At 73.5% G+C, this 41783-nt stretch carries 42 protein-coding genes, 1 pseudogene and 1 riboswitch (1 of these 44 only partly in view); of the genes and pseudogenes, 26 read left to right on the forward strand and 17 right to left on the reverse strand.

Translation table 11 applies throughout. The annotated features are described in order from the left end of the window. The 3 genes from ACFYX3_RS23660 to ACFYX3_RS23670 form a co-directional block, all read right to left on the reverse strand. Window positions 1-43, reverse strand: partial view of a hypothetical protein gene (locus tag ACFYX3_RS23660; protein WP_376582023.1) — the beginning only. The gene continues 395 nt to the left of window position 1, outside the view; the window shows 43 of its 438 coding nt (coding positions 1-43); the start codon lies at window positions 41-43; the stop codon falls past the left edge of the window. A gap of 82 nt (window positions 44-125) precedes the next feature. Further along, window positions 126-536: a VOC family protein gene (locus ACFYX3_RS23665; RefSeq protein ID WP_376582025.1), complete on the reverse strand. Its 411-nt coding sequence runs from the start codon at window positions 534-536 to the stop codon at window positions 126-128. 63 nt (window positions 537-599) lie between these two features. After that, complete coding sequence (locus ACFYX3_RS23670; RefSeq protein ID WP_389016567.1) at window positions 600-1997, reverse strand: glutamate decarboxylase; 1398 nt, start codon at window positions 1995-1997, stop codon at window positions 600-602. 186 nt (window positions 1998-2183) lie between these two features. Between ACFYX3_RS23670 and ACFYX3_RS23675 the strand changes: the two genes are divergently transcribed. Then, window positions 2184-2963 carry a class I SAM-dependent methyltransferase gene (locus tag ACFYX3_RS23675; protein ID WP_389016570.1) on the forward strand — a complete coding sequence of 260 codons (780 nt, stop codon included), beginning with the start codon at window positions 2184-2186 and terminating at the stop codon, window positions 2961-2963. Window positions 2964-2972: 9 nt separating this feature from the next. Here the strand turns inward: ACFYX3_RS23675 and ACFYX3_RS23680 are convergent, their stop codons facing one another. Further along, window positions 2973-3332, reverse strand: a complete 360-nt coding sequence (locus tag ACFYX3_RS23680; protein WP_389016573.1) for a hypothetical protein — start codon at window positions 3330-3332, stop codon at window positions 2973-2975. 217 nt (window positions 3333-3549) lie between these two features. Here ACFYX3_RS23680 and ACFYX3_RS23685 point away from each other — a divergent pair, with 217 nt between their 5' ends. Genes ACFYX3_RS23685 through ACFYX3_RS23695 form a run of 3 tightly spaced genes read left to right on the forward strand, consistent with a single transcriptional unit; the run spans window position 3550 to window position 6745 of the window. Then, window positions 3550-5016, forward strand: a complete 1467-nt coding sequence (locus ACFYX3_RS23685) for an APC family permease (RefSeq protein WP_389016576.1) — start codon at window positions 3550-3552, stop codon at window positions 5014-5016. Further along, the gene (locus ACFYX3_RS23690) at window positions 5013-5450 is read left to right on the forward strand and encodes a hypothetical protein (protein WP_389016579.1); all 438 of its coding nucleotides are present in this window, start codon (window positions 5013-5015) and stop codon (window positions 5448-5450) included. The genes ACFYX3_RS23685 and ACFYX3_RS23690 overlap by 4 nt, the downstream gene beginning before the upstream one ends. Next, window positions 5447-6745: a threonine/serine exporter family protein gene (locus ACFYX3_RS23695; RefSeq protein ID WP_389016582.1), complete on the forward strand. Its 1299-nt coding sequence runs from the start codon at window positions 5447-5449 to the stop codon at window positions 6743-6745. Before ACFYX3_RS23690 ends, ACFYX3_RS23695 begins: the two co-directional genes overlap by 4 nt. Before the next feature lie 55 nt (window positions 6746-6800). On the opposite strand, the gene ACFYX3_RS23700 is transcribed toward ACFYX3_RS23695, so the two are convergent. Beyond that, entirely contained in the window at window positions 6801-8123 is a 1323-nt protein-coding gene (locus ACFYX3_RS23700) for a hypothetical protein (protein WP_389016585.1), read from the reverse strand. A gap of 117 nt (window positions 8124-8240) precedes the next feature. Between ACFYX3_RS23700 and ACFYX3_RS23705 the strand changes: the two genes are divergently transcribed. After that, the gene (locus ACFYX3_RS23705; RefSeq protein ID WP_389016588.1) at window positions 8241-9200 is read left to right on the forward strand and encodes a D-2-hydroxyacid dehydrogenase family protein; all 960 of its coding nucleotides are present in this window, start codon (window positions 8241-8243) and stop codon (window positions 9198-9200) included. A gap of 22 nt (window positions 9201-9222) precedes the next feature. Here ACFYX3_RS23705 and ACFYX3_RS23710 read toward each other — a convergent pair whose 3' ends face one another. The 4 genes from ACFYX3_RS23710 to ACFYX3_RS23725 form a co-directional block, all read right to left on the reverse strand. Then, on the reverse strand, window positions 9223-9579 hold the full coding sequence (locus ACFYX3_RS23710; protein WP_376582040.1) for a GntR family transcriptional regulator: 357 nt from the start codon (window positions 9577-9579) through the stop codon (window positions 9223-9225). Window positions 9580-9581: 2 nt separating this feature from the next. Then, window positions 9582-10541, reverse strand: a complete 960-nt coding sequence (locus ACFYX3_RS23715) for a DUF1648 domain-containing protein (protein ID WP_389016593.1) — start codon at window positions 10539-10541, stop codon at window positions 9582-9584. 119 nt (window positions 10542-10660) lie between these two features. Continuing rightward, complete coding sequence (locus ACFYX3_RS23720; RefSeq protein ID WP_389016596.1) at window positions 10661-11530, reverse strand: alpha/beta fold hydrolase; 870 nt, start codon at window positions 11528-11530, stop codon at window positions 10661-10663. Between the two features lie 152 nt (window positions 11531-11682). After that, window positions 11683-12123, reverse strand: coding sequence for a MarR family winged helix-turn-helix transcriptional regulator (locus tag ACFYX3_RS23725; protein WP_376582044.1), 441 nt, complete (start codon window positions 12121-12123; stop codon window positions 11683-11685). A gap of 95 nt (window positions 12124-12218) precedes the next feature. On the opposite strand from ACFYX3_RS23725, the gene ACFYX3_RS23730 reads away from it, so the two are divergent. Beyond that, window positions 12219-12566, forward strand: coding sequence for a DoxX family protein (locus ACFYX3_RS23730; protein WP_382656364.1), 348 nt, complete (start codon window positions 12219-12221; stop codon window positions 12564-12566). 119 nt (window positions 12567-12685) lie between these two features. Beyond that, window positions 12686-14308 carry a ribosomal protection-like ABC-F family protein gene (gene abc-f, locus ACFYX3_RS23735; RefSeq protein ID WP_389016601.1) on the forward strand — a complete coding sequence of 541 codons (1623 nt, stop codon included), beginning with the start codon at window positions 12686-12688 and terminating at the stop codon, window positions 14306-14308. Between the two features lie 170 nt (window positions 14309-14478). On the opposite strand, the gene cobN is transcribed toward abc-f, so the two are convergent. After that, window positions 14479-18081 carry a cobaltochelatase subunit CobN gene (gene cobN / locus ACFYX3_RS23740; RefSeq protein ID WP_389016604.1) on the reverse strand — a complete coding sequence of 1201 codons (3603 nt, stop codon included), beginning with the start codon at window positions 18079-18081 and terminating at the stop codon, window positions 14479-14481. Between the two features lie 37 nt (window positions 18082-18118). Then, a riboswitch (cobalamin riboswitch) is annotated at window positions 18119-18248 on the reverse strand. 115 nt (window positions 18249-18363) lie between these two features. Between cobN and ACFYX3_RS23745 the strand changes: the two genes are divergently transcribed. From ACFYX3_RS23745 to ACFYX3_RS23760, 4 genes are all read left to right on the forward strand, one after another. After that, a complete protein-coding gene (locus ACFYX3_RS23745) occupies window positions 18364-19593 on the forward strand; it encodes a cobalamin biosynthesis protein CobG (RefSeq protein WP_389016718.1) in 1230 nt (409 codons plus the stop codon). Between the two features lie 14 nt (window positions 19594-19607). Further along, window positions 19608-20243 (forward strand): precorrin-8X methylmutase, encoded by a 636-nt coding sequence (locus ACFYX3_RS23750; RefSeq protein ID WP_389016721.1) that lies wholly within the window; start codon window positions 19608-19610, stop codon window positions 20241-20243. Beyond that, a complete protein-coding gene (locus ACFYX3_RS23755; protein ID WP_389016607.1) occupies window positions 20240-21733 on the forward strand; it encodes a precorrin-2 C(20)-methyltransferase in 1494 nt (497 codons plus the stop codon). The genes ACFYX3_RS23750 and ACFYX3_RS23755 overlap by 4 nt, the downstream gene beginning before the upstream one ends. Before the next feature lie 135 nt (window positions 21734-21868). Further along, window positions 21869-23563 (forward strand): fibronectin type III domain-containing protein, encoded by a 1695-nt coding sequence (locus tag ACFYX3_RS23760; RefSeq protein ID WP_389016610.1) that lies wholly within the window; start codon window positions 21869-21871, stop codon window positions 23561-23563. Here the strand turns inward: ACFYX3_RS23760 and ACFYX3_RS23765 are convergent. Beyond that, window positions 23553-24278: a cobalt-precorrin-6A reductase gene (locus ACFYX3_RS23765; protein WP_389016613.1), complete on the reverse strand. Its 726-nt coding sequence runs from the start codon at window positions 24276-24278 to the stop codon at window positions 23553-23555. The two genes, ACFYX3_RS23760 and ACFYX3_RS23765, sit on opposite strands and share 11 nt — an antisense overlap. 12 nt (window positions 24279-24290) lie before the next feature. Between ACFYX3_RS23765 and ACFYX3_RS23770 the strand changes: the two genes are divergently transcribed. Together ACFYX3_RS23770 and ACFYX3_RS23775 are read left to right on the forward strand one after the other, a co-directional pair. Continuing rightward, window positions 24291-25409, forward strand: a complete 1119-nt coding sequence (locus tag ACFYX3_RS23770) for a cobalt-precorrin-5B (C(1))-methyltransferase (protein WP_376582054.1) — start codon at window positions 24291-24293, stop codon at window positions 25407-25409. A gap of 40 nt (window positions 25410-25449) precedes the next feature. Beyond that, window positions 25450-26016, forward strand: a complete 567-nt coding sequence (locus ACFYX3_RS23775) for a GNAT family N-acetyltransferase (RefSeq protein ID WP_389016618.1) — start codon at window positions 25450-25452, stop codon at window positions 26014-26016. Here ACFYX3_RS23775 and ACFYX3_RS23780 read toward each other — a convergent pair. Further along, window positions 26001-26678, reverse strand: coding sequence for a hypothetical protein (locus tag ACFYX3_RS23780; protein ID WP_389016621.1), 678 nt, complete (start codon window positions 26676-26678; stop codon window positions 26001-26003). The genes ACFYX3_RS23775 and ACFYX3_RS23780 overlap by 16 nt on opposite strands. Window positions 26679-26771: 93 nt before the next feature. Between ACFYX3_RS23780 and ACFYX3_RS23785 the strand changes: the two genes are divergently transcribed. Further along, window positions 26772-26846 carry a 50S ribosomal protein bL37 gene (locus tag ACFYX3_RS23785; RefSeq protein WP_099895366.1) on the forward strand — a complete coding sequence of 25 codons (75 nt, stop codon included), beginning with the start codon at window positions 26772-26774 and terminating at the stop codon, window positions 26844-26846. Between the two features lie 87 nt (window positions 26847-26933). Here ACFYX3_RS23785 and cobM read toward each other — a convergent pair whose 3' ends face one another. Genes cobM through ACFYX3_RS23800 form a run of 3 tightly spaced genes read right to left on the reverse strand, consistent with a single transcriptional unit; the run spans window position 26934 to window position 29088 of the window. Beyond that, window positions 26934-27683, reverse strand: a complete 750-nt coding sequence (gene cobM, locus ACFYX3_RS23790) for a precorrin-4 C(11)-methyltransferase (protein WP_389016624.1) — start codon at window positions 27681-27683, stop codon at window positions 26934-26936. Next, window positions 27680-28915 (reverse strand): precorrin-6y C5,15-methyltransferase (decarboxylating) subunit CbiE, encoded by a 1236-nt coding sequence (gene cbiE / locus ACFYX3_RS23795; RefSeq protein WP_389016627.1) that lies wholly within the window; start codon window positions 28913-28915, stop codon window positions 27680-27682. The genes cobM and cbiE overlap by 4 nt, the downstream gene beginning before the upstream one ends. A gap of 32 nt (window positions 28916-28947) precedes the next feature. Next, window positions 28948-29088, reverse strand: coding sequence for a DUF6126 family protein (locus ACFYX3_RS23800; RefSeq protein WP_352029168.1), 141 nt, complete (start codon window positions 29086-29088; stop codon window positions 28948-28950). Window positions 29089-29201: 113 nt separating this feature from the next. On the opposite strand from ACFYX3_RS23800, the gene ACFYX3_RS23805 reads away from it, so the two are divergent. From ACFYX3_RS23805 to ACFYX3_RS23820, 4 genes are read left to right on the forward strand one after another with little or no spacing between them, the layout of a single operon-like run. Beyond that, window positions 29202-30284, forward strand: coding sequence for an LLM class flavin-dependent oxidoreductase (locus tag ACFYX3_RS23805; protein ID WP_382656336.1), 1083 nt, complete (start codon window positions 29202-29204; stop codon window positions 30282-30284). 4 nt (window positions 30285-30288) lie between these two features. Continuing rightward, window positions 30289-30912: an FMN reductase gene (locus ACFYX3_RS23810; RefSeq protein WP_359517132.1), complete on the forward strand. Its 624-nt coding sequence runs from the start codon at window positions 30289-30291 to the stop codon at window positions 30910-30912. Window positions 30913-30962: 50 nt separating this feature from the next. Next, window positions 30963-31400, forward strand: coding sequence for a universal stress protein (locus ACFYX3_RS23815; protein ID WP_389016631.1), 438 nt, complete (start codon window positions 30963-30965; stop codon window positions 31398-31400). 2 nt (window positions 31401-31402) lie between these two features. Continuing rightward, window positions 31403-31777, forward strand: a complete 375-nt coding sequence (locus ACFYX3_RS23820) for a VOC family protein (protein WP_389016633.1) — start codon at window positions 31403-31405, stop codon at window positions 31775-31777. Between the two features lie 85 nt (window positions 31778-31862). Here the strand turns inward: ACFYX3_RS23820 and ACFYX3_RS23825 are convergent, their stop codons facing one another. Next, window positions 31863-32267 carry a hypothetical protein gene (locus tag ACFYX3_RS23825; RefSeq protein WP_389016636.1) on the reverse strand — a complete coding sequence of 135 codons (405 nt, stop codon included), beginning with the start codon at window positions 32265-32267 and terminating at the stop codon, window positions 31863-31865. An 87-nt stretch (window positions 32268-32354) separates the two neighbouring features. Continuing rightward, entirely contained in the window at window positions 32355-33686 is a 1332-nt protein-coding gene (locus tag ACFYX3_RS23830) for a PLP-dependent aminotransferase family protein (RefSeq protein WP_389016639.1), read from the reverse strand. 76 nt (window positions 33687-33762) lie between these two features. Between ACFYX3_RS23830 and ACFYX3_RS23835 the strand changes: the two genes are divergently transcribed. The 8 genes and pseudogenes from ACFYX3_RS23835 to ACFYX3_RS23870 form a co-directional block, all read left to right on the forward strand. After that, window positions 33763-34551, forward strand: a complete 789-nt coding sequence (locus ACFYX3_RS23835; protein ID WP_389016642.1) for an alpha/beta fold hydrolase — start codon at window positions 33763-33765, stop codon at window positions 34549-34551. 37 nt (window positions 34552-34588) lie between these two features. Further along, a complete protein-coding gene (locus ACFYX3_RS23840) occupies window positions 34589-35026 on the forward strand; it encodes a hypothetical protein (RefSeq protein ID WP_376583352.1) in 438 nt (145 codons plus the stop codon). Window positions 35027-35037: 11 nt separating this feature from the next. After that, window positions 35038-35466: a hypothetical protein gene (locus ACFYX3_RS23845; protein WP_389016647.1), complete on the forward strand. Its 429-nt coding sequence runs from the start codon at window positions 35038-35040 to the stop codon at window positions 35464-35466. Window positions 35467-35797: 331 nt separating this feature from the next. Next, window positions 35798-36040 (forward strand): DUF2630 family protein, encoded by a 243-nt coding sequence (locus ACFYX3_RS23850; RefSeq protein ID WP_376583356.1) that lies wholly within the window; start codon window positions 35798-35800, stop codon window positions 36038-36040. 28 nt (window positions 36041-36068) lie between these two features. Then, window positions 36069-38018, forward strand: a complete 1950-nt coding sequence (locus tag ACFYX3_RS23855; protein WP_389016650.1) for an FUSC family protein — start codon at window positions 36069-36071, stop codon at window positions 38016-38018. A 189-nt stretch (window positions 38019-38207) separates the two neighbouring features. Then, window positions 38208-39683 carry an APC family permease gene (locus ACFYX3_RS23860; protein WP_389016653.1) on the forward strand — a complete coding sequence of 492 codons (1476 nt, stop codon included), beginning with the start codon at window positions 38208-38210 and terminating at the stop codon, window positions 39681-39683. Window positions 39684-39754: 71 nt separating this feature from the next. Beyond that, on the forward strand, window positions 39755-40744 hold the full coding sequence (locus tag ACFYX3_RS23865) for a hypothetical protein (protein ID WP_389016656.1): 990 nt from the start codon (window positions 39755-39757) through the stop codon (window positions 40742-40744). A 175-nt stretch (window positions 40745-40919) separates the two neighbouring features. Then, window positions 40920-41783, forward strand: a pseudogene (locus tag ACFYX3_RS23870) (hypothetical protein); the annotation flags it as partial.

Consider the following 41783-nt stretch of genomic DNA (forward strand, 5'->3'; position numbering starts at 1 on the left):
CGTCCTCGGTGAAGCCGTCGTAGGACTTGTCGTTCGCGGTCATGGTGGTGCCCCTCTCGGTTCCGTTCGACTGGCGCTGCGCGGCGATGCGGGCCTTGGCCCATTCGGGGTGGCACATGGGGGCCCTACCGGAGTTCCTGGATGCGGATCAGGTTGCCCGCGGGATCGCGGAACGCGCAGTCGCGGATCCCGTACGGCTGCTCCGTCGGCTCCTGGACGACCTCGGCGTCGGCGGCGCGGACCTTCTCGAAGGTGGCGTCGAGGTTCCGGGTGGCCAGCAGGATCCAGCCGTACGTGCCCTTGGCCATCATCTCGAGGATCGTGCGGCGCTCGTCCTCGGTGATGCCGGGGTCGACGGCCGGCGGGGCCAGCAGGATGGACGTCTCCGGCTGTCCCACGGGGCCGACCGTGATCCACCGCATCCTGCCCTGGCCGACGTCGCTGCGGACCTCGAAGCCGAGGGCGTCCCGGTAGAACGCCAGGGAGGCGTCCGGGTCTTCGTGCGGGAGGGAGCTGGTGTGAATGCTGATGTCCATGGACTTCACGCTAGTGGCGGCCCCGGCTGCGGCGCTTCTCGAAAGCTGATCGGTGTGGGCACCTCAGTGGTGGAAGCCCGCGCGGTCGGCGTCCGACGGCACGCCCTTCGTCAGGCGCTCCAGGGCGCGGCCCATGTCCTGCGCGAGCAGGTCGACCTCGTCGCGGCCGATGCCGTGGCGGATCATGACGCGCTGGATGACGGTCTCCTGCCGGTCGGGGGGCAGCGGGTAGGAGGGGACCTGCCAGCCGCGCATCCGGAGCTCGTCGGAGAGGTCGTACAGGCTGAAGCCCGCGCCCTCGGGGTCGGCGAGCGTGTACGAGACCGCGGGCAGCGCGCCCTGCCCGTCGTAGAGCAGCGTGAACGGGCCCATCGCCTCGATCTTCCCGGCGAGGTACTGGGCGGTCAGCGCGCAGGCCTCCTGGACGCGCCGGTAGCCGGCCCGGCCCAGGCGCAGGAAGTTGTAGTACTGGGCGACGATCTCGCCGCCTGGACGGGAGAAGTTCAGGGCGAACGTCGGCATGTCGCCGCCCAGGTAGTTCACCCGGAAGACGAGGTCCTCCGGCAGGAGGTCGGCGGTGCGCCACACGGCCCAGCCCACGCCGAGGGGCGCGAGGCCGAACTTGTGGCCGGAGGCGTTGATGGAGGAGACCCTCGGCAGCCGGAAGTCCCAGACGAGGTCCCGGTGGAGGAAGGGCGCGATGAAGCCGCCGCTCGCCGCGTCGACGTGGATCGGGACGTCGAGGCCCGACTCCGCCTGGATCCGGTCGAGTTCGGCGGCGAGTTCGGCGACCGGCTCGTAGTCGCAGGTGTAGGTGACGCCGAGGATCGCGACGACGCCGATGGTGTTCTCGTCGACGTAGTCCTTCAGCTGGTGCGGGCGCAGGCCGGTGGCGCCCGGCTCCACCGGGACCTGGCGCAGCTCCACGTCGAAGTAGCGGGCGAACTTGTCCCAGCAGATCTGCACGGGGCCGCAGACGAGGTTGGGCCGGTCGGTCGACTTGCCCTCGGCACGGCGCTTCTCCCGCCACCGCCACTTCAGGGCGAGGCCGCCGAGCATGGCGGCCTCGCTGGAGCCGGTGGTGGAGCAGCCGAGCGCCGAGCCCTCGCCGGACGCGCTCCCGGGGGCGTTCCACAGATCGGCCAGGATGTTCACGCACCGCGCCTCGATCTCGGCGGTCTGCGGGTACTCGTCCTTGTCGATCATGTTCTTGTCGAGGCACTCGTTCATCAGCTTGCGGACCTCGTCGTCCGTCCACGTCGTGCAGAACGTCGCCAGGTTCTGCGACGCGTTGCCGTCGAGCAGCAGCTCGTTGTGGAGCATCGCGTAGACGACCGACGGGAGGTTCGACTCCTCCGGCATCCGGTGCTTCGGCAGCACTCGCTCACTGAGTGCGGAAGCGAACACATCGGTCGCCGCGTCGGCGACGCTCTTCGGGGCCTTCATCTCATGGAGCGCCACAGTTTCCCCTTCGATCAACGGACTCGTCGACAGTCCTCTCATCAACCCACGAGGCCGGGCAGGGCGCCCGGCAGCGGCCGCCACCGTTGACCCACCCGGGTGAGCGGGGCACCCAGGCCCTGTCCCGCGGCTCCCCCGACCAGTACGTTCCGGACGAAGTGGATCATCACCGGAAGGCCCCACCTCATGACCTCTCGCACGATCAGCGGAACCGAGCAGCCGACCGCCGACGCCTTCTCCTCGAAGGCCGAAGCCCTCGACGCCGACGCCTTCGAGTCCTACGACGACCTCCCCGAGCGCCTCATCGGCTACCCGGCCGTCTTCCACGCCCTCGGCATCGGCTCCTGCGCCGTCCGTACGGTCCTGGACTACGGCTGCGGTCCCGGCAAGGTCGCCACCCGGGTCGTCGAGGCCTCCGACGCGCGCGTGGTGGCCGTCGACATCGCGCCCCGCATGCTGGAGATCGCCCGCGAGAAGCGCGCGCACCCGCGCATCGACTACCGGCTGAGCGAGGACGGCGGGCTCGGCTTCGTCGCCGACGGCTCCGTCGACGCCGCCATGGCCTGCTTCGTCTTCTCCACCACCGGAGACTTCGCCGACCTGCACGACATCGCCGCGGAGGCGCACCGGGTGCTGCGCCCCGGCGGCCGGTTCGCCGTCCTGGACCCCAACCCCCGCACCGCCGGCATCCGGTTCTCCACCTTCCGCAGCGGCGAGCCCGGCCGCGTCTACACCAAGGGCGAGCGGCGCCGCTCGCGCCGGGAGCGGCCGGGCGGCGGGGCTCCGCTGGAGCTGGTCGACCACCACTGGCCCTGCCAGGCGTACCTCGACGTGCTCGGCAAGGCCGGCTTCACCGATCTGGACGTCCACGAGCCCGTGCTCACCCACCGCTCGGCGCTGCTCGGCGCCGACCCGGCGGAGGCCGGCCACCCGCCGTTCCTGGTGGTCTCCGGAGTCAGGCAGTAAGCCTCGCCGTCAGCTGTCGGAGTAGCTGAAGTCCCCCACGGTCCAGGCGCTGACGTCCGCGATCGCGACGCGGTACATCCCTCCGGTCTCGGGCATGCCGACCGTCCCCTGGAGGATCCGGGCGAGGTGGAAGTGCAGGTGGGTGGGGGGCGTGTCCCTCCGTGCGGTGGGGGCGAAGACGCCGGAGAACTCGCCCAGCCGGGACGAGTCCGTCAGGACCTCCGACACGCGCTGTCTCCACAGGGCTTCCGGCGCGAGCCGCCCGGTGATGACCACTCCCCCCGCGACCACGGTGAGGGACATCTGGTTGCTCCGCCCGGACTCCACGGTGGCGGCGACGTCGACGAGCAGCTCGTCAGGGATCGACATGGAAGCCGATTCTAGGCACGCGGGCCCTCCTGGAGGCCGACGTCCGGAGGGCGTGCCCCCCGCACGCGTACCTCCGCTCCTTCGGCCGTACGCCCTGAGGCGCGTACTCCACTCCGACGAGTGGCCGAGGCCCGTCCCCCGTACGGCCGATCCCGGTTGCCGGGCCCCCCGGGCCGTTCAAGGCTGAACCGATCGTTCCCACGCTCGGGAGGGCCCCTTGAGCAGCATCGACACACCGGCCGAAGTCCCCAGGCCGCGGGCCGCGGTGCAGGCCGCCGCGCCCAGCACCATGACCTGGGTGACGCTCGCCCTGATGACGACCGCGTCGGTCGCCAGCCTGCGGGCCGCGCCGACGATGGCCATCTACGGTCTGGCCTGCGTGTTCCTCTACCTCGTCCCGGCGATCGTCTTCCTGCTGCCGACCGCCCTGGTCTCGGCGGAGCTGGCCTCCGGCTGGAACGGCGGCGTCTACCGCTGGGTCGCCGAGGGGCTGTCCAAGCCGCTCGGATTCCTCGCGGTCTGGTGCCAGTTCGCGATGACGATCTTCTACTACCCGAGCCTGCTGGCCTTCGTCGCCTCGACCATCGCGTACGTCATCGACCCGTCCCTCGCCTCGAACGGCGTCTACACCGCGATCGTCATCATGGTCCTGTACTGGACCGGCGTCTGGGTCTCCTCGCGCGGCACCAAGGCCCTTGCGGGTCTCTCCAGTTGGGGCCTCATCATCGGCACGCTCATCCCGGGCACGATCCTCGTCGTCCTCGGCATGGTCTTCCTCGGCCAGGGCAACCCGTCCGCCGCGCCGATGAACGCGAGCCACCTGCTGCCGGAGTGGACCGGACTCGCCAGCCTGGTCCTGATCGTCAACAACTTCCTGTCGTACTCCGGCATGGAGATGAACGCGGTCCACGTCTCCTCGCTGAAGGACCCGGCGAAGGAGTACCCGAAGTCGATGTTCCTGGCGATGGGCCTCGTCCTGCTGATCTTCATCCTGCCCGCCCTGGCCATCAGCTGGGTCGTGCCGGCCGACCAGCTCAGCCTCACCGCCGGCGTGATGCAGGCCTTCGACGCCTTCTTCTCGTACTTCGACATCGGCTGGATGACCCCGATCGCCGCCGTCATGCTGATCTCCGCCTCCCTGGCCGGCATGCTGACCTGGCTCGCCGGGCCGTCCAAGGGCCTCCTGGAGATCTCGCGCCAGGAGGGCTACCTGCCGCCGTTCCTGCAGAAGCTCAACAAGTTCGGGATCCAGCAGAACATCCTGGTCACCCAGGGCGTCGTGACCTCGGTCATCGCCCTGATGTACGCGCTCATCCCGAACGTGTCGAGCGTGTACTGGATCTTCTCCACGATCACCACGCAGGTGTACCTCATCGTGTACCTGCTGATGTTCGCCGCCGCGATGCGCCTGCGGAAGACACACCCCGACCACCCCCGCGGCTACCGGGTGCCCGCCCTGGGCCTGGTCTGCACGGTCGGCCTGCTCGCCTCCCTCGCGGCGCTCGCCATCGGATTCGTACCGCCCTCCCAGTTCGGCGGCGGAAGCGTCTGGTCGTACGTCCTCTTCATCGCCTGCGGCCTGCTCGTCCTCGGGTTCCTGATCCCGTGGCTCTTCCTGAAGTTCCGCAAGCCGAACTGGCGCACCGCCGCCGCCGGCGCACCGAGCGAGGGAGACCGGGCATGAGTCCCACCCGCTTCGCCTCCGAACACAGGTGGATCTACTGGGGCGCGATCGTCCTCCTCGTCGGCCTCGCCGTCACCGGCCTCATCCGGTACGAGGCCGTGAAGAGGAACAACGAGACGCGGGAGAAGGCCGAACAGCTCCAGACGGAACTGGTGAAGGCCGGCTACCCCTCCCCCGACGTCGACACCATCGAGCAGCTGCTCGGCACCGACGGCGGCGTGGTCTGCGAGCAGCCGGGCAACGCCCTGAAGGCGGCGCTCTGGAAGATCCAGCAGTCGAACGGCGCCGCGGGACCGGGCATGCGCCCCGTCATCTCCGACACCAAGGCGCTCGAGGTCGAGCGGATCGTCCTCCAGGTCTACTGCCCCGACAAGGTCGACGACTTCCAGGAGGAGCTGAACGACCTCAAGACCGACGACACCGTGCGCCGGTGAGGCGCGAACCGCGAGAAGAGCCCGGGCCCGACGCCGACACCGGCGTCGGGCCCGGTGCCGATCCCGACCCGCTCCACGACTTCCTCCGCGAACTGACGCGGTTCATGCCGACGTTCAGCGGAGAGGGTGCGGAGGGCGTCGACCGGGTCGTCCGCGGCCTCGCCCGGACGTACGGCGGGCGCGCCGAGACCGTGCTCGTCACGGGCGGCGCCGTGCTCTCCGTGACCGCCGGGGGCCGCACCCTCACCTCCACCGTCACCGCCTTCCCCGACGTCGCCCGGCTCGACCGGGCGGTCGCCCTCAAGGAGTTCGTCGAGCGCGTACGGGACACCCGGCCGCCCCTGCGCGAGGCGGCGGCCGGCCTGCGGCGGGTCGAGACCCTGCCCGCGACGGTGCCGCGCTGGGCCCGCGGGGTGGGCATCGTGCTGTTCTCCGTCGGGTTCGCGCCCGCCGTCCAGCCGACCTGGTACGAGATCGGCACCACCGCCCTCCTCGCCACCCTGGTCGCGGCCCTGACCGTCCTGTCGGACCGGCGGCCGCGCCTCGCGCGCGTGCTGCCGCTCCTCGCCGCCGTCCTGGTCTCCCTGGTGACCCTGGGCGTCCTCCAGCCGGGCCGGGGCCACGGCGGTCCGGTGCTGATCATGCTTCCGGCGCTGTTCTTCTTCGTGCCCGGCGACCTGCTCAGCGCGGCCACCGCCGAACTCGTCGGCGGGTTCCTGTCGACCGGCGCGGTCCGCCTCGTCTACGCCCTCGTACTGCTCCTCCAGCTGTACGTGGGCGTGCTCATCGGCGTGGCCGTGACCAGCACGCCGAGCAGTGCGCTCTTCGACAGCGCGCAGGACACCGACATGTCCTGGTGGGTGCTCGTCGCGAGCTGGGCCGTCTTCACCGTGGGCCTGATCCTCGCGTTCGGGGTGCCGTGGCGGGCCGCGGGCCGGCTGACCGGCCTCGTGTACCTGTCGCTCGGCGTCCAGGCGGCGGGCACGGCCCTGATCGGTGAGGTCGCCGGCACGTTCGTCGCCGCGACGGCCCTCGCCGTCGCGGCGGACCTGCTGTCCCGGCCGGCGGGGCGGCCGCCCCGGCTCGTCCTCTTCCTGGGCGGCTTCTTCACCCTCACCGTCGGCTCGCCGGGCCTGCGGGCGCCGACCTCCCTGGCGGGCGGTCACGTCCTGCACGGCTTCCGCGACCTCATGGACTTCGTCACGATCGTCACGACGATCGCGGTCGGGCTCCTCGTGGGGGCGGCGCTCGTACCGGGGCGGGTGGAGAAGGGGTTCCCGAAGCCTTCTGCGTGACGAAACCCCCGGGGCCGAGGGCCCCGGGGGTTTCGGTCTCGGCTGCTTCGGCCGCCTATGCCGGAGCGCTGGGGGGGCGCTCGGCCGGGGGCTGTGCGGCAGGGGGCGCTTCGGCCGGTTCCTCCGCCAGGAAGGCCACCACCGCGAGCACGAAGAGCAGGACGAGGGTGATGCCCACGATGACCCAGGCGGTGGGGTGGGGCCAGAAGACGACGGCGGCGGCCGCCCCGGCGACGAGGATCCAGGTGATCCAGGTGCGGTAGCGCCGGACGAACGGGCCCACCGGGCCGAGGCGCATGCCCGCGTGGTCGGCGGTGGCCCGGGTCGCGGTGATGCCGGAGTGCCAGAGGCCGCGGACGAGGACGGCGGGGCGGCTCGGGCCGGAGAGCCAGGCGGCGAGGGCGATCAGGATGCCGAGGGCCGCGTACACCCGAACCGAGGTGCGGAGGAAGCGGATCAGGGTGTCGTAGATGGAGCTCGCGGCGCCCGGGGAGACGTTGGCGGGCAGGGCGTTCAGATAGACCGTACGGAAGACGGTGAGCGCCACGCCGAGGACGATCGCGGCGAAGGCGACGCCGAGGGCCGCGGCGACCAGGGTGCGGCGGCGCTTCACGGCGAGCAGCACACCGCCGGCGACGAGCAGGATCGCGATCACCGGCAGCCACACGCCCATCGCCTGGAGCAGCGCGAAGCCGGTCTTCACCTTGCCGATGTCCTCGGACTTGACCACGGTGAAGTTGGTGTGGATCTCGGGGATCTTGGCCGCGACGTCGAGGCCGGACTCGACGAGCCGCTGCTTCACCCGGTCGATCACGGGCGCCAGGTCGATGGTGACCGTGTTCGTCTCGATCTTCACGGCCCCCTCGTCGCTGCCGGTCAGGGCGCGGTCGAGGGAGGTGTGGACGGCCCGGTTGGCGTCGGTCCAGATCGTCTCGAACGCCGGGGAGGCGACGACGTCCTGGGTCCGCTCGTGGACGAAGCTGGCGACCGCGCTCTGCAGGGAGCCGCCCAGCTTGCCGAGGGCCTTGGCCGCCAGCGGCCGCTGGTCGGGCGCGACGCCCTCCAGGAGGGAGGGCAGGTCGATGTGCTCCATGACGGCGTTCGTCACGCGGGTGGCGACGGCCGCCTGGATGTCCGGGTCCGAGGCGAGCGGCTTGACCGTCTGCACGTACCGGTCGGTGTCGCCGACGAGGTCCGCGGTCCAGGTGGAGACGATGCCGAGCGGGACGAGGACGCAGCCGATGACGATGAGCAGGGCGGAGAAGAAGGAGCGGACGCGGTGGTGGGGTGGCGGGGCGGCCGCCTTCTCCGCTTCGAGCGCGGCCACTCTGGCCCGGAGTGCGGAGAGTTCGTCGCCGCTGGCACCGGCAGCGTCCATGACACCAGTCCTTCCGAGGGGACAATTCTGGATAATTCTCCTTCCGGTCGCCGCCCCTGTCGCCCCGGGTGTGGCATACGTGCCGGGTCCGCGGCCCCGATCCGCGATCATGCGGTCATGAAGCTGCGCTGCGCCGTACTCGACGACCACCAGGGCGTCGCCCTCTCCTCCGCCGACTGGAGCCCGCTCGCGGACCGCGTGGACGTCCGCGTGCTGCGCGAACACCTCACGGACCGGGACGCGCTCGTCGCCGCCGTCGAGGACTGCGAGATCCTCGTGGTCATGCGGGAGCGGACCCCGGTCGACGCCGGGCTCCTCGCCCGCCTCCCCCGGCTGCGGCTCCTGATCACCTCGGGGATGCGCAACGCCTCGATCGACCTGGCGGCCTGCCGGGCGCGCGGCGTCACCGTCTGCGGCACCGCCAGCAGCTCCGAGCCGCCCACCGAACTGACCTGGGCGCTCCTCCTGGGCCTCGCCCGGCACGTACCGGCGGAGGCGCGGGCCCTGCGGGAGGGCGGGCCGTGGCAGTCGACCGTCGGCGCCGACCTCTCCGGCCGGACGCTCGGCCTCGTCGGCCTGGGCAAGATCGGCGCCCGGGTGGCCCGGATCGGTCTCGCCTTCGGCATGGACGTGACCGCCTGGAGCCCGAACCTGACGGAGGAGCGGGCCGCCGAGCACGGCGTCCGGCTCGCGGAGGACAAGCGGGACCTGCTCGCGGGCAGCGACTTCGTCTCGCTGCACATGGTGCTGTCCGACCGCACCCGTGGTCTGATCGGGGAGCCCGAACTGCGGGCGATGCGTCCGTCCGCGTACCTCGTCAACACCTCCCGGGCCGGGCTCGTCGAGGGCGGGGCGCTGCTGCGGGCGCTGCGCGAGGGGTGGATCGCCGGGGCCGGGCTCGACGTGTACGAGGTGGAGCCGCTGCCCGCGGACGACCCGCTGCGGGTGCTGCCGAACGTCCTGGCCCTCCCCCATCTGGGCTATGTGACGGAGGGGAACTACGCCCGCTACTTCGGCCAGGCGGTCGAGGACGTCGAGGCCTTCCTGGCGGGTGCGCCGGTCCGCGAACTGTCCTGAACCCCGGCTTTCCCGGCAGGGCCTACCCCAGGCTCGTACGCGCCAGGTCCAGGAACTCCTCGTCCGTCAGGCCCAGCTCACGTGCCTCCTCCGCCGCCTCCCGGAGCCGGGAGACGAGACGGGCGCGGTCGGGGGCCGTGGCGCCGGGGACGATCAGCGCCCCCCGCCCGCGGCGGAGTTCGATGAGGCCCTCCTCGCGGAGCCGCTGGTAGCCGCGGAGGACGGTGTGGACGTTGACGCCGAGGGAGTCGGCGAGCTCCCGGGCGGCGGGGAGGCGCTCGCCGGGCGCCGCGGAACCGTCGGCGAGGGCGCCCCGGACGCAGGCGGCGATCTGGTCGCCGAGGGGCACGGCGGAGGCCGGGTCGACACGGAAGAGCACGGTCAGACCTTCCCATGCCGCTCGGCGAGCGTGTTGAGAAGCGCGGCGGCGGTCCGCGCGTCGGGCACGGTGACGGCGAACTCGCGGCCGCTGCTCCGCCGTACGACGAGCGTCTCGCCGGCCCGGACGATCCAGCCGGTCCGGTGGGCGCGGACCCGGTAGCCCCAGCCGCCGAACTCGGCGAGGACGGCGGCCGTGTCGAGCTCCCGGACGCTCGCGCCGGCGACCTCGTCGAGCGGGATCCGGGCGCGGGGCCGGGGGGCCAGCGCGGACCGCACGGTGAGGCCGCGCCGGTCGACGGTGACCCTGACCCGGGCGAGGGCGAGCCCGGGAAGCCCGACGACCAGGCCGAGGAGGCCGAGCAGGGAGGCGGGCCGGGGCGCGAGGAGCAGGACGGCGGGGGTGGCGGCGAGGGCGAGCACCGCAAGGACGGTGAGCGGCCGGGAGGCGGTGGCGCGGGTCCAGCCGGCGACCTCGCCCGCGCCGAGCGGCAGCCGGGGGGTGTCGGGCAGGTCGGTTCCCGCGGCGGGTTCGTCGCGGGGGACGAGCCGGGTCATTCCCCAGCCGGCGAGGCCGAGGAGGGCGGCGGCCGCCGCCGCGAACAGGAGGTTGGCGAGGGGGAACTCGACCTGCGCCGGGTCGGTGGCGTCCAGGTTGTCCCGTACGAGAAGGACGAAGAGGGCACCGGTGAAGCCGGCGGTCGCCCAGGCGCCCCAGAGCGAGCCGCGGCGGACCAGGAAGGTCCAGCCGGCACCGAGGACGAGGAGCAGGCCGGTGCTGACGGCGGTGAAGGCGGTGCGGCCGGTGAAGCCGTCGGCGCGGACGCCGTCCGGGCCGAAGTGGGTGGCGAGCGTGTCGGGCAGCCGGTCGTACCGGAGGGCGAGGAGAACCAGGTAGACGGCGATGGTGACGACGAAGGGGAGCGCGGCGAGGGCGCGGAGACGGGGCGTGGAGCAGTGCATGAGACCTCCCTTGTTCGCATCACCATAGAACAAGTTGTTCGCACTTCGCTAGAACAACCCCGTCACCTATCGAGTGGTGGACGACCGCCGCCGCGCAGAAGGAGCCCCCTCCCGGCGGCTCAGCCCTCGGCCAGCACCGCCCGCAGCGCCTTGGCGAACTCCTCCGGGGCGCCCTGCTGCCCGAACTCGCCGCCCAGGAAGCCGCCGTGGTGGCTCGGGAAGACGGCGAGCGGGGTGCCGAGCGCCCCGGCGAGCGCGGCCGCCGCGCGGGCCGCGAGCTGACCCTCGGACTCCTCGCCCGCGGCCACCACGATCCGGGTCGGCGCGGCGCTCAGGGCGGGGACGTCGGGCCGATAGGAGGTGCAGCCGCGCATGTTCTGCCCGAGCAGCGGGTCGCCGCGCGAGCCGTCGTCCTCGGACGGGAAGCCGAAGGTCTCGGGCCCGGGGAACGGGCCGTCGGACCAGTCCGCCGGGAGGGGGCCCTGGTGGCCGGTCAGGGCGATGAACCTGACCATGCCCGCGCCCCAGCCGTCCCGCAGATAGGTCGCGTGGACGTCCTCGCAGGCCGCGAGGGCGGCCTCGCGGTCCTCGACGACCTGCGCGGTCGGCGGCTCGTGCGCGACGAGGGTGTGCACCAGGTCGCCGCGGCGGGCCACCAGCGCGAGGGAGTTGACGGCGCCCCCGCTGCTCGCGAAGACGTCCACGGGGCCGGCGCCGAGCGCCTCGATCAGCCGGGCCAGGTCGTCGGCGTGCTCCTCGGGGAGCGTCTCCGCCGCGCCGTCGGTGCGCTCACTGCGGCCCACCCCGCGCGGGTCGTACGTCACCACGGTCCGGTCGGCGAAGTGGGAGGCGAGCGTGGTGAAGCCGGTCGCGTCCATGGGCGAGCCGATCAGCAGCAGGGGACGCTCGTCGGTCCCGGTGCCGGGGCGCACGTCGTAGCGCAGGGTCGCGCCGACGGTGTCCAGGGTCCGGGTGTCGGTCTCGGCCATGGTTCTCTCCTCCAGGGTGGAACGGTCATGGAGGTAGACGGCCCGCGCCCCCGGAAGTCATCGCAGCCGGGCGAAGTCTTTCTCGGCGAGTCTTCCGCGACGAGTTCCTCCGCGACGAGTTCTTCCGCGCCGAGGCTCTCTCGCTCTGGCGACTACTCGCCACATTCGTGGACGGCCGGGTCCACGACGACACGGTCCAACAGTCCCCGCAGAAGGACCTGTTCGGCCTCGGTGAGGTCACCGAAGAGCTCCTTCTCGGCCTCGCGCACGGCCTCGTCGATGCGCTCCAGGGCGTCGGTGCCGGCCGGGGTGATCTCGACGATGTGACGGCGGCGGTCGGCCGGGTCCCGGCGGCGCTCGGCGAGCCCGGATGCCTCCAACTCGTTCAGGATCGCGACCAGTTGACTCGGGTCGAGCTCCATCGCGACGGCGAGCTCGCGCTGGCTCGTGGCCCCCGGGGCGAGCTGCATCAGCGTCATCGCGTTGCGCGGGTGCAGCCCGGCGACACCCAGGGCGGCGCGGATGCGCGCGCCGGTGAGCTCGCCGCGGAAGGAGAGGAGGAAGCCGAGGCGGTCGGTCGGGAGAGCTGCCATGCCGTCCACGGTAACAAGAACATCTCGATTATGGAGCGACGTAAATCGTTGTTACTCTTCAACGGTTGTCGCCCCCAGACCGTTGGAGTGCCTCCATGTTCATCGCCTATGCCGCCGTCGCGGCCCTGCTCGCCCTCGCCTCACTCGGCTCCGCCTTCATGACCTTCACCAAGAACCCGCAGGTCATCGGCAGCATGACCAAGGTGGGCGTGCCGGAGAGCGCGCTGCCGTGGCTCGCGACCGCGAAGGCGGCGGGCGCGATCGGCCTGCTCGTGGGCCTCTTCGTCCCGGCGCTCGGCGAGGCCGCGGCGGTGGGTCTGGTGCTCTACTTCGCGGGTGCGGTCATCTCCCACCTGCGGGTGAAGGACTACGAGCTGGCGCCGGCGGCGGTCCTGACGCTGATCGCGGCGGCGGCACTGGTCCTGCGCATAGCCTCCGCCTGACCCTCTCGTCGACGATACGAGACGTATCGTCTTGTCATACCTCCCCGGGTGCCGTACTGTCGCCACTCAGGCGAGACGTCTCGTCTCGTGTCCGTGTCCCCGACGGCAGGAGGTCGCCCTTGTTCCGTGCCCGATTCATCGACGTCACCAAGCGCTACGACGACCGGTACGTGCACGACCGGACCGTGCTCGACCGGGTCTCGTTCACCGTCCGCCCCGGCGAACGCCTCGGCATCGTCGGGGACAACGGCGCGGGGAAGTCCACCCTGCTCCGGCTCCTCGCCGGCCTGGAGACCGCCGACAACGGCACGGTGACCGTCGAGAGCCCCGGCGGGGTGGGCCACCTCGCCCAGACCCTGGACCTGCCCCCGACCGCGACCGTCGGCGACGCCGTCGACCACGCGCTCGCGGACATCCGGGACCTGGAGGAGACGATCCGCGGCGCCGAGGCGGAGCTGTCCACCACCGGCGACCTCGCCGGGTACGCGGAACTGCTCGCCGCGTACGAGGCGCGGGGCGGCGCCGGGGCCGACCGGCGCGTCGAGACCGTCCTGCGGCGGCTCGGCGAGCCCGCGCCGCTCGACCGGGACCGGCCGCTCGGCACCCTCTCCGGCGGGCAGCGCGCACGGCTCGCCCTCGCCGGCGTCCTCGCCGCCGACCCCGAACTGCTGCTGCTCGACGAGCCCACGAACGACCTCGACGACGAGGCCGTCGCCTGGCTGGAGGAGCGGCTGCGGGCCCACCGGGGCACGGTCGTCGCCGTCTCCCACGACCGGGTCTTCCTCGACCGCGTCACCACCGCCGTCCTGGAGGTGGACGAGGACCGCCACACCCTGCGGCGGTACGGCGACGGCTACCGCGGCTACCTCGCCGGACGCGCCGCCGAGCGGGCCCGCAGACAGCGGGAGTACGAGGAGTGGAAGGAGGAGCTCGCCCGGTACCGGGCGCTGGCCGACACCCACATCGACCGGTTCTCCGCGATCCCCCGCAAGGCCCCGGCCGCGTTCAGCGGGGCGGGCGCCTTCCGGGCCCGGTCACGGGCGCACGGCGCCATGAGCCGCGTCCGCGCCGCCCGCGAACGGCTCGCCCGGCTCACCGACGCGCCCGTCCCGCCGCCGCCGGAGCCGCTGCGCTTCCGCGCGGACCCGGTGGGCGAGGGCGCGGCGGTCTCCGTGACCGGCCTCCGGGTCGACGGCCGGCTCCACCTGGACGCGCTGCACCTGTCGCCGGGCGCGCGGCTCCTCGTGACCGGGCCCAACGGCGCCGGGAAGACCACCCTCCTCCGAGTCCTGGCGGGCGAACTCACCCCGGACGCGGGCACGGTGACCGCACCCGCCCGGGTCGGGCTGCTCCGCCAGGACACGACCTCACCCCTCGACCCCCGTACGGTGGGCGAGGCCTTCGGAGAGGGCCGCGAGGACGAACTGCTCGCCCTCGGGCTCTTCGCCGCCCGGGATCTGGCGACCCCGGTCCGGCTGCTTTCCACGGGACAGCGCCGGAAGCTGGAACTGGCCCGGTTGGTGACCTCGGCCGCCGATCTGCTGCTCCTCGACGAGCCGACGAACCATCTGGCGCCGGGGCTCGTGGAGGAGCTGGAGGCGGCGCTGGCTTCTTATCGGGGCACGGTGATCGTGGTGACCCACGACCGTCGCCTGCGCGCCGACTTCCGGGGCCACCGCCTGCACCTGACCCCGCCCGTTGCGGGCCCGCGCCCTGCCGGCGCCAGAGGCTCCCGCGCCTGAACCCGCACCGCGAGTGACGGCGCCCAAGGGTGCGGGTCAGGCGCGGAACGCGGAGGCGCCGCTGAAGGGCGCCGTCCCGTGTGCCCACCCGTCCCGCCCCAGCGGGACGATTGCCCACACGGGCAGGGCGCGGGCCCCACACGGCAGTAGGCACCACCCGGCAGGCAGGCCTACTCCTCGCCCTCCAAGTCCCCCTCCGTCTCCAGGAAGACCTGGCGGAGGGCCGCCAGGGTCTCCGGGTCCGGCTTCTCCCACATGCCGCGCGACTCCGCTTCCAGGAGGCGTTCCGCGATGCCGTGGAGGGCCCAGGGGTTGGCCTCCTTGAGGAAGGCCTGGTTCGTCTCGTCGAGGACGTACTCCTGCGTGAGCTTGTCGTACATCCAGTCGGCGACGACACCGGTCGTCGCGTCGTACCCGAAGAGGTAGTCGACGGTCGCCGCCAGCTCGAACGCGCCCTTGTACCCGTGGCGCCGCATCGCCTCGATCCAGCGCGGGTTGACCACGCGGGCGCGGAAGACCCGGGAGGTCTCCTCGACGAGCGTGCGGGTGCGGACGGTCTCGGGGCGGGTGGAGTCGCCGATGTACGCCTCGGGCGCCGTGCCCGTGAGCGCGCGGACGGTCGCGACCATGCCGCCGTGGTACTGGAAGTAGTCGTCGGAATCGGCGATGTCGTGCTCGCGCGTGTCCGTGTTCTTCGCGGCCACCGCGATCCGCTTGTACGCGGTCTCCATCTCCTCCCGGGCCGGCCGGCCTTCGAGACCACGGCCGTACGCGTACCCGCCCCACACCGTGTACACCTCGGCGAGGTCCGCGTCGGTGCGCCAGTCGCGCGAGTCGATCAGCTGGAGGATGCCCGCGCCGTACGTGCCCGGCCGCGAGCCGAAGATGCGGGTGGTGGCGCGCCGCTCGTCGCCGTGCTCGGCGAGGTCGGCCTGCGCGTGCGCACGGACGTAGTTGTCGGAGGCCGGTTCGTCGAGGCCCGCGACGAGCCGTACGGCGTCGTCCAGGAGCCCGATGACGTGCGGGAACGCGTCCCGGAAGAAGCCCGAGATGCGCAGCGTCACGTCCACGCGCGGGCGGCCGAGCTCGGCGAGCGGGATCGGCTCCAGGCCGTTCACGCGGCGCGAGGCCTCGTCCCACAGCGGGCGGACACCGAGGAGGGCGAGCGCCTCGGCGACGTCGTCGCCCGCGGTGCGCATCGCGCTCGTGCCCCAGAGGGAGAGACCGACGGAGGTCGGCCACTCGCCGTTGTCGGTGCGGTAGCGCTCCAGGAGGGAGTCGGCGAGCGCCTGGCCGGTCTCCCAGGCGAGCCGGGACGGCACGGCCTTCGGGTCGACGGAGTAGAAGTTGCGGCCGGTCGGCAGGACGTTGACCAGGCCCCGGAGGGGGGAGCCGGACGGGCCGGCCGGGACGAAGCCGCCGTTCAGGGCGTGCACGGCGTGGGCCAGCTCGTCGGTGGTGGCGGCGAGCCTCGGCACGACCTGGAGAGCGGCGAAGGACAGCACCTCGCGGACCTCGGGGCCGTACGCGGCGGCGACCGTCTCGATCGCGTCCACCGCCCAGCCGGCCGCCTCCATCGCCTCGACCAGTTCCCGCGCCTTCGCCTCCGCCTCGTCGGCGGTCGTGCGGGTCGCGGCCGACTCGTCCAGTCCGAGGGCCTCGCGCAGACCCGGCAGGGCCTGCGTGCCGCCCCAGATCTGGCGGGCGCGGAGGATGGAGAGGACCAGGTTGACGCGGGCCTCGCCGGTCGGCGCGCCGCCGAGGACGTGCAGGCCGTCGCGGATCTGGGCGTCCTTGACCTCGCAGAGCCAGCCGTCGACGTGCAGCAGGAAGTCGTCGAAGCCGTCGTCCTCCGGGCGCTCCTCCAGGCCGAGGTCGTGGTCGAGCTTCGCGGCCTGGATGAGGGTCCAGATCTGGGCGCGGATGGCCGGGAGCTTCGCCGGGTCCATCGAGCTGATCTGCGCGTACTCGTCGAGCAGCTGCTCCAGGCGCGCGATGTCGCCGTACGAGTCGGCGCGGGCCATCGGCGGCACGAGGTGGTCGACGAGGGTCGCGTGGACGCGGCGCTTGGCCTGGGTGCCCTCGCCCGGGTCGTTGACGAGGAACGGGTAGATCAGCGGGATGTCGCCGAGGGCCGCGTCGGGGCCGCAGGCGGCGGACAGGCCGGCGTTCTTGCCGGGCAGCCACTCCAGGTTGCCGTGCTTGCCGAGGTGGACCATGGCGTCGGCGCCGAAGCCGCCGTCCTCGGCGCGGGCGGCGATCCAGCGGTAGGCGGCCAGGTAGTGGTGGGACGGCGGGAGATCGGGGTCGTGGTAGATCGCGATCGGGTTCTCGCCGAAGCCGCGCGGCGGCTGGATGAGGACGAGGAGGTTCCCGCGGCGCAGGGCGGCGAGGACGATGTCGCCCTCCGGGTTCTGCGAGCGGTCGAGGAACATCTCGCCGGGCGCCGGGCCCCAGTGCTCCTCGACCTGCTCGCGGAGCTCGGCGGGCAGGGTGGCGTACCAGCGCTTGTAGTCGGCGGCCGGGATGCGGACCGGGTTCTTCGCGAGCTGCTCCTCGGTCAGCCAGTCCTGGTCGTGGCCGCCGGCCTCGATGAGGGCGTAGATCAGCTCGTCGCCGTCGCCGGAGACCAGGCCCGGGAGCTCGGCCTCGGGTCCGAAGTCGTAGCCCTCGGCGATCAGGCGGCGCAGCAGCGCGACGGCGGAGGCCGGGGTGTCGAGGCCGACGGCGTTGCCGATGCGGGAGTGCTTCGTCGGGTACGCGGAGAGGACGAGCGCCAGCCGCTTCTCGGCGTTCGGGATGTGGCGGAGCCGGGCGTGCCGGACGGCGATCCCGGCGACGCGGGCCGCGCGCTCGGCGTCGGCGACGTACGCGGGCAGGCCGTCCTCGTCGATCTCCTTGAAGGAGAAGGGGACGGTGATGAGCCGGCCGTCGAACTCGGGCACGGCGACCTGGCTGGCGGCGTCCAGCGGGGAGAGGCCCTCGTCGTTCTCCTCCCACGCGGACCGCGATCCGGTCAGGCACAGGGCCTGGAGGATCGGCACGTCGAGCGCGGCGAGCGCGCCCGCGTCCCAGGCCTCCTCGTCGCCGCCGGCCTGCGCCTCGGCGGGCTTGGTGCCGCCGGCGGCGAGGACGGTCGTGACGATCGCGTCGGCCCCGCGCAGGACGGAGATCAGCTCGGCCTCGGGGGCGCGCAGGGACGCCACGTACAGCGGGAGGGCGCGGGCGCCGGCGTGCTCGATGGCGCCGCACAGGGCGTCGACGAAGGCGGTGTTCCCGCTCATGTGGTGGGCGCGGTAATAGAGCACGGCGACGGTCGGGCCGGTCTCGGTGGCCTTGGCCGTCCGCTCCAGGGGGCCCCAGGTGGGGGCGGCGGCCGGGGCCTCGAAGCCGTGGCCGGTGAGCAGGACCGTGTCGGAGAGGAAGCGGGCCAGGTGCTCCAGGTTGGCCGGGCCGCCGTGCGCCAGGTAGGCGTGCGCCTCGGTGGCGACGCCGACGGGGACGGTGGAGGCCTCCATGAGCTGGGCGTCGGGGGCCTGTTCGCCACTGAGCACGACGACCGGCTTCCCGGCGGCGCGGATCGCGTCGAGGCCCTCCTGCCAGGAGCGGACGCCGCCGAGGAGCCGGACGACGACCAGGTCGGCGCCGTCGAGCAGCCCGGGGAGGTCGGCGAGCGGGAGGCGGGAGGGGTTGGCGAAGCGGTACTCCACCGGCCCCCCGGCCGCACGGGCGCTGAGCAGGTCGGTGTCGGAGTGCGACAGCAGCAGGAGCATGGCGAGCTCAGGCCCTTCCTCGGGGTTGTCCGCGCCCCGGGTGGTCGTATGGACGGCGGGAGTTCCTGACTCACCCGTGGGTTACGGGCTCACAGTGGCGGGACCGCGCCGGATTCTCACCGGGCTTCCTCCCCGGGGTCCTGGGACCCCATGCCGATCTGCATCCTAGAACGTGCCGCCGACCGGCCCCAGGGAGCGAGGGGGTCGGCCGGATCACACCGGCCGGAGAGAGCGGGAGAGTCGGCCGGATCACACCCGGTGGTCAGCCGGTTCCCCGTGGGTATGCTCGCCGCCATGCCGCCCACCCCACCCCCGACGCCCCGACCGGGCGAAGCTCGCATACGGGACCGTGGCGACGCCTGCCCCGGGGCGCTGCGCCTGCACTCCGCCGACGACGGTCGCCTGGCCCGACTGCGCCTGCCCGCAGGGCGATTGACGGCCCGTCAGGCCGAGGTCCTGGCCCGGGCCGCCGAGAGCCTGGGCGACGGGCGGATCAGCATCACCTCGCGCGGCAACGCGGAGCTGCGCGGCCTCGGCGAGGGCTGCGGGGCGGAACTGGCCGGCCTTCTGGCCGGGGCGGGCCTCCTGCCCTCGCCCACCCACGAGCGCGTCCGCAACATCGTGGCCTCGCCCGGCGCGGGACTCGACGGACTCGGCTACGCGGACGTGCAGTTGTGGGCGCGCGCACTGGACACGGCGCTCTGCGCGGAGCCCCGGGCCGCGTCCCTTTCGGGACGGTTCCTGTTCCTCCTCGACGACGGACGCGGCGACGTCGCCGGGCTCGGCGGCGATGTGAGCTTGATCGCAGGACCGGAGGGGTCGGCTCTGCTGCGGCTCGGTCCGCACGCGTTCCGGCTCGCCGCCGCCGACGCCGTCCGGGCCGCCCTCGCCGCCGCCCTCGCGTTCCTGGACGCCGCCGAGGCCGCCGGGAACGGGGCCTGGCGGCCCCGCGAACTGCCCGACACGCACGTGCCCGACTGGGCCGGGGCCCTCGCGCGGGCCGGGATCACGGCGGAGCCCGTACCCGTACCGCCGCTTCCCGCGTCCCCGCCGCCCGCACCCGGCCCGCTCGGCGCGCACGCCCTGCACGTCCTCGCCCCGCTCGGCCGCCTGACGGCCGCCCAGCTGCGGGCCCTGGCCGACGGGGCCGACGAGCTGCGGTTCACGCCCTGGCGTGGCGTGGTCGCCGTCGGTGCCGCCGCCGACCGGCTGCCCGGCCTGGAGACGTACGGCCTGGTCACCCGTCCCGACCTGCCCTCGGTCGGGGTCAGCGCCTGCACCGGGCGGCCCGGCTGCGCCAAGTCCCTCGCCGACGTACGGACGGACGCCGGCCTCGTCCACCGCGGGGGCCTGCCCGTCCACTACTCCGGGTGCGAGCGCCGCTGCGGCCACCCGCACGGCGCCTGGGTCGACGTCCTCGCCACCGGCGACGACACCTACCTGGTGGACGGCGTCCCCACCCCCCGTACCGCCCTGCCCGAAGCAGTGACCACGGCCCGCACGACGAGATGAGCGAGAGCACCAGGATGTTCGACTACGAGAAGGACGGGACGGAGATCTACCGCCGGTCCTTTGCCACGATCCGCGCCGAGGCGGACCTCGCGGGCCTGCCCGCCGACGTCGCCCAGGTGGCGGTCCGGATGATCCACGCCTGCGGCATGACCGACCTCGTGCAGGACATCGCGTACTCCCCCGGCGTCGTCGCGAGCGCCCGCGCCGCCCTCCAGGCCGGCGCGCCCATCCTCTGCGACGCGCAGATGGTCGCCAGCGGGGTCACCCGCAAGCGGCTGCCCGCCGACAACGAGGTCCTCTGCGCCCTCTCCGACCCGGCCGTCCCGGGCCTCGCCGCCGAGCTCGGCACCACCCGCTCGGCCGCCGCGCTCGAACTGTGGCGGGACCGCCTCGAAGGCTCCGTCGTCGCCATCGGCAACGCGCCGACCGCCCTCTTCCACCTCCTGGAGATGATCGCGAAGGGCGCCGGGAAGCCCGCCGCCGTCCTCGGCATCCCGGTCGGCTTCATCGGCGCCGCCGAGTCCAAGGACGCGCTGGCCGAGAACACCCTCGGCCTCGACTACCTGGTCGTACGGGGCCGGCGCGGCGGCAGCGCGATGACGGCCGCCGCGCTCAACGCCCTCGCCCACGAAGCGGAGATCCAGGCATGACCACCGTGACCGGCAAGCTGTACGGCGTGGGCCTCGGCCCCGGCGACCCGAACCTGATGACCGTCGCCGCCGTGAAGGCGATCGCGTCCGCCGACGTGATCGCGTACCACTCGGCCCGCCACGGCCGCTCCATAGCGCGCTCCATCGCCGCCGAGCACATCCGCGAGGACCACGTCGAGGAGCGGCTGATGTACCCGCTCACGGTGGAGACCACGGACCACCCGGGCGGCTACCGGGGCGCCCTGAACGACTTCTACGAGGAGGCCGCGGCCCGCCTCGCCGCCCACCTGGACGCCGGCCGCACCGTCGCCGTCCTCGCCGAGGGCGACCCGCTGTTCTACGGCTCGTACCAGCACATGCACAAGCGGCTGGCCGACCGCTACGACACGACCGTCATCCCCGGCGTCACCTCGGTGAGCGCCGCCGCCGCCCGGCTCGGCGAGCCGCTGTGCGAGGCGGAGGAGGTCCTCACGATCATCCCCGGCACCCTGCCGGAGGACGAGCTGACGGCCCGCCTCGCGGGCACCGACTCGGCGGTCGTGATGAAGCTCGGCCGCACGTTCCCGACGGTCAAGCGGGCCCTGGAGCGGGCGGGCCGGCTGGACGACGCGCGGTACGTGGAGCGGGCGTTCATGCGGGGCGAGCGCACGGAGAGGCTGACGGAGGTCGACCCCGAGTCGGTCCCGTACTTCTCGGTGGCGGTCCTCCCCTCCCGTATCGACCAGGAGCCCCCCGTACGGGAGACGGGCGAGGTCACCGTCGTCGGCACCGGCCCCGCCGGGGCACCCTGGCTCACCCCCGAGTCGCGCGGCGCGCTCGTCAACGCCGACGTCCTCGTCGGCTACACCACCTACCTCGACCGGGTCCCCGTCCTCCGCCCCGGCCAGATCCGGCACGGATCCGACAACAAGGTCGAGTCCGAGCGCGCCGAGTTCGCCCTCGACCTGGCCCGGCGCGGCCGGAAGGTCGCGGTCGTCTCCGGCGGCGACCCGGGCGTCTTCGCCATGGCGACGGCGGTCCTGGAGGTGGCCTGCGAGCCGGAGTACGCGGACGTGCCCGTACGGGTCCTCCCGGGGGTCACCGCGGCCAACGCGGCGGCGGCAGCGGCGGGCGCCCCGCTGGGCCACGACTACGCCACGATCTCCCTCTCCGACCGCCTCAAGCCCTGGGACGTCATCGAGGCCCGCCTCCGCGCGGCCGCCTCCGCCGACCTGGTCATCGCCCTCTACAACCCGGGCTCCAAGTCCCGCACCCACCAGGTCGCCGCGGCCCGCGACCTCCTCCTCGAACTCCGCGCCCCCGAGACCCCGGTGGTCGTCGCCCGCGACGTCGGCGGCCCGGAGCAGTCGGTCCGCGTCCTGACCCTGAAGACCCTGGACCCCTCGGAGGTCGACATGCGCACCCTCCTCCTGATCGGCTCCTCGCAGACGCGGGCGGTCGAACGGGGCGACGGCCGCACGATCACGTGGACGCCGCGGCGGTACGGCTGAGATCCGGGGCACGAGATCCGGGGCACGAGATCCGAGGTGGGGGCGGGCACAACCCTTCCCCCACCTCGGGAGTCACACAGGAGTTCCCCCGTTTCACATGCTTCACATAGGTCCGGAAAGGGCCCTCCCCCTGTGATGACTCGTACCCGGCTGAGCGCCCTGGCCGTCACGGCCGCCCTCGCCGCCTCCGGCGGTCTGCTCACCGCCACTCCTGCCGCCGCGGCCGTCACCTGCACGTCCCCGGTGTGGAAGGCGGAGTTCTTCGCCAACTCCACGTTCAGCGGCACCCCCGAGCTGACCTCCTGCGACAGCGCCATCGCCGAGAACTACGGCTACGGCGACCCGGCGGGCGGCAGGCTGCCGCGGGACGACTTCTCCGTCCGCTGGTCGGTGACCCGCGACTTCGGCTCCGGCGGTCCGTTCACCTTCACCGCCGCGGCCCAGGACGGCATCCGCGTCAACCTCGACGGCGTCCGCAAGATCGACCTGTGGCGGAACGTCTCCACCACCCAGTCGAAGACCCTCAACCTCACCGTTCCGGCCGGCCGCCACACCATCACCGTGTACTACGCGGCCTGGACCGGCGCCGCGAACGTCAAGTTCGGCTACACGCCGGTCACTTCGGCCACCGCCGACAAGGTCCGCCCGCTCGCCCCGACCGGCGCCACCGTCGCGTACGACAAGACCCTCGACAAGGTCACCCTGCGCTGGGCGGCGAACAAGGAGATGGACCTCGCCGGCTACCGCCTCTACCGGCGCCCGAGCACCTCCACCACGTGGACGAAGGTCAGCAGCGCCACCGCCCTGGTCACCGGCACCTCGTACGTGAACTACCCGCCCGCGACCGGCCAGACCTACCTGTACGAGCTCCGCGCCGTGGACAAGGCCGGCAACGAGTCCCCGGGCGGCGCCGACCTGACCGTCGTGTCCGTGGACAGGACCCCGACCGCCGCCCCGGCGGGCGTGGCCGCGTCCGACGGCTACACCGGCGTCGCCCTGGCGTGGCAGCCGGTCACGGGCGCGGCGACGTACACCGTCCACCGGCAGCGCACCGGCACCACCGACCCCGTCGCGCAGGTCGCGACCGGCGTCACGGCCACCACCTGGAGGGACACCACCGCCACCGAGCGGACCGGCTACACCTACTGGGTCTCGGCCGTCGACGCCGCCGGCAACACCTCGGCCCGCACCTCCGTCACCGCCACGCGCGGCGACTACGCGCCCGGGGCCCCCACGGGCCTGACCGCGGTGGACACCGGAAGCCACATCCGGGGCTTCGCCCTGAGCTGGACCGCCCCGGCGGACACCGACGTGGCCTCCTACCGCGTCTACCGCAACGGCTCCCTCCTCGGAACCGCCCCCTCCCCCTCGTACACCGACGAGAACGGCCTCTGGCACGGCACGACCTACCGGTACACGGTCACGGCCGTGGACCGGGCCGGCCACGAGTCCCCGGCCTCCGCCGAGGCCGTGGTCACGACCGAGGGCGACCTGATCGCCCCGGCGCCCGTCACCGGCCTCAAGGCGACGCCGCGCGAGGACGGCGTGCTCGTCGAGTGGGACGCGAGCACGGAGCCCGACCTCAAGCGCTACGAGGTCTACCGGGCCGAGAAGTACGACGACGGCGACGGCGGCACCATCTGGCTCGCCCACCGCGTCGAGTACCTCTCCAAGACGGCCACCTCGTTCCTGCACCCGAGCGAGGCGGACGGCGAGAACGTGATGTACACCGTCATCGCCGTGGACCAGTGGGAGAACATGCTCCGGGCCGACGACCCGAGCCTGAACTGGGCCGAGGTCACCGAACTCGGCACGCCCGTCACCCCGTAGCCACCCAGGCGGCGGCCTCCTCCGGGGTCGCCGCCACCGGGACGCCGGAGGGGACCGGGGGGCGGCGGACCACCACGACCGGGAGGCCCGCCTCGCGGGCCGCGGTCAGTTTCGGGGCGGTCGCCGCGCCGCCGCTGTCCTTCGTCACCACCACGTCGATCCGGTGGCGGGCGAGGATCTCCCGCTCGCCGGCCAGGGTGAAAGGGCCCCGGTCGAGGAGGACCTCGGCGCGGGCCGGCATCGGGGCGTCCGGGGCGTCCACCGAGCGGACCAGGAACCACTGCGGACAGGCCGCGAAAGCCGCCAGGCCCATGCGGCCGGTCGTCAGGAAGACCCGGTCGCCGAGCCCGTCCAGGGCCCGCGCCGCCTCCTCCAGGGACGCCACGGAACGCCAGTCGTCGCCCTCCCCCGGGACCCAGCCGGGGCGCCGCAGCGCCAGCAGGGGAACATGGGCGGTGGCGGCCGCCCGGGCCGCGTTGAAGCTGATCCGCTCGGCGAAGGGATGGGTGGCGTCGATGACCGCGTCCACGGCGTGCCCTGCCAGCCACTCCACGAGACCGTCGACACCCCCGAACCCGCCGATCCGGACCTCGCCCGCCGGCAGCCGGGGGCTCGCCACCCGGCCCGCGAGGGAGCTGGTGACCCGGACCTCGCCGTGCAGCAGTCCGGCGAGGGCGCGGGCCTCGGTGGTCCCGCCGAGAATGAGTATGTGCACAGGAGCCTCTTCGTGACTTCAGGCGGCGGGCGTGAGGCCCAACTCAAGCACACCGGCCTCCGGCCGGGCTGGACGACCGGTGCCTGCGCGACGGCGGCCACCACCGCCGCGTACACCGCGCTGCTCACCGGCGACTTCCCCGACCCGGTGACGATCACCCTCCCGAAGGGCCAGACTCCGTCGTTCGCGCTGACCGCCGAGTCCCTGACGGCCGGTGCCGCCATGGCCGCCGTCGTGAAGGACGCCGGCGACGACCCGGACGTCACGCACGGGGCCGTGATCCGCTCGACGGTACGGCTCCTGCCGCCGGGTTCGGGCGTGGTCTTCCGCGCGGGCCCCGGCGTCGGCACCGTCACGCTGCCCGGCCTCCCGCTGGAGGTCGGCGAACCCGCGATCAACCCCGTGCCCCGGCAGCTGATGCGCGAACACGTCGCCGCGGTCGCCGCCGCGCACGGCGCCCCCGGCGACGTCGAGATCACCGTCTCCGTCGACAACGGCGCCGAGATCGCCCGCTCCACCTGGAACCCGCGCATCGGCATCCTCGGCGGCCTCTCGATCCTCGGCACGACCGGCGTCGTCGTCCCGTACTCCTGCTCCGCCTGGATCGACTCCATCCGCCGCGGCGTCGACGTGGCCCGCGCCGGCGGCCTCACCCACGTCGCCGGCTGCACCGGCTCCACCTCCGAGCGGACCGTCACCGGGATCTACGACCTGCCGGAGATCGCGCTCCTCGACATGGGCGACTTCGCGGGCGCGGTCCTGAAGTACATCCGCCGCCACCCCGTCGACCGGCTCACGATCTGCGGCGGCTTCGCCAAGCTCTCCAAGCTGGCCGCCGGCCACCTCGACCTCCACTCGGCCCGCTCCCAGGTCGACAAGGCCTTCCTCGCCGAACTCGCCCGCACCGGCGGCGCCTCCGACGCCCTCGCCGCCGAGATCGCCGCCGCCAACACGGGCCTCGCCGCCCTCCGCCTCTGCGAGGCCGCGGGCGTGCCCCTGGGCGACCTCGTCGCCGCCCGCGCCCGCGACGAGTCCCTCGCGGTCCTGCGGGGCGCGCCCGTCGCGGTCGACGTGATCTGCATCGACCGGGCGGGCGTCGTCGTGGGGCGGTCTGCGGTGGCGGGGCCGTAAACCGCACGACAGCGCCGCGCCGCTCGCCGAGAATCCCGGGATGACCGACTTCTCGCACAAGCCCACCCTCACCGGTGACCTGGTGGTCCTCCGTCCCGTCACCGAGGCGGACGTGCCCGCGCTGCTGCCGCTGTTCGAGGACCCGGAGGTCACCCGGCTCACCGGCAGCCACACGCGCTTCGACGAGGCGGCCCTGCTCAAGTGGTACGGCTCGCGCGGCGCGCAGGACGACCGGCTCGACCTCGCCGTCGTCGAGCGGGCCACCGGGCGGGTCGTCGGCGAGGCCGTCCTCAACGAATGGGACCCCGACAACGAGAGCTGCGCCTTCCGGATCGCCTTCGTCCCGGACGCCGTCGGCCGGGGCCTCGGCACGGAGGCGACCCGCCTGATCGTCGGCCACGGCATCGAGACGCTCGGCCTGTACCGGATCTGGCTGGAGGTCTACGCCTTCAACCCCCGCGCCCGCCGCGCCTACGAGAAGGCAGGCTTCCGGCCGGAGGGCGTCCTGCGGGGCGCGCTGCGGTGGGAGGGGGAGCGGGTGGACGCGACGCTCATGTCGGTGCTCGCGCCGGAGTGGGGGACGGACGCCCGTCAGGCCGTCGGGTAGCCGATCTCCGCGATGTCCTCGGCCAGGTCGGCGAGCTCCACCTCCGGGTTGAGGGCCGCCACGACCTCCGGGGTCAGCGGTCGGAGGGCCAGGACGTGGCGTACGGCCTCCAGGTCGACCGGCTGCTCGTAGTAGTCCTCGGCGAACTCGGCGTACGCCTCCGCCGAGCGGTCGACGAGCAGGTGGAGGAGGCGGCCGGAGCCGTCCGGGTCCTCGTGGCCGTCGAGGTCCGGGAACTCGACGCGGCCCGTGCGCCAGGCCGGGTCCGTGGTCTCGCGCCACAGACAGGCGGTGGTCACGTGCACCCCGTCCTCGTCCGTGAACGCGGGCTCCGTCAGGTACTCCCGGAAGGCCTCCGGGACCCCGTCGAGGACCCCGGGCCAGGTCTGCCCGTCCGCGAGCGACCCGAACGGACTCAGCGGCGACTCGTGGTCGAAGACGCGCGCGAACGCCCCGGCGGCGGAGAGGACGATCGTGTACTCGTCGCCCGATCCGTCCTTCATCGACGCCAGCTGCTCGGTCTCCGACCAGTGCGCGTCGTAGGAGTAGTAGCGGTCCTCCCACTCCGGGCTCAGGACGGCTTCCAGCATCGCGAGCCCCCGGGAGCGGTCGCGCAGTTCCTCGATGCCCGGCAGCGCCCGGGCCACGTCGTAGACGGTCACGGAGCCATTCAATCCCGTGGCACCGACATGCGGCGCCACGGCCCTGAACCTAGGCTCTTGCCCAGACAGAGTCCCCGAGCGAGAGGGAGTCCCATGGCGAAGCGCGGCAACAAGAAGCGGGCCCGCAAGAAGAAGAAGGCGAACCACGGCAAGCGGCCCAACGCCTGATCGTGGTGCTGACGGAGGCCGGACCCGTGTGGGGGTCCGGCCTCCGTCGTGCCGTACGTCAGCGGGTACGGCCCCTGCCGGGAGCCGTCAGCAGACGTGGCGGTCGCGCGCCGGGTCGTACAGGTGGCTGTCGCGGAACTCCGAGGCCGCCAGCGTGCGGCCGACGATGATGACGGCCGTCTTCGTGATGCCCGCCGTCTTCGTCTGCTCCGCGATGTCCTCCAGGGTGCCCCGCAGGACCACCTCGTCCGGCCGGCTGGCCATGGCGACGACGGCGGCCGGGCAGTCGGCGCCGTAGTGGGGGACGAGTTCGCCGACGACCCGGTCGACGTAGCGCGCGGCGAGGTGGAGGACGAGCAGGGCGCCGCTGCGGCCGAGCGTCGCGAGGTCCTCGCCCTCCGGCATCGGGGTGGCCTGCTGGGCGATGCGGGTGAGGATCACCGTCTGGCCGACGGTCGGGACCGTCAGCTCCCGCTTGAGCGCGGCGGCGGCCGCCGCGAAGGCCGGGACGCCGGGCACGACCTCGTACGGGATGCCGACCGCGTCCAGGCGGCGCATCTGCTCGGCGACCGCGCTGAAGACGGACGGGTCGCCGGAGTGGAGCCGGGCGACGTCCTGGCCTGCCTCGTGGGCCGCGACGATCTCGGCGACGATCCGGTCCAGGTCGAGGTTGGCCGTGTCGACGAGCTTCGCGTCCGGCGGGCACTCGGCGAGCAGCTCGGTGGGCACGAGCGAGCCGGCGTAGAGGCAGACCCCGCACTTCGCGAGGGTCCGCGCGCCGCGCACGGTGATCAGGTCGGCCGCGCCGGGGCCCGCGCCGATGAAGTAGACGGTCATGAGTCGGTACAACCCTTCGTTACGGACCACTGGGTGACGGGCATGGCCTGGCGCCAGCCGGTGAAGCCGCCCACGGGCACGGCGGTGGAGACGGCGAGCCGGATCAGTTCGCCGCCGTGGCGGCCGTACCACCGGGCGAGCAGCGCCTCGGACTCCAGCGTCACGGTGTTGGCGACGAGCCGGCCGCCGGGCGGCAGGGCCTCCCAGCAGGTGTCGAGGAGGCCGGGGGCGGTGAGGCCGCCGCCGATGAAGACCGCGGACGGCGTCTCCAGGCCGGACAGCGCCGCCGGCGCCGGTCCGGTGACGACCTTCAGGCCGGGTACGCCGAGGGCCGCGGCGTTGCGGGTGATGCGGGCGGCCCGCTCGGGCGACTTCTCGACGGCGATCGCCCGGCAGGAGCGGTGGGTCCGCATCCATTCGACGCCGATGGAGCCGGAGCCGCCGCCGACGTCCCAGAGGAGTTCGCCGGGGGCGGGGGCGAGGGCGGCGAGGGTGGCGGCGCGCACGTACCGCTTGGTGAGCTGGCCGTCGTGCTCGTAGGCCTCGTCCGGGAGTCCGGGCGCGGCGCCGAGCCGGAGGGTGCCGGGGTCGCGGGCGCAGTCGAGGGCGAGGACGTTGAGGGGGTCGGTGCGCTCGTGCGGCCAGTCGGCGGCGGTCCCGTCGAGGAGCCGCTCGGCGGGGCCGCCGAGCTGTTCGAGGACGCGGATGCGGGTGCCGCCCCAACCGGTGTCGCGCAGCAGCTCCGCGACCCGCGCGGCCGTGTCGGCGCCTTCGCTGAGCACGAGGAGGCGCCGGCCCTCGTGGAGGGCGGCGGAGAGCGCGGCGAGGGGCCTGGCGACGAGCGAGAGGGTCTCGACGGCTTCGAGGGGCCAGCCGAGCCGGGCGCAGGCGTACGAGACGGAGGACGGGTGGGGGTGGATGCGGAGGCGGTCGGCGCCGACGGTCTCCGCGAGGGTGCGGGCGATGCCGTGGAAGGAGGGGTCACCGCTGGCGAGGACGGCGATCGCGCGGCCCTCGTGGGCGGCGAGCAGTCCGGGGACGGCGGGGCGGAGGGGCGAGGGCCAGGCGATCCGCTCGCCGGGGCAGTCGTCCTCCGGGAGGAGGCCGAGCTGGCGGGGGGCGCCGAGCAGGACCTCGGCGGCGCGCAGCGCGCGGCGGGCGCTCTCGGGGAGCCCGTCCCAGCCGTCCGCACCGATCCCGACGACCGAGACCACCGATATCGCAGCGTTCACGCGGGGGACTCTACGTGAGCCCTGGTCGGGCCTTACTTCGGGGCGTTCTGCCCGACGTGGAAGAGGAGCCAGACGAAGCCGGCGAAGGCGTGTGTGGCGAAGACGTACACGAAGACGCGGAGCATCACGCCCCGCTCCTTCCAGCGCTCGTTGTCGTACGTCTTCCCGGCCATGCCCTCCAGGGTACGGGCGGCCGGAATAGAGGAGGGGGTCGCGCCGTTGGAGCGGATAGTTTAAGCTTCAACCACTGAGTCGGATCGACTCGGAAACGCGAGAGGTGAGCACGATGCAGTTCGGGATCTTCACCGTCGGCGACGTGACGACCGACCCCACCACCGGCCGCACCCCCACGGAGCACGAGCGCATCAAGAACACCGTCGCGATCGCGCTCAAGGCCGAGGAGGTCGGGCTCGACGTCTTCGCGACCGGCGAGCACCACAACCCGCCGTTCGTCCCGTCCTCCCCGACGACGCTCCTCGGGCACATAGCCGCCCGCACGGAGAACCTGATCCTGTCGACCTCGACCACCCTGATCACCACCAACGACCCGGTGAAGATCGCCGAGGACTACGCGACCCTCCAGCACCTCGCCGACGGCCGCGTGGACCTGATGATGGGCCGCGGCAACACCGGCCCGGTCTACCCGTGGTTCGGCCAGGACATCCGCCAGGGCATCCCGCTCGCCATCGAGAACTACGCGCTCCTCCACAAGCTGTGGAGGGAGGACGTCGTCGACTGGGAGGGCAAGTTCCGCAGCGCCCTCCAGGGCTTCACGTCCACCCCGCGCCCGCTCGACGGCGTCCCGCCGTTCGTCTGGCACGGCTCCATCCGCTCCCCCGAGATCGCCGAACAGGCCGCCTACTACGGCGACGGCTTCTTCGCCAACCACATCTTCTGGCCCAAGCAGCACACCGAGAAGATGGTCCGGCTCTACCGCCAGCGGTACGCGCACTACGGCCACGGCACCCCCGAGCAGGCGATCGTCGGACTCGGCGGCCAGGTATTCCTCAGGAAGAACTCGCAGGACGCGGTACGGGAGTTCCGCCCGTACTTCGACAACGCGCCGGTCTACGGCCACGGCCCCTCCCTGGAGGAGTTCACCCGCGAGACCCCGCTGACCGTCGGCTCCCCGCAGGAGATCATCGAGCGCACCCTGTCCTTCCGCGACTACGTCGGCGACTACCAGCGCCAGCTGTTCCTCGTCGACCACGCCGGACTGCCCCTCAAGACGGTCCTGGAGCAGCTCGACCTGCTCGGCGAGGAGGTCGTCCCGGTGCTGCGCAAGGAGTTCGCGAACCTGCGGCCCGCCGGAGTCCCGGAGACCGCCCCGCTCCACCCCGCCGTCACCCGCACCACCCAGGAGGTCTGACGCCATGCAGACGTTGAAGCTGGTCGCCGTGTCCGCCGGACTCAGCGCGCCCTCCTCCACCCGGCTGCTCGCCGACCGGCTGCTCCAGGCCGCCCGGTACCGGCTGGCCGAGCAGGAGTACGCCGTCGACGTCGAGGTCGTCGAACTGCGCGACCTGGCCGTCGACATCGCGAAGAACTTCGTGACGGGCTTCCCGTCGGCGGCGCTGGAGGAGGCCATCGAGAAGGTGACGTCGGCGGACGGAGTCATCGCGGTGACGCCGGTCTTCACCGCCTCCTACAGCGGCCTGTTCAAGTCCTTCTTCGACCTCGTCGACCCGTCCGCGCTGACCGGGACCCCGGTCCTCATCGGCGCGACCGGCGGCACGGCCCGCCACTCCCTGGTCCTGGACCACGCCCTGCGCCCGCTCTTCGCCTACCTCCGCGCCTCCGTCTCCCCCACCGCGGTCTACGCGGCCTCGGAGGACTGGGGCTCGGGCGGCGACGAGTACACCGAGGGGCTGCCGGCCCGGATCACCCGCGCGGGCAACGAGTTCGCGGACACGGTGGCCGCCCGTCCGGCCCGGCGGACCGACGACGAGGAGATCGTCCCGTTCGAGAAGCAGCTGGCGGATCTGCGCCTGGACTGACCTGTTTTGTTACGTTAGGTCCACTGGCAGCGACGAAACGGAGGTCGGCGATGGCCGGCGGCAGGATCGTGGTGGGCGTGGACGGATCGGAGCCTTCCCTGAAGGCCCTGAAGTGGGCGGCCGCACAGGCCGCCCTCACCGGGGGCCCGCTCCAGGCGGTGATCAGCTGGGACTACCCGGCGGTGTGGGCGTCGGTGATGCCCGGCGTCCCGCTCCAGTACGACCCCGAGCAGCTCGCCAAGCAGATCCTCGACCAGGCGCTCGACGCCACCCTCACCCCCGAGGAGGCCGCCGCCACCACCCGTACGGTCGTCGGCGCCAACGCCACCCAGGCCCTCATCGACGCGGCCGACGGCGCGAGCCTCCTCGTCGTCGGCGACCGCGGCTACAGCGGGTTCAAGGCGGCCGTCCTCGGCTCGGTCTCCGCCCACGTCACCCAGCACGCACCGTGCCCGGTCGTGGTCGTACGGGGCGAGGTGCGGTCCTGACCATGGACATCAGACTGGAGCTCATCGGCGTCCCCGTCACCGACATCGACCGGGCCAAGGCCTTCTACGAACGGGTCGGCTTCCACGCCGACCACGACGTCACGGTCAGCGAGGACATCCGCTTCGTCCAGCTCACCCCGCCCGGCTCGGCCTGCTCGATCGCCCTCGGCAAGGGCATCACCGCGATGGCCCCCGGCTCGCTGGACAACATGCAGGTCGTCGTCACCGACATCGAGGAGGCCCACGCGGACCTGACGGCCCGGGGGATCGAGGTCAGCGACATCTCCGACCAGCCGTGGGGGTCCTTCGTCTACTTCGAGGACCCGGACGGCAACCGGTGGTCGGTGCAGCAGACGACGCCGCGGGGGGCGGCGTAGCGGCCCCGCCCGTTGTGGGCAGTCGTTCCGCCGGGGCGGGACGACTGCCCACACGGGGCGGGGCGGACGTCCACAACGGGGCCCGTCAGTACGGCGCCGGGTGTCCCGTCGCGTCCTCGTGGGTGTAGAAGAGGTAGAACGCCGAGCCGCCCGCGACCGCCCCCACGATCAGCCCCAGCAGCACCGACGAGTAGATGCTCGCGCCCGAGAGGCTGTACAGGAAGCCGATCGCGATGCCCGCGTAGGCGCCCCAGGCAGTGCCCCGCAGTTCGCGGGGCAGGACGTGGCCGTAGCGCCGGAGGGCGTACATCCCGACGGCGACGACGACGGCGGAGATGAGGCCCAGCCAGAACTGTCCCCAGCTGAGCGCGCCTCCGTCTCGGACGATCACCGGCGCGTACAGGCCGTACAGGATGCCGATCGTCACCGGGACGGCCCAGCCGTGCGTGCTGAATGAGCGCCGGACGGGCACCGCTGCGTGTGCGGCCATGGCAGGAGCTCCTTCGTGTCCGTCCCCCCTGGTTCCGGGTTCCCGCACCCTCCAGGGCACACCCGCGCCCCGTACCCCGCAAGTGGATCACGGGCCCGAGGCGGCCACCTCGGCCAGTCGGGCCAGGGCCTCGTCCAGGACCGCGACCGGCGGCGACGCGAGGCCGAGCCGGACGGCGTCGGGCGCGGCGGCGCGGCCGACGGCGAAGGCGCTGCCGGGGGTGACGGCCACGCCCGCCCGCGCGGCGGCCGCGGCCGTGAAGGTCTCGGCGCGCCAGGGCGCGGGCAGCTCCCACCAGCAGTAGTAGGCGTGCGGGGAGGTCCGGAGCGCGTGTCCGGCGAGGCGGCGCCGGAGCAGGGCGTGCCGGACCCCGGTGTCGGCCCGTTTCGCGGCGACGGCCTCGGCGACGGTGCCGTCGCCGGTCCAGCGGGTGGCGGCGGCGAGGGCGAGCCCGCCGGCCGTCCAGGCGCCGGAGCGCAGGGCGTCGGCGGCGGCGGTGCGGAGCCGGGCGGGGACCACGAGGTAGCCGACGGTGAGTCCGGGGGCGAGCCGCTTGGAGAGGCTGTCGACGAGGAGGACCTGCTCGGGGGCGTGCGCGGCGAGCGGCGCGGGCGCGTCGGGGGCGAGGAACGCCCAGGTGGTGTCCTCGACGGCGGTCAGCTCCAGGCGGCGGAGCAGCTCGGCGAGTTCGGATCGCCGCCCTTCCCCGGCGGTGGCGGAGAGCGGGTTGTGCAGGGTGGGCTGGAGGTAGACGGCGGCGAGCGGCGCGGCCCGGTGGGCGGCCTCCAGGGCCTCGGGGCGTACGCCTTCGGCGTCGAGGGCGAGCGGGACGAGCCGGATGCCGAGCCGTTCGGCGACCGCTTTGACCAGGGGGTACGTGAGCACTTCGACGCCGAGGCGGCCGCCGGGCGGGACGAGGGCGGAGAGCGCGGCGGCGAGGGCCTGGCGGGCGTTGCCGGCGAAGAGGACGCCGTCGGGGTCCGGGGCCCAGCCGGGCCGGGCGAGGACGGCGGCGGCCGCTTCCCGGGCCTCCGGGGTGCCGCCGGCGGGGGCGGGCCGGGAGACGGCCTCGGTGAGCACGTCGGGCCGGGCGAGCGCGGCGAGGGCGCGGGCCATCAGGTCCGACTGTCCTTCGGCGACGGGGTAGTTGAGCTGGAGGTCGACGGGCGCGGCGCCGGTCGCCTCGGCGAGCGCGGGTCCGGGCAGCGGGGGCGCGGCGCGGACGAAGGTGCCGCGTCCGACCTCGCCGACGACGAGGCCACGTCGGGCCAGCTCCCCGTACACCCGGATCGCGGTCGAGTTCGCGATGCCGTGGCGGCGGGCGAAGATCCGCTGGGGCGGCAGCCGGTCGCCGGGGCGCAGTCGCCCGTCCCGCACCGCGGCCTCGACCCGGTCCGCGATCCTCCGGTACTCGTCCATCTCCGGCCCCTCCCCCATTGCACCGAGAGCAAAGATCTTATTGCACCGAGGAGTTGCGGCTGCCTAGCCTGCCGTCATGCCCGTCGCCGCACACACCTTCCACGAGGACCGGGGCACCGGCCCCGCCCTCCTCCTCGTCCACGGCCACCCCTTCGACCACACCATGTGGCAGCCGCAGATCGACCGCTTCTCCCGCACCGGACACCGCGTCATCGCCCCCGACCTGCGGGGTTACGGCGCCACACCTCTCGGCGCGAGCACCGGCTCCACCCTCCTCGGCGACTTCGCCGAGGACCTGGCCGGTCTCCTCGACGCCCTCGGGATCGACGACTGCGTCGTCGCCGGCCTCTCCATGGGCGGCCAGATCGCCATGGAGTTCGTCCGCCGTCACCCCGGGCGGGTCCGGGGCCTCGTCCTCGCCGACACCTTCCCGGCCGCCGAGACCGAGGACGGCAGGAAGGCCCGGAACGCCATGGCCGACCGGCTCCTGCGGGAGGGCATGCGCGGGTACGCCGACGAGGTCCTCGACCGGATGGTCGCCCCGTACAACACGCACGCCGCACCGCACGTCCACCGCATGATGTGCGCCACCGACCCGGTCGCCGCGGCGGCCGCCCTGCGCGGCCGGGCCGAGCGCCCCGACTACCGGGAGACGCTCGGCGCCCTCACGGTGCCCGCGCTCGTCGTCGTCGGCCGGGACGACACGTACACCCCGGTGGCGGACGCGGAGGAGATGCACGCCCTGCTGCCCCACTCCACGCTCACCGTGATCGAACGGGCCGCCCACCTGCCCAACCTGGAGCGGCCCGAGGAGTTCGACGCGGCCCTCGACGCCTTCCTGCGCTCACTCGTTCGGCCCAGTTGAAAGTTCGGAATCGTACGAACGCTCCCACGATGGGGCCATGAGCCAGAACACCGCACCCCGCAAGGCGGCCCCCCAGCAGAGCACCTCTGGCGCCTGGGCCTCCGGAGGGACCCTCTTCGCCGGCGTCCTCATGCTGGTCACCGGCTTCATGGACGTCTTCCAGGGCATCGCAGGCATCGCCGAGGACGACGTCTACACCCGCATCGGCGACTACGTCTTCAAGTTCAACCTCACCACCTGGGGATGGATCCACCTCATCCTCGGCGTCATCGTCGCCATCGCCGGCTTCGGCATCCTCCGGGGCGCCGAGTGGGGCCGGATCGCCGGTATCTCCCTGGCCTCCCTCAACGTCCTCTTCCAGTTCCTCTTCCTCCCCTACCAGCCGTGGTGGGCGCTGTTCTCGATGGCCATCTCGATCTTCGTGATCTGGGCGCTGGCCACGGACGACGCGTACGGCACGGACGAGCGGTACTGAGGCGCCGGCCCATGCGACGCACCAGGACCGGGGTCGCGCTCGCCGCGACGGTGCTCCTCGCCCTCACGGGCTGCGACACCGCCAAGAACAAGGCGGGCGAGATCGTCTCGTCCGCCACCGCGGCCGTCGCCTCCGCCGCCCAGGAGAAGATGAACGAGGTCAAGGACGGGGTGAACGCCACCGGGGACGTCCGCGCCGGGGCGACGAGCACCGACGGGGACCGGACGGTCGCGGAGATCACCGCGACGAACCCCAAGGACAAGACCGCCGACTACACGATCATGGTCAACTTCCGTGACGCCGACGGCAATCTGCTCGACGTCGTCATCCTGAACATCGACGGCGTCGAACCGGGCAAGTCCAAGACGGGCACGGCCCGCAGCAACCGGACGCTCTCGGGGGCGTCGAAGGCGGAGATCGCACAGGCCCTGCGCCACTGAGACCGCCGCCCCGCCCCGTTGTGGGCATGCGTTCCGCCGGGGCGGAACGGGTGGGCACAACGGAACGGCGCCCTTGCCGGCGCCAGAGGCTCCCGAGCCCGGACCCGCACCACACGTGCGCCGTGCACGCGGTGCGGGTCCAGGCGCGGAACGCGGAGGCGCCGCTGAGGGCGCCGTCCCGTGTGCCCACCCTCCCCCGAGCTCTCGGCTTCGCTCGATCAGGGGGACCCCCCTCGCCCCAGCGGGACGATTGCCCACACGGGCGGGGCGCGGGCCCCACACGGAGGGGCTCGACCTGCGGGCAGCGCGTCGATCCGCCACGCTGGAAGGCATGGACAACGACGAGATCCTGGACGACATCGGCGCCCTCGTCGAGGAGGAGCGCGCCCTGCGCGAGCGCGCGGGAACGGGCGGCCTGCCCCCCGAGGAGCGCGCCCGCCTCGCCGAGCTGGAGATCCGCCTCGACCAGTGCTGGGACCTGCTGAGGCAGCGCCGCGCGAAGGCCGAGTTCGGCGAGGACCCGGACACGGCGGCCCTCCGCCCGCCGTCCGAGGTCGAGTCCTACCGCAACTAGCCACAGGGGCCCGGCGTACGTTGGTCGCATGGAGCGGTCCGTACGGGGCACCCCGCCCGCCTGGCTCACCGCCGGCCTCAAGCCGGCCCCCGCGCCGATCCCCTGGGCCGCCGTCGCCCGCGCGGCGATCGCGCTGTCCGTGCCGCTCGCGGTGGGCCTCGCGGCGGGGCGGCCCGCGTACGGCGCGCTGGTCTCGATGGGCGCGCTGTCCGGCGTCATCGGCGACACCGCCGACGCCTACCGGATGCGGGTCTTCAACATCGCGGTGCCGCAGGCGTTCGGCGCGCTCGGCGTGACCCTCGGGACCCTCGTCCACGGGGAGGGATGGGTCGCCGTCGCCGTCCTCACCGTCGTCGCGCTCGTCTCCGGGATGATCTCCTCGATCGGCGCGGTCGCCTCCGTGTCCGGCCTGCTGCTCCTCCTCAACGCCGTCGTCGGCGCGGGCCTGCCCATGCCCGACCCCTGGTGGAAGGCCCCGGTCCTGCTCGGCCTCGGCGGCCTCTTCGTCCTCGCCCTGACGCTCCTCGGCTGGCCGATGCGCCGCGTCGCCCCCGAGCGGGCCGCCGTGGCCGCGACCTACCGGACCGTCGCCGATCTGTACGAGGCGACCGGAACGGACCAGTACGAGAAGAAACGGCAGACCGTCACCGCCTCCCTCAACCAGGCGTACGACCTGGTCCTCGCCCACCGCGCCCGCCAGCACGGCCGGGCCGCGCCGCTGGTGCGGATCCTGGCCCAGCTGAACGTCGTCATCCCGCTCGTCGAGGCCGCCGCCGCCGCGCATCTGAGGGCCCGGCTCGTCGGCCCGCTGTCCCCGGCGATCCCGGCGGCCGTGCGGGAGCTCGCGGACGCCGTCGAGGAGGGCCGCACGGGCGCCCCCGTGCTCGACGACCTGCCCGTTCCCGAGCGGCCCGCCGAGAAGGCGGTCGACCACGCCCTGCGGCACGCGGCGGCTGTCGTCCACAAGGCGGACCCCGACCCGTACAACGTCGACGACCGCCTCGGCCGCCCCGCCGCGCTCCGCGTCCGGGCCCGCCGGGCCGCCCGCGCGGTGCTGCTCTCCGAGGCGTCCTGGCGGTACGGCCTGCGGCTCGCGCTCTGCATCGGCCTCGCCCAGGCCTTCGTCTCCCTGATCCCGGTCCCCCGCTCGTACTGGATCCCCCTCACCGTCACCTTCGTCATGAAGCCCGACTTCGGCTCGGTCTTCTCGCGGGCCGTGCTCCGCGCCGCCGGCACCGCCGCCGGACTCGTCCTGGCCGCGCTCGTCCTCTCCGAGGTGCCGCGCGGCTGGTGGGACGTGCCGGTGATGGCCGTGCTGGCGGCGCTGATCCCGGCGTCCTCCGCGAAGGGGTACGCCTTCCAGACCGCGGCCATCACCCCGGTCATCCTGCTGCTCTCCGACACGCTCAACCACCAGGGCTTCGACCTCGTCCTGCCCCGCCTCTACGACTCGCTGATCGGCTGCGCGATCGCGCTGATCGCCGGCTATCTGCTCTGGCCCGAGTCCTGGCACTCCCGGATCGGGGACCGGCTCGCGGACGCGGTCGCGGACACCGCCGCGTACGTGGCGCGGGCCTTCGGCGGGGGCGGCCCGGACCAGGGCGCGCGCCTCCGCGCCCGCCGGAAGCTGTACCGGGACCTGTCGACGGTCCGCTCCGAGTTCCAGCGGGCCCTGACCGAACCGCCGCCGACGGGCGCCCGCGCCGCCGCCTGGTGGCCGCTGGTCGTCGCCGTGGAGCGGATCGTGGACGCGACGACCGCCGCCCGGATCCGGGTCGACCACGGTGCCCCGGCGCCCGACCCGGCCGAGGTGGCCGCCGTGGAGCGGGAGTTGCGCGAGCTCGCGGACGGGCTGCGCGGCACGGACACCCTCGTGGAGGTCCGCGCGGAGCTCCCCGGCGACGAGAACGGAGTCCTGGCGCCGCTCCGTTCGGAGGTGAGCGCGGCCCGCGCCATTGCCAGTCCCGACCTGCGGTAAACGTCTCCCGGGGGGCGCGCGGAAGGACTTACCGGCGGTTACGGAATGGAACCTTCCCCACCGCCATTACCGGAACGCCACGGTACGACTACGATGCGCTCGATCCGTCGGCCCCAACCGGCCCGGAATGCCTGACGCTTCGCTCCGCCGCCTCGTCCTGCCCCACCCCAGCGTCCCGAGGACTCCGCCATGCGCACCACCACGAACAGAGGGCTCCAGCCCAATGTCCTCGGTACCTTCGACACGATCGTGATGGCCATCGCCGGCAGCGCCCCCGCCTATTCGCTGGCCGCGACCACCGCCGTCCTCTTCGGCGCGGTCGGCCTCGCCGGGCCCGCCGCCCTGCTCTACTGCGCGATACCGATGCTCGGCATCGTCCTCGCCTACGCCCGCCTGGGCCGTATCGACGTCAACGCCGGCGCCGGATACTCCTGGGTGGGCCGCACCCTCCACCCCTTCCTCGGCTTCCTCTCGGGCTGGGCGCTCGTCATCGCCGCCACCGTGTTCATGGTGGCGGGTTCGCTGCCCGCCGGCTCGCTCACGCTCTCCCTGATCGACCCGGATCTCGCCGCGAACACCCCGCTCGCGGCGGGCGTCGGCGCCGCCTGGTTCCTGATGATGCTGCTCGTCGTCCTGGGCGGCGCGCGGCTCACCGTACGGGCGCAGCTCGTGATGTCCGGCGCCGAGATGCTGATCCTGCTCGGCTTCGTCCTGGCCGCCGTCGTGCACCGGGGCCGGGCCACCGCCTTCGACTGGTCCTGGTTCGCCCTCGACCACTTCCACGGGACCGACACCTTCGCCGCCGGGGCGCTGATCGCCGCGTTCTACTACTGGGGCTGGGACGTCACCAGCAACCTCAGCGAGGAGACCCGGAACAGCCGCCGCACCGCCGGACTCGCCGCGCTCGTCGGCGTCGGCTTCGTCTTCCTCCTCTTCGAGGCCTTCACCGTCGCCGTCAACGTGCTGCTGAGCGCCGAGGAGATCCGTACCGCGGGACCCAACGTCCTCGCCGTCCTCGGCGAGGAGATCTGGCCCGGCGTCGGCGGCAAACTGCTCGTCGTGGCCGTCCTCCTGTCCACCGTCGCGACCCTGGAGACCACCCTCCTCCAGGTCACCCGCTCGCTGTTCGCGATGGGCCGCGACCGGACCCTGCCCGCCGCGCTCGGTCTCGTGCACCGCCGCTGGAACACCCCGTGGGTCGCGATCGCCGCCGTCGGCGGCGCCGCCCTCGTGATGTTCTGCGCGGCCGCGGCCGCCGGCTCCGTGCAGCAGATCCTCAGGGACGCCGTCGCCGCGATCGGCCTCCAGATCGCGTTCTACTACGGCCTCGCGGGCATCGCCGCCGTCGTCGCGTACAAGGCGGTCCTGTTCCGCTCCGTGCAGAACCTCGTCCTCGGCGGACTGTGGCCGCTGTTCGGCTCCGCGTTCATGCTGTGGGCCTTCGTCGCCTCCCTCGGCGAACTCTCCACGACCGCCCTCGCCATCGGCCTCGGCGGCCTGCTCATCGGCGTGCTCCCGCTGCTCGTGTACTGGCGGAAGGGCAGCGACTACTACCGCCCGGCCCGCCTCGACGCGGTCCGCGCGCTCGCGGCGGCGGAGGGCTCGGCGCCGGCGACCCGGCCGCGTACGGGAACGCGCGACAAGAGCTACGCGACGGACTTCTGACGCCGGTACGTCCGTACCCACCGGACAGAGCGACTTCTTCCTACGGAAGCCGAACCCGAAGGAGGCCCCCGATGGCCGTACGCCGCCGCTCCGTGCGCCCGTCCCGCCAGGAGCGCTTCGTACCCGACTTCGACCCGGACTTCGGGGACCGGGCGCTGACCGAGGCGCGCCACGACATCGTCATCGGCCGCTGGCAGGGCGTACGGGACCTGCTCGCCGCCACCGGTACGGACTGGGCGCGCCGCACCCACCGGCTGCGGCTCCTCTCGCACGCCGCCGCCGGCAGCTCCACCGTCGAGACCTGGCGGGCAGCCGAGCCCGGCAGCCCCGACGCCGCCGTGCTGCGGGCCGCGACCGAGGTGGTCCGGGTCTTCGACGCGGCCATCGCGGCCGGCCGGGGCGCCGTCGTCGAACGGGCCCGGATCGACGCGGCCGTCGACGCCTGCCGGGGCGCGGCGGAGGCGGCCCCCGCGGACCCGATGCCGTGGGTCTCCCTCCTCTCGGTGGCCAGGCTCTACGAGGGCGGGGTGGCACGCCGCGAACTGAGACACTGGTTCGACGAACTGCGGCGCCGGGACCCGTACAACACCGAGGGGCACATCCAGGTGCTTCGCTACTGGTCGGCGCGGTGGCACGGCACGCACGGCAGCATGTACGACTTCGCCCGCGACGCGGCGGGCGTGGCCCCGCCCGGCTCCTCGCTGCCGGTCCTGGTGCAGGTCGCCCGGGTCGAGGAGTACCGGTACATCGCGGACGGGGCGCTCGGCCGGGGGCCGGTGCGCGGCTTCGACCAGCACTGGAAGCACGAACTGGCCGTGACGGAACTGCGCCGGACGTTCGCGCGCTGGATCGGCGGCCGGGACCCGGGCCGCCCGGTGGCACCGGAGGAGGTCGGCGACCTCAACTTCCTCGCTCACGCTGCCTGTTACGCGGGCCAGGTGGAGATCGCGAAGGACGTGATGACCATGCTGGGGAAGCGGGCGGCGTGGGTGCCGTGGGCGTACACGGGGGACCCGGAGGAACAGTTCACGAGGTTCAGGGAGGGCCTGGGGGTGGAGTGACGTGGCACCGGAGTGAACGTCGAATGAAAGCGCTGAAACCGGGGGCGACCGGGTCGCCGGAAGGGGAGGGGGCGGCCGCTAACCTTACGTGTCCGCCCTGGCCAGGGATGAACGCCCCGAAACGCCCAGTACGGACATTCACACTGCACCCCCACTCATGCGAAAGGGTTCGCCCATGGGTATTCGGAGCATGCTGCGCAAGGTGTTCGGCCGGGACCGCGAGGAGTCCCCGGCAACCTCCGTCCCGCCCCAGACGCGTGAGTCCGTGGAGAAGGCGGAGACCGTAGAGGCCGTGAAGGCCTCGGAGACCGTGACGCCCGAGGAGCCGGCGGAGCCGGTTCCGTCGAAGGAGACCGCGGCCCACCGGGCGGCGGACGACCTGGTGGCGGCGGCCTTCGACAACCCGCAGATCCCGAGGGCGAGGACGGCCGAGGCGGACGCGGCTTCCGAGCCGGAGGGTGCGGAGACGGACACGGCCACGGCTGCGGAGTCGGCCGAGACGGCGGTGGCGTCGAACGCCGAGGAGCCGGTCGCGGCGGACGGGGCAGCCGAGACGGCGGAGCCGGAGGCTTCGGTCGCCGCGGAGCCGGAAGCGGAGGTTGCGGACGAGCCGCAGGCCGAGGCCACGGAGCCGGTCGCCGTGGCGGACGCGGACGCGTCCGAGGATGCCCCGGCCGAGCCGGAGGCGGCCGTCGCCGCGGATGACACGACCCCGGCGGAACCGGAAGCGGAGGCTGCCGACGAGCCGCAGGCCGAGGCCACGGAGCCGGCGGACGCCGACGAGGCCACCACCCCGGCCGAGCCGGAAGCGGAGGCTGCCGACGAGCCGCAGGCCGCCGCCACGGAAACGGCGGACACCGACGAGGCCCAGACCGAGGCCACCACCCCGGCCGAGCCGGAGGCCGTCACGGCGGACGCCGACACCGCCGTCGAAGACGACGCGACCCCGGCCGAGCCGGAAGCGGAGGCTGCCGACGAGCCGCAGGCCGCCGCCACGGAAACGGCGGACACCGACGAGGCCCAGACCGAGGCCACCACC

Origin of the sequence: Streptomyces sp. NPDC002463 (assembly GCF_042889835.1) — a bacterium.
GTDB lineage: Bacteria > Actinomycetota > Actinomycetes > Streptomycetales > Streptomycetaceae > Streptomyces > Streptomyces nymphaeiformis.

What these genes read in the sequence shown, in the direction of transcription:
- ACFYX3_RS23700 (WP_389016585.1), bottom strand. Translation starts at nt 8,123, where the DNA reads ATGGACGCTGCCGGTGCCAGCGGCGACGAACTCTCCGCACTCCGGGCC.
- ACFYX3_RS23690 (WP_389016579.1), top strand. Translation starts at nt 5,013, where the DNA reads ATGAGTCCCACCCGCTTCGCCTCCGAACACAGGTGGATCTACTGGGGC.
- ACFYX3_RS23680 (WP_389016573.1), bottom strand. Translation starts at nt 3,332, where the DNA reads ATGTCGATCCCTGACGAGCTGCTCGTCGACGTCGCCGCCACCGTGGAG.
- ACFYX3_RS23705 (WP_389016588.1), top strand. Translation starts at nt 8,241, where the DNA reads ATGAAGCTGCGCTGCGCCGTACTCGACGACCACCAGGGCGTCGCCCTC.
- ACFYX3_RS23675 (WP_389016570.1), top strand. Translation starts at nt 2,184, where the DNA reads ATGACCTCTCGCACGATCAGCGGAACCGAGCAGCCGACCGCCGACGCC.
- cobN (WP_389016604.1), bottom strand. Translation starts at nt 18,081, where the DNA reads ATGCTCCTGCTGCTGTCGCACTCCGACACCGACCTGCTCAGCGCCCGT.
- ACFYX3_RS23800 (WP_352029168.1), bottom strand. Translation starts at nt 29,088, where the DNA reads ATGGCCGGGAAGACGTACGACAACGAGCGCTGGAAGGAGCGGGGCGTG.
- cobM (WP_389016624.1), bottom strand. Translation starts at nt 27,683, where the DNA reads ATGACCGTCTACTTCATCGGCGCGGGCCCCGGCGCGGCCGACCTGATC.
- ACFYX3_RS23820 (WP_389016633.1), top strand. Translation starts at nt 31,403, where the DNA reads ATGGACATCAGACTGGAGCTCATCGGCGTCCCCGTCACCGACATCGAC.
- ACFYX3_RS23755 (WP_389016607.1), top strand. Translation starts at nt 20,240, where the DNA reads ATGACCACCGTGACCGGCAAGCTGTACGGCGTGGGCCTCGGCCCCGGC.
- ACFYX3_RS23805 (WP_382656336.1), top strand. Translation starts at nt 29,202, where the DNA reads ATGCAGTTCGGGATCTTCACCGTCGGCGACGTGACGACCGACCCCACC.
- ACFYX3_RS23750 (WP_389016721.1), top strand. Translation starts at nt 19,608, where the DNA reads ATGTTCGACTACGAGAAGGACGGGACGGAGATCTACCGCCGGTCCTTT.
- ACFYX3_RS23845 (WP_389016647.1), top strand. Translation starts at nt 35,038, where the DNA reads ATGCGACGCACCAGGACCGGGGTCGCGCTCGCCGCGACGGTGCTCCTC.
- ACFYX3_RS23850 (WP_376583356.1), top strand. Translation starts at nt 35,798, where the DNA reads ATGGACAACGACGAGATCCTGGACGACATCGGCGCCCTCGTCGAGGAG.
- ACFYX3_RS23855 (WP_389016650.1), top strand. Translation starts at nt 36,069, where the DNA reads ATGGAGCGGTCCGTACGGGGCACCCCGCCCGCCTGGCTCACCGCCGGC.
- ACFYX3_RS23835 (WP_389016642.1), top strand. Translation starts at nt 33,763, where the DNA reads ATGCCCGTCGCCGCACACACCTTCCACGAGGACCGGGGCACCGGCCCC.
- ACFYX3_RS23865 (WP_389016656.1), top strand. Translation starts at nt 39,755, where the DNA reads ATGGCCGTACGCCGCCGCTCCGTGCGCCCGTCCCGCCAGGAGCGCTTC.
- ACFYX3_RS23745 (WP_389016718.1), top strand. Translation starts at nt 18,364, where the DNA reads ATGCTCGCCGCCATGCCGCCCACCCCACCCCCGACGCCCCGACCGGGC.
- ACFYX3_RS23775 (WP_389016618.1), top strand. Translation starts at nt 25,450, where the DNA reads ATGACCGACTTCTCGCACAAGCCCACCCTCACCGGTGACCTGGTGGTC.
- ACFYX3_RS23715 (WP_389016593.1), bottom strand. Translation starts at nt 10,541, where the DNA reads ATGCACTGCTCCACGCCCCGTCTCCGCGCCCTCGCCGCGCTCCCCTTC.
- ACFYX3_RS23760 (WP_389016610.1), top strand. Translation starts at nt 21,869, where the DNA reads ATGACTCGTACCCGGCTGAGCGCCCTGGCCGTCACGGCCGCCCTCGCC.
- ACFYX3_RS23665 (WP_376582025.1), bottom strand. Translation starts at nt 536, where the DNA reads ATGGACATCAGCATTCACACCAGCTCCCTCCCGCACGAAGACCCGGAC.
- ACFYX3_RS23720 (WP_389016596.1), bottom strand. Translation starts at nt 11,530, where the DNA reads ATGGCCGAGACCGACACCCGGACCCTGGACACCGTCGGCGCGACCCTG.
- ACFYX3_RS23860 (WP_389016653.1), top strand. Translation starts at nt 38,208, where the DNA reads ATGCGCACCACCACGAACAGAGGGCTCCAGCCCAATGTCCTCGGTACC.
- ACFYX3_RS23815 (WP_389016631.1), top strand. Translation starts at nt 30,963, where the DNA reads ATGGCCGGCGGCAGGATCGTGGTGGGCGTGGACGGATCGGAGCCTTCC.
- ACFYX3_RS23810 (WP_359517132.1), top strand. Translation starts at nt 30,289, where the DNA reads ATGCAGACGTTGAAGCTGGTCGCCGTGTCCGCCGGACTCAGCGCGCCC.
- ACFYX3_RS23840 (WP_376583352.1), top strand. Translation starts at nt 34,589, where the DNA reads ATGAGCCAGAACACCGCACCCCGCAAGGCGGCCCCCCAGCAGAGCACC.
- ACFYX3_RS23725 (WP_376582044.1), bottom strand. Translation starts at nt 12,123, where the DNA reads ATGGCAGCTCTCCCGACCGACCGCCTCGGCTTCCTCCTCTCCTTCCGC.
- ACFYX3_RS23830 (WP_389016639.1), bottom strand. Translation starts at nt 33,686, where the DNA reads ATGGACGAGTACCGGAGGATCGCGGACCGGGTCGAGGCCGCGGTGCGG.
- ACFYX3_RS23825 (WP_389016636.1), bottom strand. Translation starts at nt 32,267, where the DNA reads ATGGCCGCACACGCAGCGGTGCCCGTCCGGCGCTCATTCAGCACGCAC.
- ACFYX3_RS23730 (WP_382656364.1), top strand. Translation starts at nt 12,219, where the DNA reads ATGTTCATCGCCTATGCCGCCGTCGCGGCCCTGCTCGCCCTCGCCTCA.